50 protein-coding genes and 1 tRNA gene (2 of these 51 running past the window's edge) are annotated in these 57,671 nt (G+C 44.4%); 22 read left to right on the top strand and 29 right to left on the bottom strand.

Features of this window, described 5'->3' with window-relative positions:
• Positions 1–78, bottom strand: partial view of an antiviral reverse transcriptase Drt2 gene (drt2, locus tag PATL_RS08865; protein ID WP_011574559.1) — the beginning only. 1,212 nt of this gene lie to the left of the window's left edge; 78 of the gene's 1,290 nt are visible here — the first part of the coding sequence; the start codon lies at positions 76–78; its stop codon lies beyond the left edge, outside the window.
• A 924-nt stretch (positions 79–1,002) separates the two neighbouring features.
• On the opposite strand from drt2, the gene PATL_RS08860 reads away from it, so the two are divergent.
• The 3 genes from PATL_RS08860 (at position 1,003) to PATL_RS08850 (ending at position 3,814) form a co-directional block, all read left to right on the top strand.
• Complete coding sequence (locus PATL_RS08860; RefSeq protein ID WP_011574558.1) at positions 1,003–1,986, top strand: hypothetical protein; 984 nt, start codon at positions 1,003–1,005, stop codon at positions 1,984–1,986.
• A gap of 218 nt (positions 1,987–2,204) precedes the next feature.
• On the top strand, positions 2,205–3,221 hold the full coding sequence (locus PATL_RS08855) for a hypothetical protein (RefSeq protein WP_011574557.1): 1,017 nt from the start codon (positions 2,205–2,207) through the stop codon (positions 3,219–3,221).
• Complete coding sequence (locus PATL_RS08850) at positions 3,203–3,814, top strand: hypothetical protein (RefSeq protein WP_011574556.1); 612 nt, start codon at positions 3,203–3,205, stop codon at positions 3,812–3,814. Before PATL_RS08855 ends, PATL_RS08850 begins: the two co-directional genes overlap by 19 nt.
• A 548-nt stretch (positions 3,815–4,362) precedes the next feature.
• Here PATL_RS08850 and PATL_RS22400 read toward each other — a convergent pair.
• From PATL_RS22400 to PATL_RS08835, 3 genes are all read right to left on the bottom strand, one after another.
• The gene (locus PATL_RS22400) at positions 4,363–4,524 is read right to left on the bottom strand and encodes a DUF1328 domain-containing protein (protein WP_006994792.1); all 162 of its coding nucleotides are present in this window, start codon (positions 4,522–4,524) and stop codon (positions 4,363–4,365) included.
• A gap of 350 nt (positions 4,525–4,874) precedes the next feature.
• The gene (locus PATL_RS08840) at positions 4,875–5,072 is read right to left on the bottom strand and encodes a CsbD family protein (RefSeq protein ID WP_011574555.1); all 198 of its coding nucleotides are present in this window, start codon (positions 5,070–5,072) and stop codon (positions 4,875–4,877) included.
• A gap of 263 nt (positions 5,073–5,335) precedes the next feature.
• Complete coding sequence (locus PATL_RS08835) at positions 5,336–5,842, bottom strand: MmcQ/YjbR family DNA-binding protein (protein WP_011574554.1); 507 nt, start codon at positions 5,840–5,842, stop codon at positions 5,336–5,338.
• A gap of 364 nt (positions 5,843–6,206) precedes the next feature.
• Between PATL_RS08835 and PATL_RS08830 the strand changes: the two genes are divergently transcribed.
• Complete coding sequence (locus tag PATL_RS08830) at positions 6,207–6,740, top strand: YHS domain-containing (seleno)protein (RefSeq protein ID WP_011574553.1); 534 nt, start codon at positions 6,207–6,209, stop codon at positions 6,738–6,740.
• Positions 6,741–6,973: 233 nt separating this feature from the next.
• On the opposite strand, the gene PATL_RS08825 is transcribed toward PATL_RS08830, so the two are convergent.
• Together PATL_RS08825 and PATL_RS08820 are read right to left on the bottom strand one after the other, a co-directional pair.
• Entirely contained in the window at positions 6,974–7,531 is a 558-nt protein-coding gene (locus PATL_RS08825; protein ID WP_006994798.1) for a phosphoribosyltransferase, read from the bottom strand.
• A gap of 155 nt (positions 7,532–7,686) precedes the next feature.
• Positions 7,687–8,898 carry a lipoprotein-releasing ABC transporter permease subunit gene (locus PATL_RS08820; protein ID WP_011574552.1) on the bottom strand — a complete coding sequence of 404 codons (1,212 nt, stop codon included), beginning with the start codon at positions 8,896–8,898 and terminating at the stop codon, positions 7,687–7,689.
• Positions 8,899–9,258: 360 nt separating this feature from the next.
• Between PATL_RS08820 and PATL_RS08815 the strand changes: the two genes are divergently transcribed.
• Genes PATL_RS08815 through PATL_RS08805 form a run of 3 tightly spaced genes read left to right on the top strand, consistent with a single transcriptional unit; the run spans position 9,259 to position 14,770 of the window.
• Positions 9,259–9,855 carry a PilZ domain-containing protein gene (locus PATL_RS08815; protein WP_011574551.1) on the top strand — a complete coding sequence of 199 codons (597 nt, stop codon included), beginning with the start codon at positions 9,259–9,261 and terminating at the stop codon, positions 9,853–9,855.
• Between the two features lie 5 nt (positions 9,856–9,860).
• On the top strand, positions 9,861–13,343 hold the full coding sequence (mfd, locus tag PATL_RS08810; RefSeq protein ID WP_011574550.1) for a transcription-repair coupling factor: 3,483 nt from the start codon (positions 9,861–9,863) through the stop codon (positions 13,341–13,343).
• Entirely contained in the window at positions 13,343–14,770 is a 1,428-nt protein-coding gene (locus PATL_RS08805) for a CsiV family protein (protein ID WP_011574549.1), read from the top strand. Before mfd ends, PATL_RS08805 begins: the two co-directional genes overlap by 1 nt.
• 94 nt (positions 14,771–14,864) lie before the next feature.
• Here PATL_RS08805 and PATL_RS08800 read toward each other — a convergent pair whose 3' ends face one another.
• From PATL_RS08800 to PATL_RS08785, 4 genes are all read right to left on the bottom strand, one after another.
• The gene (locus PATL_RS08800) at positions 14,865–17,471 is read right to left on the bottom strand and encodes a TonB-dependent receptor plug domain-containing protein (protein ID WP_011574548.1); all 2,607 of its coding nucleotides are present in this window, start codon (positions 17,469–17,471) and stop codon (positions 14,865–14,867) included.
• 103 nt (positions 17,472–17,574) lie between these two features.
• Positions 17,575–18,087, bottom strand: a complete 513-nt coding sequence (locus PATL_RS08795; protein ID WP_011574547.1) for a RidA family protein — start codon at positions 18,085–18,087, stop codon at positions 17,575–17,577.
• Positions 18,088–18,105: 18 nt separating this feature from the next.
• The gene (locus PATL_RS08790; protein WP_011574546.1) at positions 18,106–18,720 is read right to left on the bottom strand and encodes a c-type cytochrome; all 615 of its coding nucleotides are present in this window, start codon (positions 18,718–18,720) and stop codon (positions 18,106–18,108) included.
• Positions 18,710–20,299, bottom strand: coding sequence for a flavin monoamine oxidase family protein (locus PATL_RS08785; protein ID WP_011574545.1), 1,590 nt, complete (start codon positions 20,297–20,299; stop codon positions 18,710–18,712). The genes PATL_RS08790 and PATL_RS08785 overlap by 11 nt, the downstream gene beginning before the upstream one ends.
• A 415-nt stretch (positions 20,300–20,714) precedes the next feature.
• Between PATL_RS08785 and PATL_RS08780 the strand changes: the two genes are divergently transcribed.
• Positions 20,715–21,713: a LysR family transcriptional regulator gene (locus tag PATL_RS08780; RefSeq protein ID WP_011574544.1), complete on the top strand. Its 999-nt coding sequence runs from the start codon at positions 20,715–20,717 to the stop codon at positions 21,711–21,713.
• A gap of 46 nt (positions 21,714–21,759) precedes the next feature.
• On the opposite strand, the gene PATL_RS08775 is transcribed toward PATL_RS08780, so the two are convergent.
• The 3 genes from PATL_RS08775 to nagZ form a co-directional block, all read right to left on the bottom strand.
• Positions 21,760–22,086 carry a YunC family protein gene (locus tag PATL_RS08775; RefSeq protein ID WP_011574543.1) on the bottom strand — a complete coding sequence of 109 codons (327 nt, stop codon included), beginning with the start codon at positions 22,084–22,086 and terminating at the stop codon, positions 21,760–21,762.
• Positions 22,087–22,353: 267 nt separating this feature from the next.
• On the bottom strand, positions 22,354–23,730 hold the full coding sequence (locus tag PATL_RS08770) for an SLC13 family permease (protein ID WP_011574542.1): 1,377 nt from the start codon (positions 23,728–23,730) through the stop codon (positions 22,354–22,356).
• A 116-nt stretch (positions 23,731–23,846) separates the two neighbouring features.
• Positions 23,847–24,845 carry a beta-N-acetylhexosaminidase gene (gene nagZ, locus PATL_RS08765; RefSeq protein WP_011574541.1) on the bottom strand — a complete coding sequence of 333 codons (999 nt, stop codon included), beginning with the start codon at positions 24,843–24,845 and terminating at the stop codon, positions 23,847–23,849.
• A 264-nt stretch (positions 24,846–25,109) separates the two neighbouring features.
• Between nagZ and nadK the strand changes: the two genes are divergently transcribed.
• The 4 genes from nadK (at position 25,110) to PATL_RS08745 (ending at position 30,250) form a co-directional block, all read left to right on the top strand.
• Positions 25,110–25,985 (top strand): NAD(+) kinase, encoded by an 876-nt coding sequence (gene nadK, locus PATL_RS08760; protein WP_011574540.1) that lies wholly within the window; start codon positions 25,110–25,112, stop codon positions 25,983–25,985.
• Between the two features lie 92 nt (positions 25,986–26,077).
• The gene (gene recN, locus PATL_RS08755; RefSeq protein ID WP_011574539.1) at positions 26,078–27,751 is read left to right on the top strand and encodes a DNA repair protein RecN; all 1,674 of its coding nucleotides are present in this window, start codon (positions 26,078–26,080) and stop codon (positions 27,749–27,751) included.
• A 113-nt stretch (positions 27,752–27,864) separates the two neighbouring features.
• Positions 27,865–28,221 (top strand): outer membrane protein assembly factor BamE, encoded by a 357-nt coding sequence (locus PATL_RS08750; RefSeq protein WP_011574538.1) that lies wholly within the window; start codon positions 27,865–27,867, stop codon positions 28,219–28,221.
• Between the two features lie 442 nt (positions 28,222–28,663).
• Entirely contained in the window at positions 28,664–30,250 is a 1,587-nt protein-coding gene (locus PATL_RS08745) for an ABC-F family ATPase (RefSeq protein ID WP_041713575.1), read from the top strand.
• Between the two features lie 114 nt (positions 30,251–30,364).
• On the opposite strand, the gene PATL_RS22785 is transcribed toward PATL_RS08745, so the two are convergent.
• Positions 30,365–30,532: a hypothetical protein gene (locus PATL_RS22785; protein ID WP_006994188.1), complete on the bottom strand. Its 168-nt coding sequence runs from the start codon at positions 30,530–30,532 to the stop codon at positions 30,365–30,367.
• 368 nt (positions 30,533–30,900) lie between these two features.
• On the opposite strand from PATL_RS22785, the gene PATL_RS08740 reads away from it, so the two are divergent.
• A complete protein-coding gene (locus PATL_RS08740; RefSeq protein ID WP_011574535.1) occupies positions 30,901–31,377 on the top strand; it encodes an NYN domain-containing protein in 477 nt (158 codons plus the stop codon).
• A gap of 71 nt (positions 31,378–31,448) precedes the next feature.
• On the opposite strand, the gene PATL_RS08735 is transcribed toward PATL_RS08740, so the two are convergent.
• The 4 genes from PATL_RS08735 to PATL_RS08720 all read right to left on the bottom strand — a co-directional run bounded on the left by PATL_RS08735 (position 31,449) and on the right by PATL_RS08720 (position 35,833).
• Positions 31,449–33,266: a ferrous iron transporter B gene (locus PATL_RS08735; RefSeq protein ID WP_232283308.1), complete on the bottom strand. Its 1,818-nt coding sequence runs from the start codon at positions 33,264–33,266 to the stop codon at positions 31,449–31,451.
• Between the two features lie 114 nt (positions 33,267–33,380).
• Complete coding sequence (locus PATL_RS08730) at positions 33,381–33,614, bottom strand: FeoA family protein (protein ID WP_006994185.1); 234 nt, start codon at positions 33,612–33,614, stop codon at positions 33,381–33,383.
• An 83-nt stretch (positions 33,615–33,697) separates the two neighbouring features.
• Positions 33,698–35,041, bottom strand: a complete 1,344-nt coding sequence (locus PATL_RS08725) for a class II 3-deoxy-7-phosphoheptulonate synthase (protein WP_011574532.1) — start codon at positions 35,039–35,041, stop codon at positions 33,698–33,700.
• A 300-nt stretch (positions 35,042–35,341) separates the two neighbouring features.
• Positions 35,342–35,833 (bottom strand): low molecular weight protein-tyrosine-phosphatase, encoded by a 492-nt coding sequence (locus PATL_RS08720; protein WP_011574531.1) that lies wholly within the window; start codon positions 35,831–35,833, stop codon positions 35,342–35,344.
• 142 nt (positions 35,834–35,975) lie between these two features.
• Between PATL_RS08720 and PATL_RS08715 the strand changes: the two genes are divergently transcribed.
• Genes PATL_RS08715 through PATL_RS08685 form a run of 7 tightly spaced genes read left to right on the top strand, consistent with a single transcriptional unit; the run spans position 35,976 to position 42,920 of the window.
• On the top strand, positions 35,976–37,112 hold the full coding sequence (locus PATL_RS08715; protein WP_232283307.1) for a paraquat-inducible protein A: 1,137 nt from the start codon (positions 35,976–35,978) through the stop codon (positions 37,110–37,112).
• 2 nt (positions 37,113–37,114) lie between these two features.
• Positions 37,115–38,779, top strand: a complete 1,665-nt coding sequence (gene pqiB, locus PATL_RS08710) for an intermembrane transport protein PqiB (RefSeq protein ID WP_011574529.1) — start codon at positions 37,115–37,117, stop codon at positions 38,777–38,779.
• Between the two features lies 1 nt (position 38,780).
• The gene (locus PATL_RS08705; protein ID WP_011574528.1) at positions 38,781–39,374 is read left to right on the top strand and encodes a PqiC family protein; all 594 of its coding nucleotides are present in this window, start codon (positions 38,781–38,783) and stop codon (positions 39,372–39,374) included.
• Positions 39,375–39,396: 22 nt separating this feature from the next.
• Entirely contained in the window at positions 39,397–40,509 is a 1,113-nt protein-coding gene (locus tag PATL_RS08700) for a GGDEF domain-containing protein (RefSeq protein ID WP_011574527.1), read from the top strand.
• A gap of 23 nt (positions 40,510–40,532) precedes the next feature.
• Positions 40,533–42,329 carry an ABCB family ABC transporter ATP-binding protein/permease gene (locus PATL_RS08695; protein ID WP_011574526.1) on the top strand — a complete coding sequence of 599 codons (1,797 nt, stop codon included), beginning with the start codon at positions 40,533–40,535 and terminating at the stop codon, positions 42,327–42,329.
• Positions 42,322–42,540 carry a DUF3820 family protein gene (locus PATL_RS08690; protein ID WP_011574525.1) on the top strand — a complete coding sequence of 73 codons (219 nt, stop codon included), beginning with the start codon at positions 42,322–42,324 and terminating at the stop codon, positions 42,538–42,540. The genes PATL_RS08695 and PATL_RS08690 overlap by 8 nt, the downstream gene beginning before the upstream one ends.
• On the top strand, positions 42,540–42,920 hold the full coding sequence (locus tag PATL_RS08685; RefSeq protein WP_011574524.1) for a hypothetical protein: 381 nt from the start codon (positions 42,540–42,542) through the stop codon (positions 42,918–42,920). The genes PATL_RS08690 and PATL_RS08685 overlap by 1 nt, the downstream gene beginning before the upstream one ends.
• Positions 42,921–43,108: 188 nt before the next feature.
• On the opposite strand, the gene rpsO is transcribed toward PATL_RS08685, so the two are convergent.
• From rpsO to PATL_RS08635, 10 genes are all read right to left on the bottom strand, one after another.
• Entirely contained in the window at positions 43,109–43,378 is a 270-nt protein-coding gene (gene rpsO / locus PATL_RS08680) for a 30S ribosomal protein S15 (RefSeq protein ID WP_006994175.1), read from the bottom strand.
• Between the two features lie 109 nt (positions 43,379–43,487).
• Entirely contained in the window at positions 43,488–44,441 is a 954-nt protein-coding gene (truB, locus tag PATL_RS08675; RefSeq protein WP_011574523.1) for a tRNA pseudouridine(55) synthase TruB, read from the bottom strand.
• Positions 44,442–44,444: 3 nt separating this feature from the next.
• Positions 44,445–44,861, bottom strand: coding sequence for a 30S ribosome-binding factor RbfA (gene rbfA, locus PATL_RS08670; RefSeq protein WP_011574522.1), 417 nt, complete (start codon positions 44,859–44,861; stop codon positions 44,445–44,447).
• A gap of 107 nt (positions 44,862–44,968) precedes the next feature.
• A complete protein-coding gene (infB, locus tag PATL_RS08665; protein WP_011574521.1) occupies positions 44,969–47,578 on the bottom strand; it encodes a translation initiation factor IF-2 in 2,610 nt (869 codons plus the stop codon).
• 23 nt (positions 47,579–47,601) lie between these two features.
• Positions 47,602–49,095 carry a transcription termination factor NusA gene (gene nusA / locus PATL_RS08660; protein ID WP_011574520.1) on the bottom strand — a complete coding sequence of 498 codons (1,494 nt, stop codon included), beginning with the start codon at positions 49,093–49,095 and terminating at the stop codon, positions 47,602–47,604.
• A gap of 48 nt (positions 49,096–49,143) precedes the next feature.
• Positions 49,144–49,602, bottom strand: coding sequence for a ribosome maturation factor RimP (gene rimP / locus PATL_RS08655; RefSeq protein WP_011574519.1), 459 nt, complete (start codon positions 49,600–49,602; stop codon positions 49,144–49,146).
• A gap of 160 nt (positions 49,603–49,762) precedes the next feature.
• Positions 49,763–49,839 (bottom strand) — tRNA-Met (locus tag PATL_RS08650).
• A 195-nt stretch (positions 49,840–50,034) separates the two neighbouring features.
• Positions 50,035–50,340, bottom strand: coding sequence for a 4a-hydroxytetrahydrobiopterin dehydratase (locus PATL_RS08645; RefSeq protein WP_041713569.1), 306 nt, complete (start codon positions 50,338–50,340; stop codon positions 50,035–50,037).
• 174 nt (positions 50,341–50,514) lie between these two features.
• Complete coding sequence (locus PATL_RS08640; protein WP_011574517.1) at positions 50,515–53,199, bottom strand: TonB-dependent receptor plug domain-containing protein; 2,685 nt, start codon at positions 53,197–53,199, stop codon at positions 50,515–50,517.
• A 281-nt stretch (positions 53,200–53,480) separates the two neighbouring features.
• On the bottom strand, positions 53,481–53,927 hold the full coding sequence (locus PATL_RS08635) for a MaoC family dehydratase (RefSeq protein WP_011574516.1): 447 nt from the start codon (positions 53,925–53,927) through the stop codon (positions 53,481–53,483).
• 297 nt (positions 53,928–54,224) lie between these two features.
• Here PATL_RS08635 and PATL_RS08630 point away from each other — a divergent pair, with 297 nt between their 5' ends.
• Entirely contained in the window at positions 54,225–55,010 is a 786-nt protein-coding gene (locus PATL_RS08630) for a M23 family metallopeptidase (RefSeq protein ID WP_011574515.1), read from the top strand.
• A gap of 280 nt (positions 55,011–55,290) precedes the next feature.
• Positions 55,291–57,546, top strand: a complete 2,256-nt coding sequence (locus PATL_RS08625) for an acyl-CoA dehydrogenase (RefSeq protein WP_011574514.1) — start codon at positions 55,291–55,293, stop codon at positions 57,544–57,546.
• A gap of 104 nt (positions 57,547–57,650) precedes the next feature.
• On the opposite strand, the gene PATL_RS08620 is transcribed toward PATL_RS08625, so the two are convergent.
• A protein-coding gene (locus PATL_RS08620; RefSeq protein WP_011574513.1) for an aminotransferase class V-fold PLP-dependent enzyme crosses the window boundary here: on the bottom strand, positions 57,651–57,671 show its end. Its footprint extends 1,302 nt past the window's final position; only the last 21 of its 1,323 coding nucleotides appear in the window; the start codon falls outside the window, past its right edge — the gene reads right to left on this strand; the stop codon is at positions 57,651–57,653.

The raw sequence follows: 57,671 nt of genomic DNA, 5'->3' as shown, positions 1-57,671 counted from the left end.
CTTGCGCTTTCCTATTGGAGGGTCAAAATGTAGGTAGTGTCTTTCTTTATACCAATCATTTAGATTTTCAATGCTCATGTTTATCCTTAAACAATGGTAGCTAAACCAGCGCTAAAATCGGTTTTGCGGCGATCCTAAGCTTAGCGCTGGCTTATCTGGATTGACTTACATCGCACCATCTTGTTGCAGAAGCAACGAGCCGCATGTGTTAATAATGATATATACTAATAATCATGGGGCATTGGAGGTCCCGAGTAACATGGAAACAATAATGTTCATGATAGCGTCAGTTACTTTAAGATTTCTCTTGCAGTACCTTGACAAACTGTAGCATCCCCTAATCTCTATAAATTAGGCAAAGCCATATTAGATATATTTATTTACCAAAGCAATCAGAAAGTTGCGGCACATTAATATTGAAAGTTATCAAACACAAAAGCGCTATTAACAGCTAACAGTAACTTTTAGAAGTACCAAAAATAGTACCACTGCAATAACAATCAATTAATACATTTAATTATCAAACGCTTAAGTTACCAGTTAGGCTCCTGCCAGCCCCACCAAACATCGCGATGAGAAGGTTCTTCAGAAATGAAGAGCTTTTTTGTTTCTGGGTCCCACGCTTTGCAGTGAGCTAATTAGTCTTTTGCCTAGACTGGCAGGCGATGTGATATTTACCGAGATTTATCTATTCAATGCGCTAACTCAATCCCTCTCTAGGCTCAGACATCTCATGCATAGCGGCCTCAGCTTGGTTGCTAGCTTGTGCGCTGTAGTCCCTTTTCCAATTATCAGTTTACAGATATCTATAGGACAATGATTTATCATGCCTTGTGACAAAGTGCGTTTTCTGAGAAAGAGTGAATTGAAATTGAGCGGATTGGGACAAGAAAATATAAAGACACCCATGCGAAAATATAAAGACACCCATGCTAAAAATGGTCAATTTTCAGGGCTGAACTAGACTTGATTGGTGTCTTATTTTTGTCAGGTAGATGGATTATGCCTCAACCTCGAAAAAGCCAAATTAGTTTAATCGATACGCCCTATTACCATTATGTTTCCCGCTGCGTACGCCAGTCATTCTTGTGCGGAGTCGACACGCATTCTGGGCAAAGTTACGAGCATCGCCGAGGCTGGGTTGAAGCGCGTTTATTGTTTTTATCTACGGTATATTCCATCGATATTTGTGCCTATGCGGTCATGAATAATCACACGCATGTGGTGCTATGTGTGAATAAAACAATGGCTGATAATTGGGATAGCCATGAAGTGTTGAGGCGCTATCACAAGCTGCACAGAGGCACTTTGCTGACTCAGAAGTTTATGAACGGCGATACGCTGAGCCAAGGAGAGCTAATCACTTTTGATGAGACCGTTGAAACCTACCGAAGACGTCTTTACGACATAAGCTGGTTTATGCGTGATTTGAATGAGTATATTGCTCGTGAAGCCAATAAAGAGGATGGCTGCACCGGGCGTTTTTGGGAAGGACGATTTAAGTCCCAAGCGCTGTTAGATGAGAGTGCCCTTCTGGCGTGTATGGCCTATGTAGATTTAAACCCCATTCGTGCAAAAATGGCAAAAACACCCGAAACATCGAAGCACACCAGTATCAAAAAACGTGCTCAGGCGGCTAAAAATAAACGAGAGCAACCGATTGCTTTAATGCCGTTTGTAGGTAATCCTCGTGAAAATATGCCCAGAGGTATCGCTTACTCACTCAAAGACTATTGTGAATTGGTAGACACGACAGGCCGATGCATTCGTGATGACAAGGCTGGTCATATTGATAACACTCACAGCCCTATCCTACAAAGGTTAGGATTAGACTCTGCTCAATGGTTAACCTTAACCACGGAGTTCGAAAAACACTTCTGCTACGCAGCAGGTGCGGAGCAAATGATGAATGCATTCAAGCGCCATACCCACCATCAACGGCTGCGAGGAATGACCAAAGCGAGAGAGTTGTTAAGGCGCGCCTGAAAAGACTGCAACTAATAAATTTCAAACATTGCATACCCTGTAGCCTGCTCTCTTGCCTGAAAATTGACCTTGCGCGCAGTTTCCTTCCTCTACGCTCAATATTTCAAGAAAAAATCAATCTGCCGGACCAAAAATCAATCTAATTATTTTAGGAGAGTTCCATCTTGGATATGGGAGTAATTGTTGCTTGCAAATTATGATGGGTGTCTATGTAATTCTTGTCTTCTCTAGAAGTTCAATTAGTTACCATGGGTGTCTCTGTAATTCCTTCTCTAGTAGTTCAATTAGTTACCGTGGGTGTCTCTGTAATTTCCTTTTATAAATTCATTGATGTAAAACATCTTGAGATAGAAAACTCAGAGACTCAAGAAAGCGATTATTTTCTATACGGAAAAATAGTAAAAGATTTTGTTTATAGTAGAGAGCAACTGCTTGATGAAAACGAGTCAGACGTTGTGGCGGATCACGATGAACTACGAGATTCTCCGTCGTCAACATTCATACTGTCCCTACAAGATCATAGGCTCTACTTCATTAAAGAATTCACTCTTAGTCCAACCCTATCTAACTTTAAGTTATTAGTTGAGCACCTAATAAAACTTCAAATATCTGAAATCATTGATGAAATTCACACACGAAAAAAAGAGATGAACAAACTTAACGGAGGCACAATTAAAGTTCCTTCTAAGAAAAGCCTTAGGATCAGTTATCCAAGCCCATCTATTGAGATTGTTAAACTCTCATCACCAGATGGAATTATGGAATTCATCAACAGTATGAAGTCGGTAAATCGTTTTGAATTGAAAATTAACAAAACTAATCATGAGGCTGACCTATCGTCTCTTTTTAAAGTGCTCCGCGATCAGAATAAAGAAATGGGACCTGATTCAAAAAACACTCTCATATATAACAAGGGGAAAAAGTCTCTAAAACATGAAAAGGTCATCGAGCTTGCGAAAGCAGCCAGCGAGGACAACAATGTGAACTTCTTAGTGAAAGGGGATGCTGTTGATGGAGGTCCAGTGAGTGGCACTGAGGAAGACTTCGACCTAAAGATGCCAATCTCTGAAATCGAAGAAACACCTGAATTGATGGCCTACAAAGCCCATAAAACCTTTTGGCAACTTATAAAAGACGGTATTGTCAAACAACCTAGAGTGGACAATATCAAATTAGTCCAACAAAAAATTAAGAATATTATAGAGCTATTCGGCGTATGGAATTCGAAGAAATAACAAAAGAGAATACTTTTTGGAAACTCTTTAAACTAACCCGAGAGATCAAAACGGCGAGAGATACGTTTTGGGTGTTTTTGTGCAGCCTAGCTATTCTCTTCGCATTTTATTCTTTGCGTATCGACTCCTTAAAAGATGTGGAAACTCTAATAGTCTCGGCGTCAGATACTGTATTGACAGCGTCAGTATCTTTAATTGGTTTTATTTTTGCCGCTTACGTTTTATTTGCAAGTATGACCGATAAAGAGCTAATGAGAATAATGGCTCTCCATAAGCATCCTAATTACGATATGTCATACCTGAAGTTGGGTCATTGTAACTTCATTAAGATAATATTGGATCTTCTTATGTTAGTGGCTATTGCATATTTGGGAAAAATCCTTTTACCAACATTCCCAGAATTTGACTCAATCACATTTTATTTCACTAAGTTAATTTACATCTTCCTATTATCTGTATATCAAGCAGGCTTTATTCTAGTGTTAATGCTCTGTAAGTCAGCCATTTTTAATGTGTATCATAGCATAATGATGAGCACTCGATGGTATGCCGAAGAAAAGGTAAAAGAAGAAAGCCCAGAGTCTGACGAATAAAGCATATAAAGATAGATGTTCGGACCCCGCTGACAACCAACACCACTTAAATACGAGTGCTTAAAGGTTTTCAAGACCGAATGTCGTACACTCCCGCCAGCTCCACCAAACATCTTGATAAAAAGGCTCGTCAGAAATGAAGAGCCTATTTTGTTTTTAATGTCCCGAACGCTTTGCTGTTAGTCTTTTGCCTAGACTGGCAGGCGATGTGGTATTTACCGAGATTTAGATATTCAATGCATTATCTCTCAATCACCCAACATTGGCGACTAAACAATAGCGACATTAAATTAGTTGCTAGCCTGCGCGCTATAGTCTCTTTTATAACTATCAATTTACAGGTATCGACAGGCCAAAATTTCATATTCCCAGTGACAAAGTGCGTTTTCTGAGAAAGCGGGAAGTTGAGATTGAGCGGAATGGGACAAGAATGATAAAACTGGTTAGTTGAGGCGTAGCCTGAAGCTAGCTGCTTACTGGCTGTAAGCTATTAATAAATACTCAAAAAAAAGGCTGCGCATTGGCAGCCTGATCATGAATTAAGGTAGCTAGACTTTCCTTCTGCCCATCACCACTGAAATAACCAGTAGAACTAAGAATACGAAGAAAATAATTTTTGCGATACCGGCTGCAGAGCCTGCAATTCCGCCGAATCCCAACACTGCAGCAACCAGTGCAATAACTAAAAATATAACAGCCCAACGTAACATAACTATTCCTTTTAACAATGAGTGGACTTTAACTAATGCTTCAAACGTGCCAACGGGCCCTATAGGTAGAAAAACGCATATAAAACGTGGGGTTGAGCCTGGGTTCGTTTATCAAAAATCGCTCCACTCTGTATTGATTTCATGAATAATTTTATTACCTCATTGTAAGATTTTCACGTGTTGAACATCGATGATTCCGTGTCGGTGTACATCACCAAAGCGGCCAGAGGGGATTGAATTGAAAACCAGTAAACGTAAAAAAGAAGGGGGAGTGAAAAAGAAAAAGCGCGTGAAGAAACAGTTCTTCACACGCTTTCAATGGTAATTTTAATGGTACGAATGGCTGATGATTAATGACTATCGAAGAAGTCGTCTACCTCGCGCTCTGCTTCTTCCTTAGACTTGCCGTACTTCTCTTGGATTTTGCCCACCAGTTCGGTGCGGCTGCCTTTCATTTTGTCTACGTCGTCATCGGTAAGATCGCCCCACTTCTGCTGGGCTTTACCTTTTAATTGTTTCCAATTTCCTTCAGCTTGATCTTGATTCATCATTATCTCCTTTGTTGAGAAAATATTGCGAAAATCGCCTGAACACCCGTTGCGCGCAGACGTGCTTCAATAGGTAAGGAGCAATGACTATGCCAGCGTGAATACGACAGCGCGAATACGACAGCGTGAATATGACTGCGCTTTTCCCTACATCAGTGTTTCGTTGGAGTGCACCGAGCAAAGCTGGATCAAGTGAGTCCCCACCGCTAACGAAATTTTCAGCTAGGCACTTTCGAGCTGAGCACTTTCGAGCTGGGCACTAACTATAGGTGAAGCAGAATAGATACCTGCGCTTTCTTCGGCAGCTTATTCACCACCAGCATAAAGGAGTGTTTTATCATTCGTTGAAGTTCGCCGGCTGGCAGGCTGCCATCCAAAATAACGGTATTCCAATGCTGTTTATTCATGTGATACCCGGGGATGACTGCGCTAAAAACGTCTCGCAGCATAACTGCCTCGTAAGGATCGCACTTTAGGTTCATCCAATACACTTTATTGGCCTCCTTACTACATTCTTTACAACCCTCTTTACTGCATCTGTTAGTGCTCTCATCACTGGTCTGCGCTTGCTCATCGTTAATGCTAGCAGTGTGAGAATTTGCACGGGGAGTCGCTTTGCCCAAAGAGAGCGTAGCGAACATTTTACCTTTGACTTTGAAAACCGCTACCTCAGGCCCAAACGGAAAGTCTTCGACTGTATCCGGGAAGTCTAATAGCCACTGACGCGCTTGGGTATAGATTTGGCTGTATGCCTTGTCTTGACTGTGCATGTACTCTTGCCCTCGTCCTTTTTCTTGCTCCTGTGTTTGCTTCTGTTCTGGCGCTGTCTTTGCGGTTATTTTAGAGGCATTTTGTGAGGCCGTTATTTTCATCGTAAACCTAGCGTAAAAGCAAACAGAGGTAAGGCCTAATATAGCGCTATTTTCATTTAGGCTACCACCTGTTTGACGGCATGTTGCTAAACCTTAGAAGCCACTAGCGGAAGTATTTGCCATTGGCGTGCAATATTATTGGCGCTGACCTTGTCTTTACTTATACAAATATCTGGTTCGTAACAAAAACGCTCCAAGAAAAAGCTGAATAGAACGCTATATAAAGCGTTAGATAAAGCGCAGTTCAAAAAGGAATACACACATGCTAGGCAAGAAAATAATGAAAATCACAGGGTTACTTTTTGGGTTTTACCTTTTAACAATGAATATTGCGTTCGCCGAATCGCTCGACAGGGCAGCTGTTGAAAAACAGGGCACATTAGCACTGCAAGGCTTTGACCCAACAACCTATTTCAACCTAAGCGGAGCTAAACTGGGAAACGATGCTTTTCAAGCCGTGTATATGGGTCAGCGCTATTTATTCGCCAATGAAAAGAATCAGCAGAAATTCGCTAATAACCCTGCACAGTATTTACCGCAATTTGGCGCGCTTTGCGCCCACTCTCTGGTAATGGAAAAAGACGTCATCGCAGACCCTTCAATTTACACCATTGAGGCAGGTAAGTTGTATATGTTCGTTTCACAAGAGGCGAAAAGTGAATGGATTAAAGACAGTAGCAAAAACCTCATTGCTGCTACCAAGCATTGGCAGTACAAATCAGAAAAACGTTTCGAGCAAATCGCGGCCAAAAAACGCTGGAAAAAAGACAATAGCGTTGAGTTGTTTACCTTTTAATTGCCTAGCGAAAGCTTGCTTGACTAAGAAGAGCTAGCTAAAGCTTGCTTGATTTAGAATGCCTAGCGAAGGCTTGCTTGACTCAGAAGACCTGGTTCAAGCTCACTTGATTGGGAGGCCCTAGCTCAAGATTGATTGATCGAGAGCTCACTCGCAGCAGATTAAAAACCACAAAAAAAAGGAGCAACTAGGCTCCTTTTTCAATCCGCTTTACACAGACAAACGCGGCGTTATTACACCAATATGTCGCGTACGTTGGCTAAATCTGTTTTGCCATTGATGATTTCGTCTGGGGTTAAGCCTGAAATCTCATGGGGGAATACCAACCACTCGGCACTTTCGTGTACAAAGTAGTCTGGCACTATGTCAGTTTTATTGTTTTGCGGCTTATAGTAAGGGCAAGCAATACGAATGTTTTTCGGCATATTCGCGCGAGACAACTTCTTAATTTGCTTAATCAGCGCATCAACACTGCGGCCTGAATCAAACACATCATCAACAATAAGCAAGTCATCTTCGGCATTGGCGTTTTCAATCAAATAATGCAAACCGTGCACTTTGATGGTTTTTGATTGTTGATCGATACCGTAATAAGACGATGTACGCACGGCAATGTGGTCTGTCTCTACTTTTTTAAAATCGAAGTACTCTTGAACCGCGATACCAATTGGCGCACCGCCGCGCCAGATGCCAATAATAAAATGCGGACGAAAACCATCTTCGTACACTTTTGATGCTAAGCGAAATGAATCTTCTAGTAATTGCTGAGCGGTAATAAATGTTTTTTCCATCGAAAAACCCTTTAAAGCGTGGAGTGCCACTGACTGCTTAAGCTAACAAATCAGCGTGCTAATTTTAAATCATCGCTCATTATACACTGAAATCTTATGATAAGAGATGGCGATTATGGCAAATTTGTGACGAGTGACCTGACTCGGCAATAAAACTATTCATATTTAAGCGCACTGGCTGGGTCAACCTTCACCGCCCGATAAGCAGGATAAATACTGGCAGCAAAGCACAGCAGCAAGGAAAACAGAATAAGCATCACCACCTGATGCCAATGCATGACTATGGGCAACCCTGCCCCGCCGGTAGCCGCCATAATCGGCACATTAAATAAGCTCAACAAATTGTTTAGTTGGCTGACAAGTAATAAACCGCCCGCTGCGCCAAACAGCGTTCCTTTAATACCGTTATATAAGCCATTAACCAAAAAGACCTGCATAATGCGCCCGCGCGACAACCCTTGGGTCAGTAAAATAGCAATATCGCCTTTCTTCTCAGTCACCACCATCACCAGCGCCGACACAATATTAAAGGCCGCCACCGCGATAATGAGCAGCAGCATTAAGGCCATCATGTTTTTTTCCATCTTAACGGCATCAAACAGCGGGCCTTGGCGCGTACGCCAGTCGTCGCTTTTAAGGCCAACCTCAGTTACCTTGTCGACCACCGTCTTATATTCAAACGGATCTTGCAAAAATAACCGCGTTTGCGCGATACGGCTGACCTTATTACGCATCAGCTTAGCGCTGTCATTGATGTTCATTAAAATCACTTTGGCATCAAGCTCTGAGCCCACATCAAACACACCTACCACAGTGAATAAACGCTGGCTCGGCATTTGCCCAAATGGCCCAAAGACACTGCCCTGTGCAGATAAAATGCGTGTTTGCTCACCCACCCTCAAGCCTAGGCGCGTTGATAATGCTCGACCGACGATAATGCCATAACTGCCCGGAGTTAAATCTGCGATCTGCCCGACCAACATATTCTTGGCAATAATGGAGTGCTCATGAGTGGTTTGTGGCTCAACGCCTTGTATCATCACCCCTTCTAAGCTGCGCGATGACTGCACCACGCCTTCAGACTCAATAAAGTCACTGGTGGCGGTTACGCCCGGTAATTTTGACAAGCTCGAAATGATCTGCTCGTTTTCACCCTGCGTATCTACCACTATATGCGGCGCGATACCGAGGATACGATCTTTCAAGTCCCCCTCGAATCCGTTCATTACAGACAACACCGTAATCAAAGACATTAAACCAAGGGCGATGCCAATGGCAGAGAAGGCGTTAATAAAGGCGATAAATTGATTACCTTTAGACGATTTTGCATAACGCAAACCGATAAATGCAGAAACAGAGTGAAACATGCTAGCAATGGACTCTTAGCAAAGGGTTAGAGATAATTCGGCGTGCAGGTTACATCACGCGGTGGCTCATTTGACTGTGTTTATTAACGTTTGTTTGAGTAAACTGAATTTATTTAACCTAACTTTGTTTTAACTGACTTTATTTAACAAAAGCACAGCATAAATGACTACAGTCATAATCGTTTAACTCATGGTAAAGTAAAACGTTTTTTGAATAATACGCTCTGGTCATAGCGCAAACAAGGTTACAATAGGCCAAACTATGTTTTGCCGCCTAAAATGCTAAATTAACCGTTAGCCGGCCGATAAAGACAGGCCCTTGAGCCACAGTGAATAACGATACTCATTTTCGGAGAATACATGCACGGCATTAGCCTCGAAGAAAAACAGCAACAATTCAATGAATTTTTCACCATAGAGCATGCCATACGGGTTAACTTTAAAGCCGTTGCGGCTGGCTTTACCTTGCCCGATGTCGATGACTTAGGGGAGCACATGCCCTACGCGTTTCGAGTGGCTAGTGAAGCAACTGCCATTGATGCCCAAGCCTTACGCCCACTGCGTAACATGGGGGAACATGCTGTCGAGCTGGCCAACTTTTTAAACGCGCAATCTCGCAAAATTGATTTGTTAATGTCCTTGGTATTGCAGCAACAAGACGACCCAAGCTTAGCTTACGAGTCAGTAAAGTTCGGCGGTGGCGGCATTATCGTTAAGTGCGATGAAGCCTACGAGCCTGAGCAAATCGTTGAATTAAAATTGTTTCTAAAGGAAGAGGCCTCCGCCATTTTTTGCTATGGCGAAGTCATTGAGTGCCAGCAGGCAGGCGCGCAGTATCATGTGTCACTTATTTATAACTGCATTCGTGAAGAAGATCAGGATCTTCTGGTACGTGCCAGTTTACATCTTCAAACGGCGCAATTACGCAAACGCGCCAAGCAACAAAAGAACGACTAATTTAGATGACAGCAAGTATTTTTAATCCGACTTTGGCCAAAGGCCAACGAGATGCAATTCACTGGGGCAATTTACACGGCAGTAGTTTGGCAATGTCTATTGCCAACGCTGCGGGCAAGACCAAAGGCCCTATTTTGCTGGTAACGGCAGATACCCCAAGCGCCATGAAATTAGAAAAAGAACTCAGCTTTTTCTTACAAGGTAAAAATGTGCAAGTGCAGCTTTTTCCCGATTGGGAAACCCTGCCCTACGACAACTTTTCCCCTCATCAAGATATCATTTCACAGCGTTTAGAAACCTTATACCGCCTCACTCAGGCCGAGAACTGTGTCTTCATTGTGCCGGTTAATACCTTGATGCTGCGCATGGCACCAACAGATTACCTCAGCAAGTATTTGTTGTTTTTAAAGGTCAATCAAACCTTAGACATAGACGCGTTCCGTTTAGGGTTAGAGCGCGCTGGCTACCAACATGTCAATCAGGTGATGGGCCACAGTGAGTTTTCGATTCGCGGTAGCATTATCGATTTATTCCCCATGGGCAGTCAGCAGCCGTTTCGTATCGACTTATTCGATAATGACGTCGACAGCATTCGTTATTTCGACCCCGACAGCCAACGCTCAGGGGATAAAATTGACGAAATTAAGCTGCTACCGGCGCGTGAGTTTCCTACTGATCAAGACGGCATCAAACTGTTTCGTCAGCAGTACTTAGAAAAATTCGACGCCAATAATTCTAAAGAGTCTATCTATTACCAAGTCGGTAAAGGCATGATGCCTGGCGGCATTGAATACTACTTGCCGCTGTTTTTTGAGCAAAGCGCCACCCTGTTTGATTACCTTCACCCAGACACCTTACTCATGATGCACGGCGATTTAGCCAAGGCCTGTGACTTCTTCTGGACTGATGTGAACGAGCGCTACGAGCAACTGCGTTATAACCTCAGTCGCCCGCTGATGGCCCCCGCAGATTTATTTTTGCGCAATGAAGAACTCTTCGGCGCGTTAAAGCAGTGGCCACGGATCACCATTGAGCAAAATGCCAAGGAGCAAAAAGCCGGCGTCACCAATTACGACACCCGCACGATTGGTGATATCGCGATAAAATCACAAAACAAAGTGCCCTGGGCAACGCTTAAGCAGCGGGTTGCTGATTGGCAAAGAAGCGGCAGTAAAGTGCTGTTTAGCGCGGAATCTCAGGGACGCCGTGAAAGCCTGCTCGATTTATTAGGTAAAGCGGGCATCAAACCCAAAGCGTTTGAACACCTAGATGCATTTCAAAAAAGCAAAGAGCTAGTAGGTATTACCATTGGCTTGGCCGAACACAGTTTCGTGCTCTTTGAAGACAACAAAGAACTGGCGTTTATTACCGAAACCGAATTGCTCGGCCATAAGATAAGTCAGCGCCGTCTGCGTGATAAACGCCAAGCCACTGACGAAAACGCCGTTATTCGCAACTTGGCTGAACTGGCCATTGGCCAGCCTGTGGTGCATTTAGATCACGGCGTGGGTCGCTACCTCGGCTTACAAACATTAGATGCTGGCGGGATCACCACAGAATACCTCACCATTGAATACGCCAAAGAAGCCAAGTTATATGTGCCGGTATCCGCGCTGCATTTGATCAGCCGCTACAGTGGTGGTGATTTAGAAAAAGCCCCTCTGCACAATCTAGGCACCGAGACCTGGAGCAAAGCCAAGCAAAAAGCCGCCGAGCGCGTGCGAGACGTGGCCGCACAATTACTTGACGTATACGCTAGGCGCGCAGCTAAGCCCGGTTACTCTTATAAAATAGCCTGGGACGAATACCAAGCTTTCAGCGACAGTTTCCCCTTTGAAGAAACCTTAGATCAGCAACAAGCCATCAACGCTGTTATTCAAGATATGGGTAGCAGCAACGCCATGGACAGACTCGTGTGTGGTGATGTGGGCTTTGGTAAAACCGAAGTCGCTATGCGCGCTGCCTTTATCGCAGCGAATCAAGGTAAACAAGTGGCCATCTTGGTCCCCACCACTTTGCTTGCCCAGCAACATTATGAAAACTTCAAAGACAGATTCGCTGATTGGCCGTTTAAGATAGAAGTAATGTCACGTTTTGGCAGTGCCAAAGACCAAAAAGGTGTCATGGCCGGACTCGACGATGGCAAAGTGGATATTGTAGTGGGCACCCATAAACTGCTGCAAAGTGATGTGAAATTTGATGACTTGGGCTTAGTTATTATCGATGAAGAGCACCGATTTGGCGTACGCCAAAAAGAGAAATTTAAAGCCCTGCGCTCAGACGTAGACATTTTGACTTTGACCGCCACGCCCATACCGAGAACGCTTAACATGGCGCTTTCCGGCATGCGCGACTTGTCAATTATAGCGACGCCGCCAGCCAAACGTTTGGCGATCAAGACCTTTGTGAACCAACGTAGCAAAGAGCTTATCCGCGAAGCCATCATGCGGGAAATTCTGCGCGGTGGTCAGGTGTACTTTCTGCACAACGAAGTAGATAGTATCGAGCGTACCGCTGACGAAATTGCCGAAATGGTGCCTGAAGCACGTATTGCCATAGGCCATGGCCAAATGCGCGAGCGGGAACTTGAAAAGGTCATGGGGGATTTCTACCACCAGCGACACAATGTGTTGGTGTGTACCACCATCATTGAAACCGGTATCGATGTGCCATCAGCGAATACCATTATCATGGACAGAGCGGATCATCTTGGCCTTGCTCAGTTACACCAATTGCGTGGCCGTGTGGGTCGTTCTCATCACCAAGCTTACGCCTATTTATTAACGCCGCACCCTAAACGCATGACCAAAGACGCCAAAAAACGTCTGGATGCCATATCCTCACTGGAAGATTTAGGCGCAGGTTTTGCCCTTGCTACTCACGATCTAGAAATACGCGGTGCCGGTGAATTGCTCGGGGACGACCAAACCGGTCAAATCACCACGGTCGGCTTTACTTTATATATGGAAATGTTAGAGCAAGCGGTGGAAGCGTTAAAAGAAGGCAAAGAGCCATCACTTGACACCGCCCTTGCTAATCAAACGGAAATCGAATTGCGCTTACCTGCACTATTCCCAGAAGATTACATCAGTGATGTGAACACCCGTTTGTCTTTGTATAAAAAGCTCGCTAGCTGCAAAAACGAGAGACAAATCAATGAAGTGCAAATTGAATTGATCGACCGCTTTGGCTTACTGCCTGATGCCGCTAAGAATTTAGTGCAAATCAGTCAAATGAAATTAGTGGCCAAGAAAGTCGGTATTAATAAGGTTGAAGCCAACAATGCAGGGGGTGCGATTGAGTTTTCAGATAAAACCCAAATCGACCCAAGCTTTATCATTAAACTGATACAATCACAGCCGCGCATTTATCGACTTGAAGGCGCCAACAAATTGAAATTCAATGTACCAACACAATCCGCCAGCGATAGGCTGCAACTTATCCTGGATATGTTAAATGAGTTTAGCCAGCAATTAAGAGCCGCTTAATGCCAAATATGTTTAGTTTTGTTAACACCAAAAACCAATCTACCACAGCGCGAAAGCCAAAGCTTGGCATGACACTGCTCGCCTTAAGCTGCACGTTAGGCCTGCATAATACCGCGCACGCTAATGACTGGTGGTTTGATGTTGAAGTGATTGTGTTTAAGCGAGATATTGCGGCACAAAGTATCGCTGAAAGCTTTGCCCATAAAGCACCAGAGTTTGCATCGCCAACCGCATTCGATTTACTCAGTGATTATATTACGCCGGATCTGACCTACATGAGTGCTGGCTTACCTTCGTGTGATGCCAGTGTTGAAGTAAATCAAAAAGAACAACATGAGCGCCAATTCATCTTAGCAAACACGGTATTTACAGAAACGGATTATTCTTATCTTGATGTACAAGATGAGCCGGCAGCAGACGAAACCACGGCCTTGATTGATCAGCTACGGGGCGCGCAAAGCAGCTCGGTAGCAAATAACCCAACAAGCACCATTGATACCCGGGTCTACACTGGTAGCGATAATGTCAGTCAAAGCGGCGCACAAGTTACGCCTAGCACGAGTCCTACTCTATCGGAGCCAACTTGGGTTAAATGGCAAATTCCTCAATCGCTGCCTTGCGCGTTCGAACAAGACCGCGTGTTACTGGCAGGCCCTTATGACAAGCCTATTGATGTCAGTCAACCTGAGCGAATACCCCGCAATATTGATGGCGTGGAATGGCCTAATCGCCAAAGCCCATACCTGTTGCCTAAATCTGCTCAACAGCTAGAAAAACTTGAAGAACATATCCGCTGGCAAAAAGATCTCACCCCGATTTTGCATTTAACATGGCGCCAGCCTGTGGTATTTGGCAAAGACAACGCCCAGCCGTTTAGATTAATTGCCGGTGAAAATTACGCGCAAGCGTATGACCAAGATGGTCAACGCAAAGTTGAATCACCACAAGTTGAACCAACAGACCCGCGCTTTTCAGCACTAGAAGATGATGACGCTAGCAGTGAACAGGGGTTATCTAATCAGGCCTTATTCGCGCAAATCAATGCTGCGCTCGCTTCGCCAGAGCCTGCAAAGGTCATTGATTTTAGTCAGGGCACTCCTGCTGACGCCAGCATCGACGCAGAAGATTTCATTCAAGTCGCAGAGAAACCGCTTTGGCAGTTAGAGGGTGACTTTAAGGTGTACCTAGAAAATTTGGGTCGCACGCCCTACTTGCACATTGACAGCAATCTAGACTATCGAGCGCCTATTACCCTGCGCTTACCCGGTGATACCGATGTGCAACCGAATAACTTTTTACAAAGCTTTCACTTTGATCAGTTACGTAGAGTGATTTCTAAACAGTTACACTATTTTGATCACCCTTTATTCGGCATGGTGGTGCAAATACGCCGTTATGAGCCACCAAAAGAAACTGACATTGATTAAGCTGTAACGTAAACACACAAAAGCGGCTCATTTGAGCCGCTTTTTTTATGAACGAATACTAAGGTCGTTCGTTAACTGCTATGCATAGGTATACCTAGAAAACAGTATTCAAACGCATGTAGTAGTAACCACCCTGCCAATCAACGATGTTGCTTGACCAGTACACCGCACCACAACAGTCGTCGCCGTCATCTTTGTCTGGGTATTCGTCAAAGATGTTACGTGCACCCGCTGCAATACTGACATTTTCACTGATTTGGTAGCTGGCTTCTAAATCGAAGAATACGGTTGGGTCGTATTCTTGGCGCGTTGTCGCATCAGAGCTTATCGCGTTTTCATAAGAGCCATATACGTTAGCGCGTACCAATAGTGTTAAGTCTTCAAAGCTGTGTTTCGCTGAAGCAACACCGCGCCATTCAGGTATAGCATTCTCTAAATCGAATTGATCTTCAGCATTCAAGTAAGCTGATGCATCTGAATCAATTTCGGTTTTATTGTAGTTAACAGATGTAGTTAGTACAGTATCACCCATGGTGTAGGTCACAACAAAATCCATACCGTTGGTCACAGTATCAAACGCATTTTGGAAGTAGTTAACACCACCAATAGTGTTTGCACCAGCGACACCCGCTGCTTCTAGCTTCAAGAAGTTAGCATAGGCATCTGCATCAGTTTCATCCGTGGATACATCCAAGGTCGATACCGCATAGAAGCGATCTTCAAGCTCAATGCGATAGAAATCTAATGTCACGTTCAAGTCATCAATATTGCCGGTTACACCAAGGCTGTAGTTCAATGATTTCTCAGGTTTTAGCGCTTCAGCACCCAAAGCTTGACCCACTGCACTTAATGCAGGGAATAAACCTGTGGCTACCGGCAGCCCGTCAGGTAAACGGGTGGAAACGTTAGTAGTACCTTGTTGACCAGGTGTTGGCGCCCTAAAGCCCGTACCCACTGAGCCACGCATGTTAAATTCGTCACTCAAGGTGTACTTAAACGCGACCTTACCGACGAGTTCAGAACCGAAATCCGAGTAATCTTCGTAACGCATAGCAGCTTGCAAAAATAACGCTTCAGTTACGTCACTGCTCACATCCCCGTAGATACCGTGCATATCACGCTCATATTCACCAGAGTACTCAGGTGAATACCCTGGGAAACCATTAGAGCCAACACCAACTGCGGTGTAAACAGGATCATCAGCATTTGAACAATCAAGGGTTGAGCCACCTGTGATAACCGCTAAGCCAGCAGCAGTCGTGCCGCCTGCATCGTCACAGAATCCCCATGGATCAGATGTAGCGTAAGCGCCTGCAGAGTAAGATGCTTCGTCACCGCCTTTAAGCTCGTAGGTTTCTTCCATGTAAGTGGCACCAAAGGCAAACAACACGTCTGAGTACAAACCAAAGTCAAAGTACTTGGTGAAATCTGCAGAGAATTGCAACTCTTCGTTAATCAGATCGCCTGGATGGAACGAGGTAGGCGAATCAGCTCCCATGGAAGGGTTAATGGTGTTTTTCAAGGTATATTCAATTTCATTTGAGCCATAACGACCGCTGAAATCGTACGTCATGCCATTAGCAAACTCGCCTTCTAGGCCTGTAACCAATGAGAAATCAGTAATATCACCAAAGAAGCGTGGCGTAAAACCACCTGGGAATTTCTCTAATGGGCTATAAATAGAACCATCTTCTTGGCGCAAATCTTCTATGGTGCCGTTACCTGGGTAGCGATAGTAGAAGGAAGCGTCCCCTTCACTTTCAGAGTAGTTACCAAAAGCGTAGAACTTCATGTCGTCGTTAAATTCGTAACCACTGTTAAAGAAAATACGCGTTGCGGAGGTATTGGGTTGTCCCCAAGGCTGTACCACGTCTTCGCCGCCTAAGTTGGCATTTTCCATACCGGCAACAAAATCAGGGTCGCTTAAATAAGGGTTTGCTGCGCCCCGTGGATCGCTTGCATCACCACACCACCAATCTTCACAATATTGCTCACCGCGATTGGTTGAGTCTGAATCTGCGTATTCAGCAGATAAACTCAAAAAGCCGTTGTCGCCTAATGCGAAACCAATGTTACCCGTTAGTGTGACTTGTTCGCCATCACCTTCGTAATATTGACCAGCATCAACTGAGAAAGAGCCACCCTCATCGTTATCTTTTAAAACGAAGTTGATAACCCCTGCGATAGCATCAGAACCATATTGTGCTGCAGCACCATCGCGCAATACTTCAACACCTTTAAGGGCAGAAGACGGAATGGTCGCAATATCAGGCCCTTGCGTACCAGAACCACCGATTTGCACAAGTGCAGAGCGATGGCGACGTTTAGAGTTTACCAAGACTAAGGTTTTATCCGTTGGCATACCGCGTAAGGTGGCAGGACGAATAAAAGATGCACCGTCCGATATGGGCTGGCGCTGCAATGAATATGACGGCACCAACGTTTTTAATATGTCATTGGTATCCGAAAAAGGCACTGCGGCTAAATCGTCTTCACTGAGTACATCAACTGGTACAGGCGAATCCGCTAGCGAGCGAGGAGCGCCGCGAGAGCCGGTAATTACCACTTTCTCATACGCAGCAGCCGCTTCATCTGGCGTCTGTGTTTCTTGTGCCATTGCTGATGATACTGCCACAGAACTGATTGCACAGGTCATCAACCCGGTTTTTATTGCTTTGCTAAGTTTATTTTGCTTGAGCATGTGTGTTCACCTTTTTTTATTTTTTAATCTTTGCGAGCTAATTAACTTGGCTATTTCCGTTATTGCACAGCCTGCTCTTCCCGAGCAGGACTCGTATTGACGCTTACTCTGGCTTGGCCAGTACCACTTCAATTTCTATCAACATGTTCGGGCCACCAGCCAAACCTGCTATTTGAAAAGCCGAACGTGATGGTTTGTTTGGCTGCTCCTTCGTACCAAAGTACTTGGTGTATGCTTTCATAAAACCGCCAAAGTCCATCTTTCCGTCCATGGTTGGGTCACCGACCATGAACACTTGCATCTTGACGACATCGCCAAAATCAACGCCTAAGTCTTTAAACGAGCCTTCTAGACGTTTAAACACACTCAAGGCTTGGGTTTCGGTATCGCCGTAATATTCGCGGCTGCCCTTTTCAGCGTCAGGATTTACAGGGCCTGGTGTCATACCCGCATGGAAAATTAACGTGGTGTCAGGCGTAACCTCCACTGCGCGAGAAATGGGAAACGGATTGTTGTTTGGTAAGGCGTGACGCGTCACTTCTGCCAAGCTGTTGACACTGAATAAAGCGGCGGCAGCAGCAGTAAGTAAAATGCGTTTGTTCATGCGTTTGATCATGTAAAGGTAACTCCTGGTTTATTTAAGTTGGCTGATATAGGCGGCGAGATTCACCGCATCAGGATCTGATTGCACCATCGAAACAGCGGCTTTCATTTGTTGTCCGTAAATGTCTTTTTGGTCATTACCGCGAATACCTTCACGGAAATGATTGATTTGGGTGAGTACATACCAATCATTAATGCCACTTAAGCGCGGCGCACCTATGGCTTTATTACCGCCACCATCCGCTCCGTGACAAGCGGCGCAGGCTTGATACAAGGTTTTACCCGCATCAATATCTCCATGAAGGGTTGTTGCAGGCTTAGGCGATTCGGTTTGACCAATCCAACTGGCAATGGCAGAGATATCACTTGGCGTTAAGTGACGTGCCATGGCTTGCATTTCACTGCCTGTCACATCATTGGTGTGGGCTCCACGAATGCCTTGCTTGAAATTATTGAGTTGGCGCTCGATATACCACTTTGATAACCCACCTAATCTTGGGGCTTGAATATTGGCATTCCCCTTCAGTTGGCTACCGTGGCAGACAGTGCAATATTCGAGGCCTTCAGGTGTAATAGCTTCAGAGGCATGCAATGCACTGGCGTTACCCGCCAGCAATAAAGCAAAAAGTGTTGATTTAAGCGACATGACTGGCACCTCCACTTTTGGAGTGAGAACTAACAAGGTGATTGAACTGTTGCAAGGCTTGCTCACTTGAGGCCAGTGCCCCTTCTTGCCAACCACTGTGATGACTGATTTGATCGCCAATCATGAAGTGACGACCTTCGGGCTTTTGCAGTAAGTGATAATATTTATCAAAATTTTCAGGGCTCATGCGCATACCACAGCCCATTTGATGGTTCATTCGAGCCCATGGAATACTGATACCGTTTTCGATGTACTTGCTGCAGCCGGGGTGGATTTTTTCAGCGGACAACGCCCCAGCGGTGAGTCGCTCTTGCGGTGTCATTTTTTCAAACACGCCACTGACTTTCGCATCCCACGTATAAGCACCTAACAAAATGCCTTTTTGCGCATGAATGTCATGAGACGGATACCACAGCTGGTTAATAGGGTCAGTGGTATAGCTGATACCGCCGTAAATACCGTCTCGCTCCCAAAAACGCTCGCTCATTTGATAAGCAATTTTAAACAAGTGCCCACGCTTAACGCTGTCTAAACCTGCTTGGTATGTATCTGAGAAGTTGTTATCGATACCTGCCATAAAGTAAGCAGGAATATTGTTAAAGCAGTAGTCTGCTTGCACCGTATGTAACTTGCCACCTTGCTCGTAAGTGACCTCAACTCCGTTATCACGGTTGTAGATTTTCTTCACTTGCGCATTGAGCACAGGCTGGGTTTTGAGATTACGCAAGAAGCCTTTAATCACGCCATCCATGCCACCTACAGGTTCCATTAACGGCTCACACCAGTCATACAGCTCAGCGCCCAATAAACCGCCGTACCAAAATTGGCTGTCGAGCATGGCTTTTAATTCGATAGGCGCATGAGGCTTCGGAAACTCCAACATGCGATCGGTTGTTGAGCCAGCGCGCTCACTGCCTATGTATTTACCGTTCTCGGTTAAATCACCATAGGTCTGAGAAAACTTCATTAACGTGGCCACATCTTCTTCTGACATCATTTGGTCAAAATTATGCGAATCTGCTGACTTCCATAGCAATTCGGACATTAAACCGCGTACATCTGTGTGGTATTCAATGATGCGTTTAGGTTTACCGTCTAGAGAATTATCATCATGAAAATATGCCATCTTGCTGCTATTAGCTTTGATCTGTAATGGCACATTCAATGCTCTGCAATAGTGCAACAAGCGTCTATGGTGACCAGGAATTCGTGCAGGACCACAGTTGAAAAACAAATTTTCTTGTTTATCGAACTGACAAATTTGGGTGTTGCCCATTTCATCAATCTTGTCACCGTTGCGAACGGTTAAGTTGCGGCCCCCAGGCCTAAAAGAAGCCTCTAAAATGGTACATTGAATGCCGGCTTTTTCGAGCTCAAGGGCTGTTGCCAACCCTGCTACACCAGCGCCTAGGATGAGTGCGGTAGGCTGTTCACCTTTCGCTGCGGGCTTGATTTGAACGGGTCCTGAATAACTATCATCAGGCATTAAACCTAAAGCTAAACTTGTTTTAAGTAATGCTGATGAACCACCCGCTGCCCCTACATAACTGAGAAATTGTCTTCGCGTAATATTTAGCATAATCGTTCTAACGTACTTCCTAATTTATCGTTCGATGAGGTTGGAAAATCAGGTTTATATGCTAGCGACACGAAACAAATGACAGAACGCACAATAGTATTGTGCAGCCCCATATTTTTTTTATAACCCTTTAATGATAAGGCTTTCAAGGAGTAACGCGGGTAATTAAAGAGGCGTACAGCACGATTTTCAAACAAAAAAGAATAAGTTATACGGCACTAAAATTGCTTTTTTGAGGGAAGGCGAGATGAAACAAGTATGCGCATACGCGATTTAGCCTGCGCTGGACACGTCGTTTTTTGGTTGTCGAGCAAGCGCTCTAACTAAGAGCAAATGCTATTTGGGCATTTAATTTGCTAATTCCTCCATAACGAGCGGTTTATTTGAGCAAAATAAGTATAAATTTGGGTAGCGAATGAATACAAAACAATTAGAGTACTTTTTGGCCACTGTAGAGCAAGGTAGTATATCGGGCGCCTCAAAAGTGCTTGATGTCGCACAGCCTGCCATTAGTTTGCAGCTGGCGAATTTAGAACATGAATTAAAAATAAAACTCTTTGAGCGAAATTTTCGTGGTGTGTCACTCACTCATGCAGGCTCTCAATTTGAAGAGCACGCTCGGCTCATTTTAAACCAAATCAATACCGCAAAATTAGACTTGATTGGGCAGCAAACCCAGTGCAAAGGCAAGGTGATCGTTGGCCTTAGTCAATCATTGTGTAATGTGCTGTCGGTGCAGTTACAGACAGAGCTAGAGCACCGCTTTCCTAATGTAGAGTTAGCCTTTAGAGTTGGGCCCTCGTACATGGTCGAAAGTTGGTTCGCCGAACAGCAGATTGATATTGCTCTGTGTTACAACTCAGATTTAGGTAAACATGCCGCTAGTTCATTGCCTCTTATTAACGAGAATTTGTATTTGTATATTTCACCACGGCCTAAAAACCCCAGCTACAGTGAACTTTCATTGTTTGGCTCAATCCCTTTTGAGTCGTTACAAGATTACGAACTATTTATGCCAGACAGACGGGACGCCCTACCTAAATTGCTTGAGGAGCAAGCCCGAAAAAACAATATTCAATTAAAGACACGTAACGCCTTTGGACAATTGATGACCACTTTGCATTATGTTTCTCAGGGGTTTGGTTTAGCCATTTACCCTTCATCAGCGACGTGCCACTTAGAAGCGAGTCATCAAATTCGAGCCATTAATATCACGGAGCCAGAGCTAAAACGTGAGGTTTATTTGCGCTTAGCCGAGCATCAGCACAAAAACCCCGCCGTTGCTGCCGTGTTTGAGCTTATTCGTGAAACAGCCGCAAACTTGCATGCTGATAATAGCTGGCGAGGCGAGTTACTTGACAATAAATACCAGCAACCTTCGGTCATTAGCATCGAGTCAGCTGTGGCTGGTTAACGCTACTTAGCCACAACTGAGATAGAGATAGACGTAAAGATTTGCCCTAGCGCATTAATTCAAGTGCTTGGGTGCCTGTCATACCCGGTTCAACACCTAATTCCCGTGCGGCTTTTGAAACTAATAACACTGGTTTTTGCAGCATATCTTCATGGGTTTTTACCCCTGATACAATTGCGCAGGCTTCACCTGTTTTATTACACGTGTTTACATCCACGTAACCACACGCTAATAGACCTTGTTCACCTTGAACTGTGAGTAAGGGTAATTTCAATTCGATACGCTCACGTTTAAGCTCACCCCAATCGAAGGTTTCCGCTTGCGCTGTAGCAGTTAACATTAAGCCTAACGCGACACCCAACAACTTAACCATATTACTACTCCTGTCTTGTCTTTTTTGTCATTTTAGAACGCTGGCTTGTGCAGTATTGATGCCACTCGGGCAAGGCGGGAAATTTCATGAAAATGCGTATATGAAGAGTATTTATGCACCAATGTAGAGTGCGATTACCCCTGAGCTGCACTTAAATGCAGCTATTTGGTTTTATTCATTTGTTATGCAGGGGCACCTTAGTGAAATAAAGGTTGGCGTAAATGCTTTAATAAACGACGACCTAAATCTGAGCGAATATCTCATGTGTCATCGCAGCAATGCATAACACATTAACCCCACTATGCTGGAGATCAAGAAGCTTAAAATAGCCCCTTCTTTGACCATGTCTTTTATGGTGATCTCCCCAGTACCGTAGGCAATTGCATTGGGTGCAGTCGCAACGGGAAGCATAAAGGCACAACTAGCAGCCATAGCGGCGGGGATCATAAATAAAGCAGGGTCGTTACCTGAAGAAACCGCGGCAACAGCGAGAATAGGCATCAGCAAAGTCGCGGTTGCTGTGTTACTGGTGATCTCCGTTAGGTAAGTCACGATTAAGCAAATAGCTAAAATAACCATCACCAGCGGTAAATTCGTCAAGCTAAGTAGCCACTCTCCTAAGATTTGGCTCAACCCTGATGCGCTAAAGCCCTTAGCCAAAGCAATACCACCTGCAAATAGCAGCAGTATGCCCCAAGGGATCCTTTTTGCTGTTTCCCAGTCGAGCAATCTGCTGCCTTTCCCATTTGGCACAATGAACATCACTACTGCAGCGGTCAATGCGATGGTGCTGTCACCCGCGTATGGAATATCAAACCAACCGCTCCAGCCGCCGAAAGGCTCATTGCGCGTTATCCATGCTAAGGCCGTTAAACCAAACACCCACAAGGTACGGGATTCTTCTTTTCGCCAAGCACCCAAGGTAGGCAATTCAATATCATGCTCCAGGGTAACATTGCGGGTTAGCCACAGGGCGATAATCGGAAGGCTAACAATAACAACGGGAACGCCTACTTTCATCCACGCCAAAAAGCCAAATTCTTGCCCTGTTTGCTCTTGATAAATACCGGCAAATATCACGTTGGGCGGTGTGCCGATGAGAGTCCCTAAGCCGCCGACACTGGCAGAGTATGCAATCCCTAAAATCAACGCCACTTTCAGTTTTGGGTTATCTACGTGTGACAGCACAGCTAATGCCATGGGCAGAATGATCAGTACGGTGGCCGTATTGGATATCCACATACTTAGGAACCCAGTCGCCAATACAAACCCCATCACTAATCGCCGGCCGCTACTCACGCCTACCAAACGCACCATATACACAGCGAGACGCTCATGGGCGCCGCTGCGCTCTAGTGCGGTTGATAACATAAAAGCCCCCATCAGCAGTAAAATAACGTGACTGCCCAACGCTGATGCCGCTATGCCATGATCAAGCACACCAAACATGGGTAACAGTGCGAAAGGGACGATAGAGGTAGCGGGAATAGGAATGGCTTCACTGACCCACCAAATAACCGTTAATGCAGTAATAGCGGCAGTCACTGCCGGTAAGTATTCGACCTGTGAGTACCGTAAAAATCCGTAAAACAGTATCGCCAGTAAAGGACCTATTAAAATAAAGTGCTGACGGTTTAATCGCATAACATTCGCTATCCTAATGCATCGCCTAAAGCAGGCATTTATGAATCATCGCCCCCGTTTTATACATCAAGAGGGACATACGGGCATTGTCCCTCGGGCTCGACTCCTCATCTACACTAATTGTTATATGCTTCGAGAGTGCGCTGGGCCGCTGTGTAAGCATCTGTTTTAACCAGTGCGTTAAAGTCAGCACAGGGCGCTTTGGCAAGCTTTGCTAAACGCGGATTTGTGGGTAAATCACTGGGTAAGCTATCGATGACCTGCGCAGCAGCGTCGGGGTTATTACATACCAGCACCATATCGCAGCCAGCGTTTAGTGCCGCATTTGCTCTGGCGGCAAAGTCGCCAATAAACGCGGCTCCCTGCATCGACAAATCATCGGAAAATACCACACCGTCGAATTGCATTTTTTGGCGCAAGTAGGTTTGTAACCAGACTTTAGAGAAACCTGCTGGCATATCATCCACTTGAGAGTACACCACATGCGCTGGCATCACCCCATCAAGTAAGCCCATGTCGTTTAAGCGGCTAAAAATCTGCATATCTAGCTGAGTGATTTGTTCAAGACTTCGATTATCTACCGGCATCGCAACATGCGAGTCTTCTTTGACATTACCATGCCCAGGAAAATGTTTACCTGTGGCTTTCATCCCTGCTCGGTGCATGCCTTTAATAAACTCACTGGCAAGTTGAATCAGAGGTTCTGGCTGGGTATGAAAAGAGCGATCACCAATAACATCCGATACGCCGTTTAAATCGAGCACGGGCGCAAAACTTAAGTCGATATCAAATGCGAGGCATTCAGCCGCCATGAGCCAACCAAAAGTATTGCAGTATTGCTGTGCCTGGCTCAAACCCTCATCACTGCGGGCGCAAATAGCACCCATTGCAGGAATAGCGCTGAATCCGTCGCGAAAACGCTGAACCCGGCCGCCTTCATGATCCACCCCAATTAATATCTTGTTGCGTGCTGCCAATCGAATTTGAGCAATGAGCTCTTTTAGTTGTTTTTGATCGTAGTAGTTACGACTGAAAAGGATAACGCCACCCACTAAAGGATGATCGAGCAACTCTCTGTCTTCAGGTGTTAACTCGTAACCTGAGACATCTAACATTATTGGACCCATGAATAATCTTATAACTTGTTGAATTAAACGCACTATAAGAGAACAGCAACATAAAACAAAGCCTCAACAAGCACCTTACTTGATTAAACCTCAAATAAAATGTCAGATGCCGCCCTAGCATCTCGCCCATTTTGCCGTTCGCGCACAAATTGAGCGTTAGAACTGTTAGAGAAATCATAGACATAAAAATGTATGACATTCCGCGCTACGGATGATTATACTAACCCAAATCGGTTATTTTAATGAGTTGTTATGGGTTTTCACACCGTCGGATTGATAGGCAAGCAAGGGCATCAAGGAGCGAATTTAAGCTTACAAGCGTTGATTGTTTATCTTAAGCAAAAGGACTGTCGAATGATTGTAGAGCAAAGTTGTGCTTCGCAATTAAAAGGTAACGGATTTGAAATTGCCGATCTAAATACCATAGGAACTCAAGCTGATTTAGCCATAGTAGTTGGTGGTGACGGTAATATGTTGGGCGCCGCTCGTGTTTTGGCCAAACACAATGTAGCTGTGGTAGGCATTAACCGTGGTAACTTGGGGTTTTTAACCGACATCAACCCAGATGACTTTGAACGCCAGCTCGATTCCATCTTTGCGGGCGAATGCCAAATCGAACAGCGCTTTTTACTTGAACTTGAAGTGTATCGAGGCGGAGAATTACAAAGCACTAATTCAGCCGTAAACGAAGTGGTAATGCATCACGGTAAAGTCGCTCATATGATGGAGTTTGAAGTCTACTTAGATGAAAACTTCGTGTTTAGTCAACGCTCAGATGGCCTTATCGTTGCAACGCCTACAGGCTCAACGGCCTATTCGTTATCAGGCGGCGGCCCCATTCTAACCCCCAATCTAGACGCCCTGAGCTTAGTGCCCATGTTCCCGCATACCCTCAGCGCTCGCCCAATTGTTGTAGATGCAAATAGCACGGTGCGCATCAAAGTATCACCAGAAAATAAAGACAATTTGCAAGTTAGCTGCGACAGCCATATCGTGCTCGCCGTATTACCGGGGGATGAAATCATTATCCGTAAAAACCCCGCCAAATTATCCCTAATTCACCCCAAAGATTACAATTACTTCAACGTGTTACGCACAAAACTCGGCTGGGGAAGTAAACTTTACTAGTGGCATCAGCAGAATAAATTTTAGTCAACTACTAGACAGCCTCGAAAATATGTATATATTTACAGTTACTGTATATTTGAACAGGTAAATATATGTTACTTCATCTCTCAATTCGAAATTTTGCTGTGGTTAAATCTCTGGACATCGATTTATCCCAAGGTATGACAGCGGTCACAGGTGAAACTGGCGCTGGTAAGTCCATTTCAGTGGATGCATTAGGGTTGTGTTTAGGCGATAGGGCCGAAGCGGGTTTCGTGCGCAGCGGTGCTGACAAGGCCGAAATCTGTGCATCTTTTGATGTGAGTAAATTGTCACTTGCTGCAAAATGGTTAAAAGAGCACGAATTAGACGATGGAAATGATTGCTTAATCAGACGAGTCATCTCTAGCGAAGGCCGCTCGAAAGCCTTCGTGAATGGCACACCTGTACCCTTAGGCCAGCTGAAATGTTTAGGACAATACTTGTTAAGTATTCATGGTCAGCATGCCCACCAACAGATTCTAAAAGCCGATACACAGCGCGAATTGCTGGACAACTTTGCCGAGCACCCTTCTCTTTTAAATAATGTGGCCCAGCACTACCAAAGCCTTCAACATAAACAGAAAATCTATCGTGAGTTATTGGCGGGTCAGCAACAGCGTGCGGATCGTTTTCAGCTTTTGTCGTATCAAGTCTCTGAGTTAGATGAATTTGCCATCGGCGAGGGTGAGTTTTCTGAACTGGAAAGTGAGCATAAAAGACTCAGTAATAGTCAAGCCTTGCTGGAGCAGACTCAGTTGAGTTTTTATCAACTATATGAAGCCGATGACTTTAATGCCCTATCTGCGGTGCAAAATAGTATTGATAGATTGACGGAATTGCAGGATCACGACCCGACCCTTTCTCCGATTTTAGCATTGTTAAATGAAGCGAGTATTCAAATTGATGAAGCTGCTCAAGAGCTTAGAGATTACACTGATCAGCTAGAAATAGACCCAATGAAAATGCAGCAGGTCGAAGCGCGATACTCTCAAGCGTTAGATTTAGCCAGAAAGCATCACGTTAAAGCGGAAGAGTTATATACCTACCACCAAACATTGACCCAAGAATTGTCTCAGCTTTCTGAAGATGACCAAATGTTGGATAGCATGCAGGACGAACTCTCAGCTCTAGAGAAGCTTTATTTCAAAAGCTGCGAACAACTTAGCTTGTCGCGTACTAAAGCCGCAAGCAAATTAGCCAAGCAGGTGGAAAGCCAGATTCACAAAATGAATATGGGCGACACGATATTTAAAATTGAAGTTGAGCCGCAGGTCAGTGCCTCTCCTAGCAAGCATGGTTTGGACAATATTCAATTCAAAGTGTCGACCAATAAAGGACAAGCCCTTGATAAAATTGAAAAGGTTGTCTCTGGTGGCGAGTTGTCGCGGATTGGTCTTGCAATTCAAGTGATCAGCTCTCATAACAGTCAGGTAGCAACCATGATTTTTGACGAAGTTGATACCGGTATTAGTGGTTCCACCGCTTCAGTGGTGGGGCATTTACTGCGTAAATTAGGTGAAACCTGTCAGGTAATTTGCGTAACGCATTTACCCCAAGTGGCAGCACGCGCGCACAACCAAATGTTCGTTACCAAGTTCAGTGACAAGAAAACCACAGAAACTCATATGATTTCTTTACAAGAAAATGAACGAATTGAAGAGTTGGCACGTCTACTAGCTGGAGACAAATTGACGGATTCTGCCCTCGCCAACGCCAAAGAGTTACTACAAATCAGTAATTCTTAACAATTATGCATTGATTAGGCTGTCTTGGCTGAGTTAGGATGCTTCGCCTATGGACCTTTAGCGAAGTACTTGTAGGGTCTTTATTTACCTAATAGCTGAGAAATTAAATAAGAATGAAGTTTAGAAATATATTGGCGGTGATTGCCGCCTCATTGATGTTGTCTGCTTGTGCTGATTGGATTTATCGAATTGATGTACCACAAGGTAACTTTTTAGATGAGCGTGATGTCAGTAAATTACGCATTAACATGACTAAAGAGCAAGTGGAGTACGTGTTAGGAAAGCCCGTAGTAGAGGACTCGTTTGATCATGATACGTGGTACTACTTGTATCAGATGAAGCGCGGGATGGCTAAGCGTGGTAAAGATTTCCGTAAAGAATTAACCCTACACTTTGTCGATAATCGCGTAAGCGAAGTGACAGGTGATTTTGAATTATCCGAAGACTTTAATACTCCCCTTGATGAGTAACGCCTGCTCACGATAGCTCAGCAGTATCGGTTAGTTTGTACTTTTACTTTATGTAAAAAAACAGATTAATCGATATTAGTTCACTGCCCCGCTACACATTTCAATTTCCCATAGACTTACCCGCATGCGTTTTTAACACATAAATAAACGCCCTGATGTAAGTTGTTTCTTTAGATATCAAGCTACTTAAGTTGTCTGCATCTATCACCTTTGTCATAAAACTGACGGTAATTCAGGCTAAAATTAGCCGAGTCATACATGCTTGTGGCATAATACGCGCCGAATTATTTTCCTCAAACAGTCGCACCAAATTAAAGTTAACGTTTAATCACAGGGCGCTGTTTTCTAATCTGTCAGCTTAAGCACAAATCGCTAGCGTACTTGATTAGTGGCGAGGAATAACACCTTCAACACATTCACCTAAATTACTCGGAAGAAAACATTGTTAACGACCGCAAACATCACTATGCAATTTGGCGAAAAGCCATTATTTGAAAATGTATCAGTTAAATTTGGTAACGGAAATCGTTACGGCTTAATCGGCGCAAATGGCTGTGGTAAATCAACCTTTATGAAGATACTTGGGGGAGACTTAGAGCAATCTGCCGGGAACGTTTCAACCGACCCAGGTGAGCGTATCGGTAAATTGAAGCAAGACCAGTTCGCATACGAAGAGTACAGTGTTATTGATACTGTAGTGATGGGACACAATGAACTGTGGAAAGTCAAAGCAGAGCGTGATGCTATTTATGCTAACCCTGAAATGACGGAAGAAGACGGTATTCGCGTTGCCGATTTAGAATCAGAGTTCGCTGAAATGGATGGCTACACCGCAGAAGCACGTGCCGGCGAGTTATTAATTGGTGTGGGTATTCCGGTAGAGCAACACTATGGCCCAATGAGTGAGATAGCACCAGGTTGGAAACTTCGCGTACTGCTTGCTCAAGTAATCTTTTCAGATCCAGATATCATGCTACTTGATGAGCCTACCAACAACTTGGACATTAACACCATTCGTTGGCTAGAAGGCGTGCTAAACGAGCGTAATTGCTCCATGATCATCATCTCGCACGATCGCCATTTTTTAAACAGTGTGTGCACCCATATGGCCGATTTGGATTATGGCGAAATTCGCTTATTCCCTGGTAACTATGATGAGTATATGACCGCCTCTACTCAAGCCAGAGAACGCTTAGTATCAGATAACGCTAAGAAAAAAGCGCAGATCGCTGAACTGCGTACCTTTGTTAGCCGCTTCTCGGCGAATGCATCTAAGTCTAAGCAAGCTACGTCTCGCGCTAAGCAGATAGACAAGATCAAACTGGATGACATTAAACCTTCAAGTCGTCAGACCCCTTTCATTCGCTTCGAGCAAACGAAAAAGTTACACCGTAACGCATTAGAGTTAACGGGATTGAAGAAATCCTATGAAAAGGAGTTGTTCAACGGTTTAGACTTGATGGTTGAAGTTGGCGAACGTATCGCAGTTATCGGCGAAAATGGTTTGGGTAAAACCACCCTGTTGAAGTGTTTAGTCGGAGATACTGATTTAACAGCAGGCGAAGTCAAATGGTCCGAGAACTCGAATATCGGTTATTACGCCCAAGATCATGCTCATGAGTTCGAAAAAGAAATGACGCTCATGGAATGGATGTATCAGTGGGCTCAAGAGGGTGATGACGAGCAAGTCATGCGCGGTACATTAGGCCGCTTGCTTTTCTCTCAAAATGAGATCACCAAATCGGTGAAAGTCATATCCGGCGGTGAACAAGGCCGTATGATGTTTGGCAAATTGATGCTTCAGCGCCCTAATATTTTGGTGATGGATGAGCCGACCAACCACATGGACATGGAATCGATTGAATCATTAAACTTAGCGTTAGAAAACTACGCGGGCACGCTGATATTCGTCAGTCATGACCGAGAGTTTGTATCTTCAGTTGCTACCCGCATCATTGAAATAACACCAAATGGAATTGTTGATTTCCGTGGTAACTATGAAAGTTATTTAGAAAGCTTAGGTGCTTAACCTCCGGTTTGGGGTGACGCTCTAGCCACAAAAAAAGCCTGAATCATATAACATGATCCAGGCTTTTTTTGGATTCAAGTAGCTTATACAGACAGCTGTATAAGCAAACGTTGATTAGGTGTTAACTAACCATTTAACAAACTGCTTCGCTTCATTTGCATTAGCAAATTTAGTGTTTTGACGACCTTGCTTGTCGGCAAATGCTACGCTTTGTTTGTTTACAGAAATTGAATGCACTGGGTGCATCACACGGATCTGAGAACCGTTGTATAAATAAGACATAATAAAACTCTCTTTCAATTAGCGCGATAATGTTGACGCGCGAAATTCAACGAAGCTTCACTATAGATTTGACGATAACTTTACGACTTTATATGAGTCTAGGAGTGATAAACAGCAAGCACATGCTCGCTTATTCGCCGTTCAATAATTCAGCTTAATATTTTTGTTTTTTTAAATGCTGGCTGACTGGATCAAGGTAAGACAAGACATTAACAACGTTACCGAAATGGTAACCTAGCTTATAAATGCGGAGGATGATTCATAAGCAAGGCCGCACGTTACAGCACTTATTGTGTAAACGCAATAGCTATTTCAATAATATTTAGTGCTATCATGCCCTATTGGTTATTACTCAATTAGAATTCATTATGCCCGCTAGAATTGCAGTATTCGTTGATGTGCAAAACATTTATTACACCACCCGTGACACCTACCAAAAACAATTTAACTATCGACAGTTTTGGCAGCATTTAAGTGAGCAAGGCGACATCGTTATCGCTAATGCTTATGCCACCGAACGTCATGACTCCCAACAACAAAAGTTTCAGTCAGCTTTGAAGCACATTGGCTTTAACGTTAAGTTAAAGCCTTTTATTCAGCGCAGTGACGGCTCAGCAAAGGGCGACTGGGATGTGGGGATCACCATTGATGTATTAGATGCTGCACAGCAAGTAGACACAGTCGTGTTGCTCTCAGGAGATGGAGATTTTGACTTATTACTCAAGGCAGTGAAGAAGAAGCATGAGGTAAAAACGAAGGTGTACGGCGTGCCAGCGCTTACCGCGAATGCTTTAGTTAGCGCCTGTGATGAGTTTGTTGAGATTACGCCAGCAATGTTGCAGTGATGCTACATTCTCAGTCGGAAGCCTCAGGCGTTATTTCATACACCTGAGGCTACTAAATTTTTGACGCTGAATTAAAAAATATGCGAAACAAAAAAAGCCGCAGCATAGGCTAGCAAACCATAGCCAGCGAACAATCCCCAAGCAATTTTTTTGCTACCCGTTTCACCTTTTAAGGTTGCTACCGTGGCAACGCATTGCAAGGCGATAACATAGAATATCAGTAAGCCGAGCCCTGCGCCTAAGGTTAAGCCGTCAGCTTGAATATTTGTCGCAAGGCCAGCAATGTTCTCATCGGCCCCTTCAATACCGAACAAGGTCCCGAGTGCCCCAACGAACACTTCTCTTGCCAGGAAGGAGACCAAAATGGCTACGCCGTAGCGCCAATCTAAGCCTAAAGGCGCAAAAATAGGCTCTATCCACTGGCCTATCATGGCTAGATAAGAATCCTCTAACGCATGCTCTGAACTTGGGAAATACCCTAAGCACCAGATAACCACAGACACCATGAAAATGACCGGCCCTGCCCTGCGAATAAATTGCTTCGCACTGGTGACCACCCGAAATAAAAGTGGCTTCCAGTGCGGTAAACTATAATTGGGCAGCTCCAATATAAAGGGCATTTCGGCTTTGTCAGCATCCTTGTTGGTAAACTTGTTCAATAGCACGCTTACTAGCAGTGCGGTGACAATTCCAAGAAAGTAGAGTACAAAAAATGCCGTTCCCTGCAGGCTTAAAAGCCCACCTAAGTAAGTCGTGTCTGGAATCAGAACCGCGATAAGCAAGGCATAAACGGGTAAGCGCGCTGAACAAGACATCAGTGGAATGGTCATCATGGTGATCAAGCGCTTACGAGGAGATTCAATAGTGCGAGCCGCCATAATGGCAGGGATAGCGCAGGCGTGACCTGATAAATACGGTATGAAGCTACGCCCTGATAGACCAAAATAACTCAACGGTTTATGGCAAATTAGCGCTGCGCGAGCAAGGTAGCCACTGTCCTCTAATAACCCGATAATAAAGGTGAGTACCATTATTTGCGGCACAAAAACAAGAAATGAGCCTAAGCCACCAAAAATGGCGTCTTGCAGAAAATCGTTGATAAGGCCAGGACCAATTGCAGAAGTAACAGCAACCGCTAACCAGCCAATGATTTCTTCGACGCCGTCCATTAGTGGCGTAGCCCAAGTAAATATACTTTGAAACAACAAGAACATTATACCGAAAAACGCCACGCCCCCCAGCACGCTATTAAGTAGGAAGCTATCAATTGTGTTTTGCTGTTTTAATACGATATCAGCGTGAATGCCGTAATGTTTGGCGATTTGACGACTGATACTGAACACGGTATCGCCTTCACCTACGCTTTTGGTTGGCACAAAGCTTTCGGGCCGAGCGACCACGTCCTGTAATGCTAATTTAAATTCATGTAATCCACTCAACGTTTTCGCCGACACAGGAAATACAGGGGCACCCAAGTCTTGCGCTAACCTCTCACAATCAACGTTGTGGCTAAAGCGCTCAACCTCATCAATCATGTTCAAGGCAAACACCAACGCTTTATTATGCTGTTTAGCTAGGTCGCGCACTTGTAACCCAAACACCAAGCTTCGCTCTAATCGAGTGGCGTCAAGGTTACACACAATGACGCCTGTATTGGCGTCGTGCATGGCTTCGTGGATTTTTTCCACGGCGATTTCTTCATCTCGAGAAAGCGTGCTTAGGGAGTAAGCGCCTGGAAAATCAATTAACCTATGTTCACCAAATTGACCACTTTTGAGCTCAACGGTTACACCTGGGAAATTAGCCACTTTCTGACGTAACCCAGTTAATTGGTTGAACAACAGACTTTTCCCAGAGTTGGGCTTACCCACTAAAATAATATTTTTCATGACACAACTTGATTGAACGAGCGTTAGGTTAACGCCCATATAGTAAAGGTTACTCTTGAGTATTTACCCCCGGAAAATGAATAATTTAATCGGGGTAAAAACGAAATAAGAAAATTAAGAAAGGCTACTGATAGCAACCTTATCAGCAATACTTTGCTCTAAGGTATAAACACAGTCGCCAATTTGAACCACAAGTGGCCCGCGCATAGGACTGCGCCTCAAACAACGAACTGACTGACCGTCTGTTAGGCCCATTTCTAACAATCGGTTTGTTACCGCTGGCAGTAAAGAAGCGTCTAAACCACTGATCAATGCAGATTTTTTTGCAGGGACATCCCAAAGTGTCATCGCACCCTCACCAAACAATTAATACAAATGAAAACTATTTTCATTAATACCACATATTTGGCTATGGGTGCAATGCGATTTGCTTACCCGACTTTTAAATGGTCAGCCACCAAGAACGCCATTTCTAGCACTTGGTCTGCATTCAACCTCGGATCACATTGGGTTTTATAGGCTTGTGCTAAATCATCATCACCAATTTGATATGCGCCACCTGTGCATTCGGTTACATGCTGACCAGTCATTTCTAAATGAATTCCGCCGGCATGAGTGCCCTCGGCACGGTGTGCTGCGAAGAACTGCTGAATTTCACGCAAAATAGCGTCGAAGTTACGCGTTTTGTAACCGCTTGATGCCTTGAAGGTATTGCCGTGCATAGGATCAGAGCTCCACACAACATTTCGCCCTTCTTGTTTCACTCGGCGCAGTAGCGCAGGTAAGTTTTGCTCGAGATTATCTGCCCCCATGCGGGTAATTAAGGTCAAACGACCAGACGTATTCTCTGGGTTTAGCGCATCGATGAGCTTAATTAATTCATCGCCTTGCATGGTCGGTCCTACTTTTACCCCGATTGGGTTATGAATACCCCGGAAGAACTCGATGTGTGCATGGTCAAGCTGACGGGTACGTTCACCTATCCACAACATGTGAGCTGAGCAGTTGTACCACTTGTCAGTTAAGGTATCTACGCGCGTCAGTGCTTGCTCATAGTTAAGCAATAAGGCCTCGTGAGAGGTATACAAACTTGTTTCGTGCAAGGTCGGCGTATTGCTGGTATTGATCCCCATCACGTCCATAAACTCTAACGAGTCTTGTATACGACGCGCCACATCTTGGTAACGCTCTTTCAGAGGGTTATTCTCAACGAACGCCATGTTCCAGCGATTTACTTGATGTAAGTCTGCCAAGCCGCCCTGAGCGAACGCACGTAATAAGTTTAAAGTGGATGCGCTTTGATGATACGCATCGAGCATGCGCTGAGGATCTGGCGTACGTGCCGCTTCAGTAAACTCAAAGTTGTTGATGATATCGCCGCGATAACTAGGTAGAGACACATCACCAATGGTCTCAAAATCGCCGGAGCGTGGCTTAGCGTATTGCCCCGCCATGCGAGCAACTTTTGTCACTGGACAACGGCCTGCGAAGGTCAACACAATCGCCATTTGCAAAATAACTTTGAATGTATCGCGAATTTTCGGTGCGTTGAATTCATCAAAGGACTCTGCACAATCACCACCTTGTAGCAAAAAGCCTTTACCGTCAGCAACTTGGCCTAACTCTTTAAACAACTGACGCGTTTCAGCGGCAAAAACAAGTGGCGGATAAGATTTAAGCTTTTGCTCTACATCTTTTAGGTGTTGCTGATCATGGTAAGTAGGTTGTTGCAGAATTGGCTTTTGACGCCAACTATCAGGTTGCCATTGGCTCACAATGTGTCCTTAAAAATTAGTAAAGTAGGAAATGAAAAATTAGTTCACAAACGGTTGGTAAGCAACATACAAATGTGACCCCTAATCATACCTGATCTCGGCCTTGATGAAATACGCTCAAGGTAAAGAATGTCGATAAAAATCAATTATTCGCTGTTAAGTTATCTTAGTAAGCCATATGGATGCACGATTCACCAGATAACACCGCCATTCACAATCAATGATATAATGAAATGCGTTGTTAAATTCCAAAACCAAAAAACGCATTGTTAGTTACCCCAATACCGTCTCTCTTTTCCCTTAAGCAAAACGCTGCTTGATCTGTTCAAGCAGGCCATCCGATGCCTGTTCAATTAAATCCAATACGTATTCAAACCCGCGCTTGCCCCCGTAGTAGGGGTCCGGCACTTCATCTTCTTGTGAGGAACAAAAACTCATCATAAGAGCAATCTTGTGTTGATGTTCCTCTGGGCATATTTCTAGTAAGTTTCGTAGATTCTGTTTGTCCATGGCGACAATGTAATCGAAGTGTTCAAAATCACTTGGGTCTACCTTACGGCATTTTATTTTCTTAAAACTATAGCCCCTCTCTTCGCCCACAGCCCGTGAACGCTTGTCCGGTGGCGAACCTATATGTGCCCCAAGCGTACCGGCGGAATCTATTTCAATACTCATGCCCGCATGTAGTGCTTTATGGCGAAATATCGCTTCCGCCGTAGGCGAGCGACAAATATTGCCCAAACATACGAAAAGGACTGATGTGATAGTTTTTTTTACTTTTTTGTCAAACACCTGAATAACACCCGTGAAATTGTGAACATTTAAAAGGACTGGATTCTAGCATTGGCTAAAAATACTTAGGATGCGTGATTATCTTTCCACACTTGAGCGCTTTTTGGTAACCTACAGATATTGTAAATCAAATGTGTCACGTATGGACGAATCGATAAAGATTACAACGGCTTGTCAACAAGTTCAGTGTCACGAATGTGGCTACTTGGTTGAAGTACCTCCCCTTGTACATCGCCAGCGCGCTCAATGTCCTAGATGCCATTATGTTATCACAACCTACTACCAGAATATGGTTCAAAAGTTGGTAGCATTCTCGTTAGCGGCCTTAGTCCTTATGGTTGCTGCGCTAAGTTTTAATTTTTTATCGTTTAGTGCAAACGGTCAATACCATGCAATCAATATCTTCAGTAGCATTGAAACTCTCGCAGACAATGATTATGTGGCCTTAGCGATTTTGCAAAGTGCCGTTATTCTTGTGTTGCCGCTGACCATACTGTTTTGTTTACTGTATTTACTAATCCCTGTGCTGTTTGGTAAAAAACCGCAACATGCGGCCGTTTTACTCAAAATTATCTTCGCGCTTCGCGCTTGGACCATGGTGGAAATTTTTCTTGTCGCTGTGCTAGTAAGCTTGGTTAAAATAATGTCTATGGCAGATATTGGTATCGGCTTGTCTTTCTATGCGTACGCGTTATTTGCTATTTGTATGACCTACACATTGATGTACATGGACGAACATCAAATGTATCTCACCACATCATGTGCGTTACCCAAAATACATAAACGGCACTCCCCATCTCACAGCATTCAAGCGACGTGGGCATTACTATTGACGTCGATTTTACTCTACGTACCTGCGAACACCTTGCCAATCATGCATACGGATATCTTAGGAGATGATGAGCCCAGTACTATTCTTGGGGGCGTTATAACGCTATGGAAAATGGGCTCATACCCGATAGCCGCCGTCATTTTCATAGCCAGCATAGTGGTACCAGTGGCGAAACTGTGCATATTATGTTGGTTGAATTTCAGTGTGCAAACCCAATTCGCAGGCCGTAAAAAAACCCGTATGATCAGTTATCGATTTACTGAGTTTATTGGTCGTTGGTCAATGATCGATGTCTTTGTTGTCGCGATTTTGGTTAGCCTGATCCAACTAGGAAATATCATGAGTATTTACCCTGGCTATGCCGCCCTCGCATTCTGCTCGGTGGTCATTTTGACCATGCTTGCGGCAATGTCATTCGATACGAAGTTAATTTGGAGCGATCACTAATCATGCAAGAAAACGGCGAACCTGCTGAGGTCACAAACGTAAAGAGTATATCTAAAATATGGTTAGTGCCGATTGTCGCAATCTGTATGGGAGCTTGGATGTTCTATCACCAATGGAGCAACCAAGGGCCACTCATTAGTATTGTGTTCGAAAATGCATCAGGTCTCGAGGTCGGCAAAACTAAAATAAAAATGCATAACGTCGATGTCGGTGAAGTGAAAACCATTGCATTGACCGAAGACTTACAGAAAGTACTTGTTACTGCACGAATGTCAGCACATTCTGAAGGGCTGTTGCGTGAGAGCACCGAATTTTGGGCCGTCAACCCGCGCATATCACTTAATGGTATATCGGGTTTAAATACTTTGGTGTCGGGCACTTACATCAACATGTCGACCAATTTAGAAGGCCCATCAAGCCGCGATTTCGTGGCACTTTCAGCACCACCTATCACGCCCAGTGGCACCCCTGGACTGCACGTTACGCTCAACAGTGACGCTGAATTCGCCTTTAAAGAAGGCGACCCTGTTATTTATAAAGGGTTAAAGGTCGGAGAGTTTGAAAGTATCTATTTTAACTTCGAAGAACGTGTTGTGTACTACAACACGTTTATACAAGCGCCATATCACAAGTTAATTACCACGAATACCAAGTTTTGGAATACCAGTGGCGTAGAGATGGACATTGGCGCAAACGGTTTTAAAGTGAAAAGTAGCAGTATCGAAACACTAATCACAAACGGGGTTGCGTTTGGCGTGCCTGAAGGCATGCCACAAGGCAATAGAGTCAGTGAAAGATCATATTTCAATATTCATGACTCTTACGACTCAGCCGCTGAAGAGCGCTATAAAGAATCAGCCAAATTTGTGATTTTAGTGGAGGATACTGTGCGGGGCTTACACGTGGGTGCCCCCGTTGAGTATAGAGGCATTAAAGTGGGTAAAGTATTGGATATTAACCCACCTAATGCTAACCAACAAAAGTGGTTAGACGCTGGGGTAGCGATTCCTGTCGTCATTGGCATTCAACCTGGGCGTGTTGAGCAAACGGACGATGATATTGGTATTAAATTTATTAACCAACAGATAACTACATGGGTCGAAAACGGTTTTAGAGCGTCATTGCAAACAGGTAATTTACTCACTGGAGCGCTCTTTGTTAACTTGGAACAATATGCCAATCTGCCATCTGTTGAAATGGAAAAATTTCAAGACTATCCAGTGATCCCCAGTATCTCTAATGAGTTCTCACAAATCACCGAAAAAGTCGGGGCCATATTAGATAACATTAACGACATGAATCTCGTTCAGTTATCCGAAGCTGCAAACAAAATGATGGACGACATAAGTGCGAGCGCCAATAGTATGAACAGCACCGCTGATGATTTTTCCGGTACGTTGAAGCAGATGGAAGAACAACAAGTTAGCGTTAAACTAGCAAATGCCTTGGCTGGGATCGCAGAGTTAACAAAAGGCTTCTCTGCAGGCTCCAAAACCAATAATGAAATTAACCAGACGTTAGACACACTTCAGCAGAGGCTAAGGGAGCTACAACCTTTGCTTCTGGAGCTTAATCAAGCACCTAATAGTTTAATTTTTGATAAAGCGCCTAAGCCTTATTTACAGCCCGGCATCAGCAATAATAACACTCAGCAAGAGCGAAAATAATATGAAGATGTTTAGCATTTTTCTAATGATAGGGTTGATTTCTGGCTGCAGTTCATCCTCTGCCCCAAATAGACAGATATATTTATTGAACAGCGACGCGCCGTTGATCACGATAAACAATCCCGAGATTGAGAAGGTCGTTATATTGGACAAAATACAGCTTGCCGATTATCTCAAACGGCCTAATTTAGTGATGCAAATTCAGGGCAACAAGCTGTATTATTCTGACGTGGATCTGTGGGCAGAAAGTTTGCAAAATGGGATTCATGATACGATGCTTGCGTGGTTAAACCAGCATGCTGAAGCGACACGTTTTGTCGCTTATGATTCACCTGAAGCAAACTTGGGTCAGGAGCATCTTATTTTGAGTGTTCAGTATTTTATGCCGACAGATCAGGGAACGGTCATTAGCAGTGGTCAGTTTTGGCGAACGGGGAATGGACGGACGGATGCGGGTAAAAACGGGAAAAGTGTATCAACTAACAGCTTTTCTTTTACCTCGCCCCTAACCCAGAAAGGGTACAGCCATAGCGTGGCGCTACTTGCAGAGCAATTATCGCAATTGAGTTCCCAGATCGTGAGCGATTTTGAGTAACACAAAGGGAAAGTGAACAAGTATGTTTATCGTAAAGCGTTTATTTAGCGCCTATTTAAATACCGGCACGAATAAGAGCAACACGCCAGCGGTGCGTCAGCAAATTCAAGTCACCAACTTATTTGGCTTGATTGGTTATTTCATCACATTGGTGCTCGGGGTAAGTGCCCTTATCCGTAGTGCTGGGGCGAAAAATGACGACTTCTATCTAGGCGTGACTTTATTGGTAGCAAGTGCTTTATTTTTCACTTCTCGCTTAATTCTCAAATTTTTTCAAAGTAAAAATGGCTATAAAGTTTCGGCTAATTTGGTCACAGGCGCATTAATGCTTCTGATGCTCTACCTAATAGTCACTGGTGGGGTTAAGAATACCGGCCCTCTGTGGATTTACATTGTTCCACCTGTAGTGCTCTTTTTTGGTGGCTTGAAGCGGGGCTTGATCCAATTAGGTTGCTTCGCTTTTGTGGCTATTGTGATATTAGAGTATCCAGGTAACCTGTTCTTAATGGCTCAATACAGTGACGAGTTTAGCTCACGGCTTATCTACTCGTTTATTACCGTCAGCTTGCTATTCGTGTTCTATGAATATTCTCGTCAGCGTTCGTTTAAAACACTTCAAGAGTTAAGCCGTGAATTTGAAAAGCAAGCGCGCTTAGACCCACTCTCAGGATTGCAAAATCGTCGGGGCATGCTTGAGAAGTTAGAATACGAGCACCAGCGTACGTTAAGGCACCATAAAAATTTGACGCTTATGATGTGTGATATCGACCATTTCAAGCGAGTAAATGATAAATTTGGTCACGATGTGGGAGACGGTGTCATCACACAAGTTGGTCAACTTTTTGACAAAGCACTTCGCAAACAAGATACCGTTGCGCGCTGGGGCGGAGAAGAGTTTTTGTTTCTTTTGCCTGAAACCACACAAGAGCAAGCCTTTACGTTAGCGGAAAAGCTACGCGCTCAAGTTTCTAAGCAACAATATCAAGCAGGCTCAGATAGTTTCACCGTCACGGTCAGCTTAGGGATATATCAAATGCACCCTCAAGACAATCTAGACCATGCTATCAGCCGTGCCGATACAAATTTATATCGCGCCAAGTCCAATGGTCGAAACTGCTCAATAAAATCCGATTGAGCACATACTGAATAACGAGACTCATGCGTTCTAAACAACACACACAAATTGACGATGTCCCCTTTAATTGGCGCGTAGTAAAACAGCTATGGCCTTATTTATTGGAATTCAAGCGCCGCGTTTTCATCGCAATGCTCTGCCTTATCGCAGCAAAGATCGCCAGTATCGGCCTGCCTTTTGTCTTAAAACACGCCGTTGACACTCTAAACACGCCAGATGCAGAAAACGCCTTGGTGCTTGTTCCTTTTGCGCTCATTGCCGCCTATGGGCTGCTGCGCTTAGCCAATGTCTTGTTTGGGGAGATACGTGACACGCTTTTTGGACGTGTGACTGAACGCGCTATGCGCCGTATTAGCCTACAAGTATTTGAACATCTGCACAGACTAGATCTCGACTATCATTTAAATCGCCAAACGGGGGGATTGTCTCGCGACATTGAGCGTGGCACCAGTGGCATAAGTTTTCTGATGCGCTTCTTAGTCTTTAATATTGTCCCTACCCTGCTGGAAATACTGGCTGTTGTCGGTGTGCTTTTTTACAACTATGGCTGGAGCTTCGCGGCGATTATTTTGGTCTCAGTTATTGGTTACATCGGCTTCTCTGTAAGAGCAACGCACTGGAGAACCGAGTTTGTGCGAGCGGTCAATCAAGCCGATTCGCTAAGTAATACCAGAGCGATTGATAGCCTACTGAATTACGAAACAGTTAAATATTTCAATAACGAAGATTATGAGGCTAAGCGCTACGATGTTGCCTTAGCGGACTGGGAAACGGCACGGCGTAAAAACAGATTATCTCTTTTTGCCCTAAATGGCGGTCAAGCCACCATTATTGCTATTGCCATGACCAGCATGATGGCCGTTGCTGCATATTATGTTGCACAAGGCACCATGACCATTGGTGACTTTGTTTTGGTTAACGCCTTTACCATGCAAATTTTCATGCCTCTGAACTTCCTTGGTTTTGTATATCGCGAGATAAGAGGAGCATTAGCAAACATCGAGAATCTTTTTACCTTACTCAGTAAATCTCCAAAAGTGATCGACAATCAAGATGCCAAACCGTTAGTCGTCAGCAAAGGCAATGTACGTTTTGAAAACGTAAGTTTCGGCTACGGACCTGACAGACAAATTTTGCACGGTGTGAGCTTTCGCGTACCTGCGGGTAAAAAAGTAGCCATTGTTGGCCCAAGCGGCGCCGGTAAATCTACTATTATTAAATTATTGTTTCGTTTTTATAATGCCAATAGCGGCGAAATTTATATTGATGAGCAGCCTGTCAGCCAATTGACACAAGCCTCGTTACGGCAAGCCATCGGTATAGTGCCGCAAGACACAGTGTTATTTAATGACAGTATTTTTGAGAATATCCGTTACGGTAACCCTTTGGCGAGTGATGAAGAGGTTTACCAAGCCATCGACCACGCACATCTATCTGCATTCATCAAAGCCCTACCCCTAGGGAAAGACACCAAAGTAGGCGAGCGGGGTCTTAAGTTATCGGGGGGCGAAAAACAGCGCGTCGCCATTGCTCGCACTATATTAAAAGGTGCTCCGATCCTATTGTTTGATGAAGCAACTTCGTCTCTGGACAGTCAATCTGAACATGCGATTTTGAGTGCATTTAGAGAGATTGCAATCGGGCATACCAGTATTGTTATTGCCCATAGGCTCTCGACCATAGTCGATGCTGACAGCATCATAGTGATCCAAGATGGCCGCGTGGTAGAACAAGGTAGTCATACACTGCTTTTAGCCAATAATGGTCCGTATTACCATCTGTGGAATACACAACAAAAAGTGAACTCAAAAGATGCCTGAACAGCAACATCAACAACTCGTTGATGCCATCAATCAAATCATGCCTTTTGGTAAGTACGCCGGTCGGAAGCTGCTGGAATTACCCGAGCCTTATCTTGTTTGGTTTAGCCAAAAAGGCTTTCCCGAGGGTAAACTTGGACAACAACTGGCCCTAATGCACGAAGTAAAAGTCAATGGTTTAGAAACCATGCTTCAACCACTACTGAGATAATGAATAGACCACATCTTCGCGCCGACCGGGCGCATCGAAATACCCGTCGAAATCCTCTTCGAAAAGGTAATAGCGCGCAATATGAAAATATTGATAAACAGATATTAGCGTTGCATCAGGCTATGGTTGAAAAACTTATTGCACAACCTGAACTTCGTCAACATGTAATAGACACTATTGAATCAAGATACGCCAATGGCCAATTACGCCACGGTGGCTACCTAGTGTGGAGTTGTTTGATGGAGTGTATTGATGACACTCCGGATAGCTTCATCGAAGGGGTACTTGCTGACACGCCTCAAATGCGCAAACTTAGACGCAGAACTCCCTTCGTCAACGTATTAACAGAGAAAGAGCGCGAACAGGCATTACTCGGTTAACGACTGGCACAAAGTGGCATAACCACCTAAATAGATTCGCCGTTTTTACAAAGCCGCGGTTGAAAGGCTAAAAGCGTTTAAGCAATGACTTCAATACTAATACCGACATCATTATCTGACCGAAATTTTCTCCTTAAACGAAAAAAGCACCCGAAGGTGCTTTCTTTCAAACGCAATAAGCTGTCGAATTAACGACGTAGGCCCAAACGCTTGATTAGATCTTGATAACGCTCAACATTTTTACCTTTAAGGTAATCAAGAAGTTTACGACGCTGGCTAACCATACGTAATAAACCACGACGTGAGTGGTGATCTTTTTTATGGTCAGCAAAGTGGCCTTGAAGCTTGTTGATGTTAGACGTCAACAATGCAACTTGAACTTCAGGTGAACCAGTATCACCTTCTTTTACGCCATAATCAGCAATGATTGCTGCAGTTTCTTGAGTAGTTAGTGACATAACTTTCTCCAATATAAGAGCTAAAATACAGCAGGCCGATCACTAATTCAGCCATGCCAAGGAGCGCGTATTATAGTCACTACCAACGAATTAGCAAGGGCAAATACGACTAACCTTGCTCGGTGAACACCACAACACGTTTAGGGGCCGCTTTGTTATCGCTATCGAGCTCTGACACACCCAAGAATACGTTTCCTTCAGTGCAATATGTGCGCACCAGAGTGCCCTGGTCAATAGTGGCCTCACTAACATAAGGCACTGGCTGACCATGCAGAAATGAGTCTCTTGAAGCGGGTGTGAGTTCAACACTAGGCAGTGCTTTTACGGCGCTGTCCATGGGGATTAACAATGGGTCGAGAATATCCGTTAGGGGTATTTGCTCCGCTTGGGCTTTTTCGAGCAAAGACTCAAGCATTTCAAAGGTCACCATTTTGTCGCTCGGGTAATCAGCGACAGCAGTACGATGCAATTTACTCACATAGGCACAGCAGCCTAAAAGCTGTCCTAGATCATCAACCAAGGAGCGTATGTAAGTGCCTTTACTGCAGTGCACTTCCATGTCGACTTCATCACCTTCAAAGCGAGTGATCTTAAGTGAGAAAATAGTGATATCGCGCGCTTCTCGCTCGATGACTATTCCTTGACGTGCATAGTGGTACAGAGGTTTGCCCTGATGCTTTAACGCTGAGAACATTGACGGAACTTGTTTGATTGGCCCTTTAAACGTCTCGCATGCATCAATTAATTGCTGCTCAGTCACATTCACTTGACGGGTATCAACAACCTCACCATCAGCGTCTGACGTCGTTGTTCTTACGCCTAACTTAGCCGTAACAATATAGGTTTTATCGGCATCTAATAAAAACTGGGAAAACTTAGTGGCTTCACCTAAACACACTGGCAACATCCCGGTAGCCAGTGGATCCAGTGCGCCAGTATGACCGGCCTTGGCGGCTAAAAATGCGCGTTTCACTTTTTGCAGCGCCTGATTTGACGAAATTTCCAATGGTTTGTCTAACAACAAAATTCCGTCTATTGCGCGACCTTTACGACGTCTAGCCAAGCCTTAATCCTCTTGTTCGTCTTCATCTAAAGAACGGCCTGCATTGCGCGCGCGCTCTTTATCTTTGTTTAGCGTTTCATCTACTAAATTGCTGATACGAATGCCTTCACTTAATGAACCATCGCGAACAAATTTAATCGCAGGTACAGCACGCATACGCATGCGATTCGCCAGTAAAGTGCGGATGTAACCTTTGTTTTCTTCTAGGATCGACAAGTAGTTGTCCATGACTTCTTCGTCGTTCTCAAAAAAGGTCACGTAAATTTTTGTGTATGCTAAATCGCGAGATACTTCAACAGCGGACACAGTCACCATGCCCAAACGCGGGTCACGATTCTTGAACTCATTCTGTAAAATACTGGCGATCTCTTTATGGATTTGCTGACCTACGCGGTCGGTGCGAGAGAATTCTCTTGCCATTTTAATCTCCTAAAGCATTAAATGATGCTTTTGTTAAGACAAAACGGAGGCCTAAGCCTCCGTTTTAATTCAATACTAATAACGCGCTAACATTTTATATTGGCGAATTATAGTTCACGCTCAACTTGAACGATTTCAAATACTTCGATTTGGTCGCCCACTTTAACGTCGTTGTAGTTCTTCACGCCGATACCACACTCAACACCGTTACGTACTTCTTGTACGTCATCTTTGAAGCGTCTTAGTGATTCAAGCTCACCTTCGTAGATAACGACGTTTTCACGTAACACGCGGATTGGGTTACTACGTTTAATCGTACCTTCAACCACCATACAACCGGCAATTGCACCAAGTTTAGGTGATTTAAATACGTCACGTACTTCAGCCAAACCAATGATTTCTTGTTTGAATTCAGGGGCGAGCATACCGGTCATCGCCATCTTGACTTCATCAATCAAGCTATAGATAACACTGTAGTAGCGCAAATCGATTTCTTCGGCTTCAATCACGCGTCTTGCACTTGCATCGGCACGTACGTTGAAACCCACCACAATCGCACTAGATGCAGCCGCTAAGCTGGCGTCAGTCTCAGTAATACCACCAACACCACTGCCTACTATGTTCACTTTCACTTCAGAAGTAGACAATTTGGTCAATGAATCAGAGATTGCTTCAACAGAGCCTTGAACATCGGCTTTAAGCACGATGTTAAGTTCGCTAACATCACCTGCTTCCATGTTCGCGAACATGTTTTCAAGTTTCGCTTTTTGCTGCTTAGCCAGTTTAATTTCACGCTGCTTAGCATTACGTTTAGTCGCTACTTCACGCGCTTTACGCTCATCTTGTACCACTAGCGCGTCTTCACCAGCCACGGGAACACCCGACAAACCTAGTACTTCTACTGGTGTTGAAGGCCCTGCGATGGCAACGTCTTTACCGTTTTCATCACGCATAGCACGTACACGACCGTACTCAATACCACACAGTAAGATATCGCCGGCCTTAAGTTGACCTTCTTGCACCAAGACAGAAGCCACTGGGCCGCGTCCTTTGTCCAAGCGAGACTCGATAACAATACCTTTAGCAGAGCCTGTAGGCGGCGCTTTCAAGTCTAGTAATTCAGCTTGTAGGCTAATCGCTTCAAGCAACGCGTCGATACCTTCACCTGTTTTAGCAGAAACGTTAACGAACTGGTGTTCTCCGCCCCACTCTTCTGAAATCACTTCTAGTTGTGACAATTCAGTCTTAACACGATCTGGATCGGCGCTTTCTTTATCCATTTTGTTAACAGCAACAATCAAAGGGACACCAGCTGCTTTCGAATGCTGAACCGCTTCTTTTGTTTGTGGCATTACACCATCATCTGCTGCAACAACCAAAATAACGATATCGGTTGCTGTGGCACCACGTGCACGCATAGCAGTAAACGCGGCGTGACCTGGAGTATCTAGGAAAGCAATTCGGCCGTTGTCAGTTTCAACACTGTAAGCACCGATATGCTGAGTAATACCACCTGCTTCACCCGCAGCGACTTTCGCGCGACGAATGTAATCTAGCAATGATGTTTTACCATGGTCAACGTGACCCATAATCGTTACAACTGGTGCACGCGACGCAAGCTCAGACGATATTTTGTCAGCCAACAATTCGTCTTCTAAGGCGTTATCGTTCACTAATTCGTATTTGTGACCCATTTCTTCCACTACGAGAACCGCTGTTTCTTGGTCTAGTACTTGGTTAATGGTCGCCATCTCGCCCATTTTCATCATCGCTTTGATGACTTCAGTCGCTTTAATGGCTAACTTGCTAGCTAAGTCACTCACCGTGATCGTTTCGCCTAGACGAACGATACGCTCAACTGGCTGCGCTGGCTTGTTAAACGCATGCTTAAGGTCTGAACCTGCATTGCGTTTTGACTTTTTACGACGACGTCCGCCACGCTCGATTTTAATATCATCAGCATCTTCAGCTTCTTGTGCGTAGCGATTACTGTGCACATGCACTTCTTCCGCTTCTTGCTTCTTACGACGCTCTTCTTCTTCTTTCCAGCGACGTGAGTTTTCTTCAGCAAGTTTGCGCGCTTCATCAGCAGCTTTTTTCGCATCTTCTTCAAGCTTACGTTGAGACTCTTGTTCTTGCTTCTTACGGATATTTTCCGCTTCAGTGCGAACACGCTCTTGTTCTGCTTTTTCTTCAGGGCTTAACGCTGATTCTTCGGCTTGGCGCGCTTCTGCTTCTTTTTTCGCTTTTTCAGCACGGGCAAGACGTTCAGCTTCCGCTTTCGCTTTAGATTCAGCGGCTTTCTTCGCTTTCTCTTCAGCAGCTTTTTTCGCTTCTTCTGCGGCCGCTTTTTCAGCTTCAAGTTGCGCTTGTTGCTCTGCTAGCGCGCGCGCTGTTTCTTCTTCTGCCAAACGTGCTTCTTCTACATCAGTACGTTTAACATAAGTACGCTTTTTACGTACTTCAACTGTGACCGCTTTCGACTTACCCATATTCAGAGTACTGGTCGTTTTGCGTTGTAATGTCATTCGCTTAGGCGCTTCAGAGCCCGTACCGCCATGTTGTTTGCTTAAATAATCCAACAGCTGACGTTTTTCGTCTTCAGTCACGTTTTCATTTGCCGCTTTAACAATATCAGCATCTTTAAACTGCTTAACTAAGCGGTCAACCGAAGTGCCGATATCGGCGGCGAGTTTTTCAATGGATACTTCTGCCATATTCGTAATTCCTCTTGGTGACCCTATTCTTCGTTAAACCAGACAATGTTACGTGCAGCCATAATTAACTGGCCCGCTTTTTCTTCGTCTAGTTCTTCAATATCGCTGATCTCATCTACGCCTTGCTCCGCAAGTGCTTCAAGATCGGTAATGCCGCGACTTGCCAATGTGTAGGCAACATGGCGTTCCATACCGGCTAAACTTAATAGCTCTTCTTTTGGTTCAGAGGCTTCCAATGTCTCTTCGTTCGCTAACGCTTGCGTGGTGAGTGCTGCGCGCGCTCTGCTACGTAAATCATCAACAATGTCTTCATCAAGACCGTCTATTTCAAGTAGCTCATTAATGGGTACATAAGCGATTTCTTCAAGCGTAGAGAAACCTTCATCAACCAATACCGCTGCAAACTCTTCGTCAATATCAAGACCATTAACGAACACAGCTAACACTTTTGAATTTTCTTCATCGTGTTTGTTGTTTAAGTCTTCGACCGTCATCACGTTTAATTCCCAGCCAGTAAGCTGAGCGGCTAAACGGACGTTTTGACCACTACGACCAATCGCCTGAGCTAGATTGTCAGATTCAACCGCAACATCCATGGTGTGGTTATCTTCATCAACAACGATGGATGCAACCTCAGCCGGCGCCATTGCATTGATAACGAATTGCGCTGGATTGTCATCCCACAATACGATGTCTACACGCTCGCCACTTAATTCGCTGCTGACTGCTTGTACGCGTGAACCACGCATACCTACACAAGCTCCTACTGGGTCAAGACGTTTATCGTTGGTTTTAACCGCGATTTTAGCGCGAGAACCAGGATCGCGAGCAGCGGCCTTAATTTCTAAGGTTTCTTCTGCGATTTCAGGCACTTCCAGTCTAAACAACTCAACCAGCATGTCTGGGTGTGTACGGCTCACAAACAATTGAGCACCGCGTGCTTCAGGGCGAATGACGTACAATAATCCACGTACTCGGTCACCTGGGCGGAACGTTTCACGAGGTAACATATCGTCACGGTAAATTACGCCTTCCGCGTTGTTACCCAAGTCTATGATGATGTTGTCGCGATTGACCTTTTTAACGGTACCAGTGACTAAGTCACCCACACGCTCTTCGTATTCAGCCATCACTTGGGCGCGCTCAGCTTCACGTACTTTTTGTACGATAACTTGCTTAGCCGTTTGTGTGGTTATACGGTCAAATTTGATTGATTCGATTTGATCTTCAACATAGTCACCTAGTTGAATGTCAGGCTCATCAATTTGAGCCGCAGAAATAGTCATTTCTGCAAAAGGATTCTCTTGCTTTTGATCATCAGCGATAACCATCCAACGACGGAACGTATCAAAGTCGCCAGTAATACGGTCAATAGCAACACGTACTTCAATTTCGCCTTCAGTTTTCTTTTTAGTAGCACTTGCAATGGCAAACTCTAACGCTTCAAAGATTTTTTCTCTTGGAACTTGTTTTTCATTTGAAACGGCTTCCGCCACTAACAAAATTTCTTTATTCATGATTGCCTCACTGATTATTCTTTAGCAAAAGCCTTAATGGCCATCTACTCAATCAAACGTTGGAACAACATTGCCTTTTTCAATATTGGCAAAGGCCAATACAAATTCTTGGTTATCCACTTCTATGGTTAACATGCCATCGGCTTCGGACAATAACTTACCTTTAAAGTTACGTCTGTCTCCCATTGGCATCTTTAATCGTAATGTGACGACTTCACCCACTGATTCGATATAATGTTGTAACTTAAATAAGGGACGTTCCATGCCCGGCGAGGACACTTCTAAGTTGTATTCGGTATTAATCGGATCTTCTACATCAAGTACGGCACTCACTTGATGACTCACTTCTGCACAATGATCGACTGAAATACCGTCAGGGTGATCAATGTAAACGCGCATGGTTGAATGTTTTCCAGCGCGAACAAATTCAATCCCCACCATTTCAAAGCCAAGCGCCTCAACAGGTGCGGTCAACATTTCAGTTAATTTCTGTTCTAGTTGTGACAAAACTCACGCTCCAAAAACGAAAAAAGGGCCATAAGCCCAGAATAAATTAAAAACAGGATAAAAAGGATAACAAAAAGCCCCGTACAAGCGGGGCTTTTTGTTTCTGGACCCTAGTCCACTATTCTCACTGAAAATTGGCTGAGTGCCAAGTTCCAAAAAGTGGTTGCGGGAGCAGGATTTGAACCTACGACCTTCGGGTTATGAGCCCGACGAGCTACCAGACTGCTCCATCCCGCGCTTGAAATCTTTTTCGATAAGAACACTATGCATTGCGTGTCGCGTCTCGAGTGGGGCGTATTATACATAGCTAACTGAAACGCGCAAGTCTTGTGAAGCATAAAACTCAAATAAATCCAGAAGGTTTATTAGATTGTATGCAATTCGTACAAAACCACTGATTACACAATGCGCTAAGCCAAATTACACAGCTAACTAGACCTGCAATAGGTCCATCTTAGACGCCAGTTTAAAATCCAATTCACTTAAACCACCAACATCATGCGTAGTGAGTTTAACCTCCACTTTATTATATACATTGAACCATTCAGGATGATGATTGAGTTTTTCCGCCCAAATGGCGATTTGACTCATCCAGCCGAACGCACGAATAAAGCTCTTAAACTTGAAGTTCTTGGCAAGTTTACCATCGTTAATGTGCCAGTGTTGTTCTGCTGGCAAGCCTTGGTTGAGCGCAATTAACTTAGTTTGCGTTTCACTTTCTGATAATTTATCTACCATGTAATCCTCCTTTTTGCGATTCATTGAATTGTTTCACACTGTCTATCATGCCGTTAGCCGATCAAAATGAAAGCAAAGGCATGATTTACCTAGATGATATTCGGTCACTTAAGTTTACAAAACAGTGAAACAAAAAAACCTGCCGAAGCAGGTTTTTTATATAAATTACTGAGTTTAGAATTCGACGGCGAAGCGCGCGTATATTTGACGCCCTCTTGGGTCATGCACCTTACTGTCAAAGCCACTGTTAGTGAATAACTGTGGCGGCTCTTCATCTGTGATGTTGATACCACCCACAGACAATACATAGTTGTTCTGGGTATCGAACAAAGTACCCAAATTAACGTTGTACTGAACATCGTAGGTCACTTGGCTATCAACTCCTTTAAACCCTCCTAATCCTTCACATGAACCTGTATTGACGCTGCCATCAGCACAGTTTTGGTCGTCATCATAACTGTCAATATAACGGGCAAAGATATTGGCAGAATGAGCACCCGAGGACCAATTTAGCCCAAGATTTAAACGTAGCTCAGGAGAAGAAGTACCTATATTTGTAAAGTTTCTGCGCCCTGCCCCATCGACTTTACCTGCTTGCGGGTCGTTTAGTTCATATTCCAGAATGTAAGTAGCATTGATTGACGGCACAAACATACCAGCGTCCGTATCAATCTTATAACTGGTCACAAAGTCTAGACCAGAGGTTTCAAGAGAGCTTGCATTAACATAAGTATTGTTAACTTGTGTTAACGGGCCGGTTAGTGGGTCACCTGCACGAACAACACGCTCAGGATCGCTTGGGTCTAAGTTTAATACAGCCTGCGGATTTTCTTGAATAATCAAATCCTCAAACTCGAAGTTCCAGTAATCCACTTCAATAGAAAAGTCGCTAATCGGCTCGAACGACACACCAAGGTTGTATGCGGTAGATTCTTCAGGTTTTAAGTCTTCATTCCCTACAGTACGCACTGCAGCGAATGCATTTGCACCGATAAGCGGGTCAACGAGTTGTTGTAGTGAGGTGCCGCCACCATTTCTTAAAAATACCGTTGGCGCTCTGAACGATGTTGATATTGAACCTCGTAAAGACAATTGTTCACTGGCGCGATATGAAAATGCCACTTTAGGGTCAATCGTATCACCAATGGTGCCGCCGTAATCTTCGTAACGCACAGCGAGCTGAATATCTAGATCGTCAGTTACCGGTAGTGCCATCTCAGCAAACGCAGCCCACACATCTAATGAGCCGTCAAAGTCAGGGTTACCAATTACAAACGTAAAGCTGTCTTGATTAGCCAGTGCATCGTAATCTTGGCTCAAGGATTCATCACGGTATTGCATACCAAATGCGAGACCTGCCGCTCCGCCATCCATATCAAACACATCGAATGACATAAAGCCTTCAAATACTTGTAAATCAGCTTTTGAATCGATGGTTTCAAGACCCGTAAATGAATCAATTACGTACTGAGAGTTGGGTGCAGTTGTGTACGATGTCGCGAAAGGATTGAAGTATTCGCAATCCCCTTCCCCGGGAGTACCCGTTAACGGATTACATTGTCCGCCGCCCAAACCGTTCAACGCTAAGTTGAACTCGGTGTTCAACACATCCGGTACACTGAAGAAAAAGTCGTTGGTAGCATTGGTGTAACTGACTTCCCAAAAACCATGCTCTAGCTCACCCTGCAGCGCGGTGTTAAAACGAAATGTATCGGATTCAGTATTAGCGAAATCAGGTGCTTTACCGTTACCTTCAGCACGGCCGAAAAAGGTCACAGCTTGTCCAAACGGGTTTTCAGGATGATCAGCAGGCACAACGGGCCCAGTAAGAATTGGGAAACTTGGTGCGCCACCACGAGATGCACGGTTACGCGCAAAGCTAACTTCTGTGGTCCAACTCATTTCGTCCGTCAATTCATATTCTGCTTTCACATAAGCGTTGAGACGAGATTCATCTGGTACGTATGAATAATCTTTACCGAAATCAAACATACAAAGGCCTACATCTAGGCCAGGCACAGTGCCAGGAGGCGCTAACACATTGGATGCACCACCAAACTCTTCACACCCATAGGGGTCAATAAAGGGTGTAGCACCAATAAAGTACGAGCCTGGATTACCTAACGCACTGCTGTCATCTTGGGGGCGGCTCAAACGACGGTCTTTTATAAATAAAGGGGAACGATTGGTGTAACTTACCGCAGCGATAATGCTGCTATCCTCACTACTGGTGCCCCACAACCCTTGCAATACATACTCTTTATTATTGCCATGAGCACCGTCTTGATAATCCGCGCTAAGTTTCACGCCGTCATAATTGCGTTTTGTTATAAAGTTAACTACCCCGGCCACAGCATCCGAACCATATAAAGCAGATGCACCATCTTTAATGATCTCCACACGGTCAATCGCAATCATAGGAACGAGTGAGCTAGTATCAACGAAATTTAGTCCATTGTTGGTCGGTTGGGCGTTAACCACTTGACGTTTATTGTTTAGCAAAACCAACGTCGATGCCACACCTAGACCACGAAGGTTAATATTTGACGTACCGGCTGTCGCATTTTGCGTAAATGCGTCGGGGTTATTTTCAGCCCCAGTGTTAATGGTTAACGTTTGGGTAATATCAGCGATATTTTTCGCGCCAAGGGCGTCAATTGCAACGCTGTCCACGACGGACAATGGCGACGGCGATTCAAAGTTTTCACTGCGGCGAACGAAACTACCGGTCACCATGATCATTTCGATGTCTTCTTTTTTCTCTACATCAGCTTCTTGGGCTAATACTGTAGGCGTAGCAAATAAAAACTGTGCGGAAATGGCCGCGGCTAAAGCACTGACTCGTGTATTTATCTTCATTGTGTGTTCTCGAGGTAATTATTAGATTCAAATCGAGCGTGTTAACAACGGACCTTTCCAACCACTCAGACCGCGCGTCAATATTGTCTAATAGTTCTAATTCCAACCAGTAAGTGACTGATTCTCGGGCGCTAAACTAACGCGTCACAATGATAGTAGGGGGGGATTCGCTCGATGTAAACGCAATGTTACTTATATGTAAACATTCGTTCAACTCATGGTCGGACCAGTCTAAAAAAGGAGAGCAACCTAACAGGTAAAAAGATTGCTCATACTAAAGTTTAAGCCAGTAACATCATTAAAAAAGTGCCTACTGCTGCGGGCTTGTCTCTGCCTTTAATTTCTATCTGGGTGTCAAAGCTAAATAAAGTGCCTAACGGCTTCTTTTCTTTCCTCGCAAGAGAAGAGACAAAGCGAATCTCATCGTTGACACGCACTGGCTCTAAAAAGCGTATTTTATCTATCCCGTAGTTCAATACAGTTTGGCTGGCAGAATCGAGCTGAACCATGTGGTAGAAGGACTCAGGCATGAGTGTCACACTCAAATAACCGTGGGCAATAGTAGTTTTAAACGGACTTTCTTTTTCACAGCGCTTAGGATCAATATGTATCCATTGATGGTCACCTGTGGCATCAGCGAATAAGTTTATTCGCGCTTGATCTATTTTTAACCAAGCGCTTGGCGCTAACTCTTCACCGACTTCAATTTGTAATAAACCCTTGGCCATCATTGGCTCCTTTAGATTGTAGTTTGGTCATGCTTACGCTAGCACCCAGTCTCTGGAGAAGACAACTCACCTGAATTTATTTAGATGTATAAACTAAGTATGAGGAAAAAACTCGCGCATTAAATGAAATACATTGTTGATATATAGTAAACATTCACGCTCGTGATGACTCTGGTACTAGTCTGGTGGGTAGGTGCTGTGTTCCATGTGATATTTTCTAACAAAAGAAATTTATTCCTACTTTTAGGGTCTGCATATAGACGCAATTAGACGTCAATAATCACCAAGAGGACCCAAATGGTTAGACATTGGTTAGTTATCGCACTTTTATCTTGTGTCTCACATGTCACCCAAGCCTACTGCATAGATGATTGGGCATGTTTTGAAAAGGTTAAGCACGACGAGGTAATAGAATACTGGTTAAGCAACAACAAGCCCTACCCCATCACCTCTACGCTCGATGTGAGAACACAAAACCTTAAAACCGAGAATGCAGCTAAAGAGCGATACATCAAAACATTGGTTTTAGGACCCTTAGAGCGCGTTAAAATTTTGACGTTGCAGCCGATTGATAGCGCTCGCCCATTGCATAGCAAAGAAGATTTTTACTGGACCCCAGGTATCGAAGACGCCCAACACGATGATAGTTACCAATATGCGTTACCTTATGCAAAGGGCCAGACATTTAGGGTCATGCAAGGATTTAACGGCGGCTATAGCCACCAAGGGGCATCGCGATACGCTGTGGATTTTGCAATGCCAATAGGTACGCCTATCCATGCGGCACGTGGTGGTCAGGTGATCGACTTACAGCAAAAACATGACAGAGGTGGTGCCGCTAGGAGTTTCGCCAGATACGCTAATTTCATCACTGTACTGCACGATGACGGCACGACAGGTGAATACTATCATTTGCGCCTAAATGGTGTAGTGCCTACCCTTGGACAAGATATTAAACGAGGACAACTTATTGGTTATTCAGGTAATACCGGCTTCTCCTCCCTGCCCCATTTGCATTTCGCTGTCTATCAAGCCAAAAGTTTTGGTAAGTACCAATCAATAAAAATAACGTTTGAGAAGTGACCCGCCAGTTCCCTGTAGGATCATCCTGTAATTTACCTACCAGTAAAAGCTAGAGCGTTTTTTATTTTATCCACGTTTAATCATCACTTCTATTTTCAAAAAAAAACCCTATCCAATTGATTTGACTCGTCCTTTGTATGCTAAAACGGAACTTTTGTGTAAAAAAGTTTACATGTCACTGAGCGTTCTAAGCACCTATATCCTGAAGATAAATTTGATCTATTTTAGAAATTGCGTAGTATTAATTACAACTGGTCAGATGAGCGGATGAGTAATTATCATGAGTATTAGAACAAACCTTAAAAAAGTATTACCTGCAATTTCTTTAACAGAGCAAGAAGCGTTAGACGCGGGTGATGTATGGATTGAATCATCCATCTATCGTGGTACGCCTGATATGCAAGCCTTGCGTGCCATTCCTAAAGCGACTTTGAGCGCAGATGAGCAAGCTTTCTTAGACGGTCCAGTACAAGAGCTATTGGAAATGGTTGATGATCACGAACTGCAAAACGGTCATCATTTACCGCAGAATGTGTTGGACTTTTTATCAGCAAATAAGTTTTTCGCTTTGATTATTCCCAAGAGATTTGGTGGATTAGAGTTTTCTCCTTATGCTAATTCAACCATAGTCGCGACAATTGCAGTAAAAAGCAGCGCGGTTGCGGTAACCGTCATGGTGCCTAACTCATTAGGACCGGGCGAATTGCTAATGCATTACGGTACTACAGAGCAACAAGACCACTGGTTGCCCAATTTAGCTGTAGGTAAAGACATTCCATGTTTTGCACTGACCAGCCCTGAGGCAGGCTCAGATGCGGGTGCTATCCCTGATACAGGGATTGTGACCAAAGAAATGTACGAGGGCAAAGAAGTAATTGGCTTATCGGTGACTTGGGATAAGCGTTACATCACGCTTGCGCCTATCGCTACGGTACTTGGATTAGCCTTTAAAGTATTCGACCCCGACCATTTATTGGGTGACAAAGTGGAGCTAGGCATCACGTGCGCGCTTATCCCTAAGTCACACCCTGGTGTTGAGCTAGGTAATCGTCACGATCCTATGGGTATTCGTTTCTATAACGGCACCACTCGCGGTAACAAAGTATTCATCCCAATGGACTTCATTATTGGGGGTCAGAAAAACATTGGTCGTGGATGGCAAATGCTTGTCAGTTGTTTGGGTGCGGGACGCGGTATCTCACTTCCTGCAATGGGTGTGGCATCAGCACAATCTGCTCTGAAGTCTACCGCAGAATATTCGTTTGTTCGTGAACAATTCGGCGTGCCAATTGGGCGTTTCGAAGGAATTCAGGAAAAACTTGCTGATATAGCGGGTAAAACGTTTGTTTTAGAAGCCATGCGTGTATTGACCACTGAAGGCCTGGGTTTAGGCCTTAAGCCTTCGGTTGTAACGGCAATGGCTAAATACCACATGACTGAATTAGGTCGTGATGTGTGTAACACCGCGATGGATATCCAAGCCGGTAAAGCGATTCAACGAGGGCCGCAAAATACCTTAGCGAATGGTTATGCAGCGCAACCCATTGCCATTACGGTTGAAGGTGCAAACATTTTAACCAGAAGCTTAATGATATTTGGTCAAGGCGCAATGCGCTGTCATCCCCATATGAAAGAAATGGTTGATCTCATTCACAGCGATGAAGCCTCAGCAGACAAAGAGTTTAATAAAGTGTTGGGTAAAACCATCAACTTCAGTGTTAAGAATTCGTTGCGCAGCTTCAGTAAAAGCTATTTAACCTTTACGCGCGGCGCGCAATCTAGCTTGCCTGAAGTGAAGCCATATGAAAAACGCATGAACGCTTTATCAGCCAAACTAGCACCTCTTGCTGATTTATCGCTACTTGTCCTTGGCGGTGATTTGAAGAAAGCCGAAATGCTATCGGCACGTTTGGGTGATGTGATGAGTTACTTATATGCCTCCATGGCGGTGGTTCGTTTTTACGAGCAACGGGTAACAAACCGAGTTGAAGCCAAGCCTTATTTCGAATACGCCATTCAGTGGTGTTTATTGCAGGGTGAGCAGGCTTTGAATGAATTCGTCAGTAACTTCCCGAACACAGCCACTCGTGGTTTGATGCGTGTATTAACTAACACTTATACGCGCTCAGTTCCGGCCATATCTGACAAACTAAAACGACAGCTTTCTGATGCCACTATGGCGCAAAGCTCGATCATGGCAGATTTAACCCACTTGGTTAAGGTTATTCCTGGTGATGGTAATCACATCAACCAAGAAGCATTTGCTGCAAAGCACGATGTCATGCCTATCCTTAAAGTTGTGCAAAAAGCACTCCGTAAGGATCCAGTGGTCCCGTTTGTTTCCTTTGAAAATGCAGTGACTAAGCTGCATGAAAACGGTGAACTAAGCGCAAACGAATACGCTCGCGTAATCGATTATAATAATAAGCGACAACTAGCCGTGCGTGTTGATGAGTACACCTTTGATATGGAACTGCTTGATGCAAATCAACAGCTCGTCAAAGGTGAACCAGAAGCGCACACAGACGCCGCGTAAAGCAGGCAAGGGAAGCGAAAAGGGGATGATATTTATATCATCCCCTTTTTTTTGCTTTTAGCCCGCAAAGGTTCTAGCGATCTTTACCCGCTCTATTTCTAGCGCTACGCCAGGGCACGAATTTC

This window comes from Paraglaciecola sp. T6c (genome assembly GCF_000014225.1).
GTDB lineage: Bacteria > Pseudomonadota > Gammaproteobacteria > Enterobacterales > Alteromonadaceae > Paraglaciecola > Paraglaciecola atlantica_A.
Note: the sequence above shows the minus strand (reverse complement) of the source record. Positions and strands in the feature narration are given on the sequence as shown.

What these genes read in the sequence shown, in the direction of transcription:
- PATL_RS22400 (WP_006994792.1), bottom strand. Translation starts at nt 4,524, where the DNA reads ATGTTACGTTGGGCTGTTATATTTTTAGTTATTGCACTGGTTGCTGCA.
- PATL_RS08630 (WP_011574515.1), top strand. Translation starts at nt 54,225, where the DNA reads ATGGTTAGACATTGGTTAGTTATCGCACTTTTATCTTGTGTCTCACAT.
- PATL_RS08830 (WP_011574553.1), top strand. Translation starts at nt 6,207, where the DNA reads ATGCTAGGCAAGAAAATAATGAAAATCACAGGGTTACTTTTTGGGTTT.
- recN (WP_011574539.1), top strand. Translation starts at nt 26,078, where the DNA reads ATGTTACTTCATCTCTCAATTCGAAATTTTGCTGTGGTTAAATCTCTG.
- PATL_RS08735 (WP_232283308.1), bottom strand. Translation starts at nt 33,266, where the DNA reads ATGAAAAATATTATTTTAGTGGGTAAGCCCAACTCTGGGAAAAGTCTG.
- mfd (WP_011574550.1), top strand. Translation starts at nt 9,861, where the DNA reads ATGACAGCAAGTATTTTTAATCCGACTTTGGCCAAAGGCCAACGAGAT.
- PATL_RS08825 (WP_006994798.1), bottom strand. Translation starts at nt 7,531, where the DNA reads ATGGAAAAAACATTTATTACCGCTCAGCAATTACTAGAAGATTCATTT.
- PATL_RS08705 (WP_011574528.1), top strand. Translation starts at nt 38,781, where the DNA reads ATGAAGATGTTTAGCATTTTTCTAATGATAGGGTTGATTTCTGGCTGC.
- PATL_RS08775 (WP_011574543.1), bottom strand. Translation starts at nt 22,086, where the DNA reads ATGGTTAAGTTGTTGGGTGTCGCGTTAGGCTTAATGTTAACTGCTACA.
- PATL_RS08815 (WP_011574551.1), top strand. Translation starts at nt 9,259, where the DNA reads ATGCACGGCATTAGCCTCGAAGAAAAACAGCAACAATTCAATGAATTT.
- infB (WP_011574521.1), bottom strand. Translation starts at nt 47,578, where the DNA reads ATGGCAGAAGTATCCATTGAAAAACTCGCCGCCGATATCGGCACTTCG.
- PATL_RS08690 (WP_011574525.1), top strand. Translation starts at nt 42,322, where the DNA reads ATGCCTGAACAGCAACATCAACAACTCGTTGATGCCATCAATCAAATC.
- PATL_RS08700 (WP_011574527.1), top strand. Translation starts at nt 39,397, where the DNA reads ATGTTTATCGTAAAGCGTTTATTTAGCGCCTATTTAAATACCGGCACG.
- PATL_RS08805 (WP_011574549.1), top strand. Translation starts at nt 13,343, where the DNA reads ATGCCAAATATGTTTAGTTTTGTTAACACCAAAAACCAATCTACCACA.
- PATL_RS22785 (WP_006994188.1), bottom strand. Translation starts at nt 30,532, where the DNA reads ATGTCTTATTTATACAACGGTTCTCAGATCCGTGTGATGCACCCAGTG.
- PATL_RS08790 (WP_011574546.1), bottom strand. Translation starts at nt 18,720, where the DNA reads ATGTCGCTTAAATCAACACTTTTTGCTTTATTGCTGGCGGGTAACGCC.
- PATL_RS08625 (WP_011574514.1), top strand. Translation starts at nt 55,291, where the DNA reads ATGAGTATTAGAACAAACCTTAAAAAAGTATTACCTGCAATTTCTTTA.
- PATL_RS08715 (WP_232283307.1), top strand. Translation starts at nt 35,976, where the DNA reads ATGGACGAATCGATAAAGATTACAACGGCTTGTCAACAAGTTCAGTGT.
- PATL_RS08835 (WP_011574554.1), bottom strand. Translation starts at nt 5,842, where the DNA reads ATGCACAGTCAAGACAAGGCATACAGCCAAATCTATACCCAAGCGCGT.
- PATL_RS08635 (WP_011574516.1), bottom strand. Translation starts at nt 53,927, where the DNA reads ATGGCCAAGGGTTTATTACAAATTGAAGTCGGTGAAGAGTTAGCGCCA.
- PATL_RS08780 (WP_011574544.1), top strand. Translation starts at nt 20,715, where the DNA reads ATGAATACAAAACAATTAGAGTACTTTTTGGCCACTGTAGAGCAAGGT.
- PATL_RS08740 (WP_011574535.1), top strand. Translation starts at nt 30,901, where the DNA reads ATGCCCGCTAGAATTGCAGTATTCGTTGATGTGCAAAACATTTATTAC.
- PATL_RS08685 (WP_011574524.1), top strand. Translation starts at nt 42,540, where the DNA reads ATGAATAGACCACATCTTCGCGCCGACCGGGCGCATCGAAATACCCGT.
- pqiB (WP_011574529.1), top strand. Translation starts at nt 37,115, where the DNA reads ATGCAAGAAAACGGCGAACCTGCTGAGGTCACAAACGTAAAGAGTATA.
- PATL_RS08645 (WP_041713569.1), bottom strand. Translation starts at nt 50,340, where the DNA reads ATGGTAGATAAATTATCAGAAAGTGAAACGCAAACTAAGTTAATTGCG.
- PATL_RS08840 (WP_011574555.1), bottom strand. Translation starts at nt 5,072, where the DNA reads ATGAATCAAGATCAAGCTGAAGGAAATTGGAAACAATTAAAAGGTAAA.
- rpsO (WP_006994175.1), bottom strand. Translation starts at nt 43,378, where the DNA reads ATGTCACTAACTACTCAAGAAACTGCAGCAATCATTGCTGATTATGGC.
- rbfA (WP_011574522.1), bottom strand. Translation starts at nt 44,861, where the DNA reads ATGGCAAGAGAATTCTCTCGCACCGACCGCGTAGGTCAGCAAATCCAT.
- PATL_RS08770 (WP_011574542.1), bottom strand. Translation starts at nt 23,730, where the DNA reads ATGCGATTAAACCGTCAGCACTTTATTTTAATAGGTCCTTTACTGGCG.
- PATL_RS08750 (WP_011574538.1), top strand. Translation starts at nt 27,865, where the DNA reads ATGAAGTTTAGAAATATATTGGCGGTGATTGCCGCCTCATTGATGTTG.
- PATL_RS08800 (WP_011574548.1), bottom strand. Translation starts at nt 17,471, where the DNA reads ATGCTCAAGCAAAATAAACTTAGCAAAGCAATAAAAACCGGGTTGATG.
- PATL_RS08695 (WP_011574526.1), top strand. Translation starts at nt 40,533, where the DNA reads ATGCGTTCTAAACAACACACACAAATTGACGATGTCCCCTTTAATTGG.
- PATL_RS08850 (WP_011574556.1), top strand. Translation starts at nt 3,203, where the DNA reads ATGGAATTCGAAGAAATAACAAAAGAGAATACTTTTTGGAAACTCTTT.
- nagZ (WP_011574541.1), bottom strand. Translation starts at nt 24,845, where the DNA reads ATGTTAGATGTCTCAGGTTACGAGTTAACACCTGAAGACAGAGAGTTG.
- PATL_RS08730 (WP_006994185.1), bottom strand. Translation starts at nt 33,614, where the DNA reads ATGACACTTTGGGATGTCCCTGCAAAAAAATCTGCATTGATCAGTGGT.
- nadK (WP_011574540.1), top strand. Translation starts at nt 25,110, where the DNA reads ATGGGTTTTCACACCGTCGGATTGATAGGCAAGCAAGGGCATCAAGGA.
- PATL_RS08860 (WP_011574558.1), top strand. Translation starts at nt 1,003, where the DNA reads ATGCCTCAACCTCGAAAAAGCCAAATTAGTTTAATCGATACGCCCTAT.
- nusA (WP_011574520.1), bottom strand. Translation starts at nt 49,095, where the DNA reads ATGAATAAAGAAATTTTGTTAGTGGCGGAAGCCGTTTCAAATGAAAAA.
- PATL_RS08640 (WP_011574517.1), bottom strand. Translation starts at nt 53,199, where the DNA reads ATGAAGATAAATACACGAGTCAGTGCTTTAGCCGCGGCCATTTCCGCA.
- PATL_RS08795 (WP_011574547.1), bottom strand. Translation starts at nt 18,087, where the DNA reads ATGATCAAACGCATGAACAAACGCATTTTACTTACTGCTGCTGCCGCC.
- PATL_RS08785 (WP_011574545.1), bottom strand. Translation starts at nt 20,299, where the DNA reads ATGCTAAATATTACGCGAAGACAATTTCTCAGTTATGTAGGGGCAGCG.
- PATL_RS08820 (WP_011574552.1), bottom strand. Translation starts at nt 8,898, where the DNA reads ATGTTTCACTCTGTTTCTGCATTTATCGGTTTGCGTTATGCAAAATCG.